The following is a 57,671-nucleotide window of genomic DNA, read 5'->3' as shown; positions in this document are numbered from 1 at the left end:
CCACAAGACAAACGAGAGCTCTTTTTTGATTTTCCTCTTCTGTAAAAAATCTACCTTCTACAGGTTCCAAATTTCGGAGTGATTCGTAATTAGGACTGGCACCAGTGATATAACTATTCCAGTTTCTATTTCCAAAAACAAGTTGTCCTCTTCCATTTACAACAGCGGAGATTTGTTTCACTTCTGGAAATTTTTTGGATACAGCTCCTACATCAAAAACATCCAGGCGATTGACAGTACCTGCTTCCAGCGAAACTCCCCCGCTACGCATTCCACCAGTTCTTACAATGACTAAATTAGCGCCTAACGAAGAAAATTGTTCCTCTACTGATTTTTTTGCTCCCTCGCCTAGTGCCATCACTGAGATCACACAAACCACACCAAAGAGAATTCCAAGAGCCGATAAAAAAGTTCGCAATCGATTTGATGATAAAGAAAACAAGGATTGAAAAAAAATTCCTTGGAATAGAGGCCAACCCGTTTTCCGTTTTAAACTTGTTTTGGGAAAGGAATCTATGTCTTTTTTTTTCTTTTTTCCTTCATCCGATACAATCTTCCCATCACTCACATGGATGATTCGATCACAATACTCAGCCATTTCTGGTTCATGTGTTACCATCACAATGGTTTTCCCTTCTTTATGAAGCCTTTGTAATTCCAACATGATTTCAATTTTACTTTTTGAATCTAAATTTCCCGTGGGTTCATCAGCAAAAATAATGGGTGGATCGACAAGCAGTGCACGTGCTATGGCAACCCTTTGTTGTTGGCCACCGGAGAGTTCATTGGGGGTATGAAACATCCTACTTTCCAAACCCACTTTTCGAAGTTGTTCTTCAGCTCTTTTTTCGGTTTGATCCACATTTGTATACAATGACGGTAAACTTACGTTTTGCGATGCATTCGATTTTGCTAACAAATGGAATTGTTGAAATACAAATCCAATCATACTGCCTCGCACATCTGACAATACATCAGAAGATTCACCGCTGACCGTTCGACCAAACAAACGATAGGTGCCAGAATCCACATGGTCGAGTAATCCCATCACTTGTAAGAGTGTGGATTTACCGGATCCAGAAGGACCCATAATTGCCACAAATTCACCTTGGGAAATTTCTAAATTAATTCCAGAAAGTACAGGAAACTTTGAATTCCCGAATTTATATGATTTGTTTAAATTTTGAATTTCAATTGCTAACAAAAGTTATCTCTTCGGCATTTTAGGTGAAGAAAATGGACCGCTGCTACCGGACTTTTTTTCTTCCTGAATTTTTTTCTTTCGATATACCAATTCGTTTTCTTCAAGTCCAGAAAGAATGGCCGTATTTTGTTCATCCGAGTTTCCGATGTTTACTGAAGTTTCTACAAGTTCACCGTCTATTTTTTTTAAAACTTTTCCTTTTCCGGAATTTCCTTTTACAAATTCATTGGCAACAAGCAAAACATCTTTTTCTTCAGAAATGATAAAATCAATTGTTATTGACATCCCACTTCTTAAATATTCGGGAATGGTTTTTAATTCTAAGTCTACATTATACATCGTCACATTATTTTCTGTGACTGCCTCATATCCTATATGAGTTACTTTTGCTTGGATGGAGACATCTGAATAAGAATCAACAGTAACATTTGCTATCTGACCAATTTTTATTTTAGAAAGATCTGTTTCGTCAACTTTTGCCTGGATCATCAAATTATCCGAAAGAACATAAAGAATGTCCTGTTGGGTCACCGTTTGTCCTGGACTGATATTGGATGCAATCACCAAACCACGTAAAGGTGAAATGACTGGTGTTGGTTTATAAAAATCTTCCCATTTTTTAAGTTCTTCTTCCCCTTTGGCCCGAGCAGCATCTAACAAAGCCGCTCTTTCTGTAGAACTCATCCAAGCAATGATTTTGCCCCTTGCTACGTGGTTTCCTTCATTGACTAAAATGGATTCCACACGTCCCGCAATTGGTGGTTTGATTTCCAATCGATTTTTTGGTATGGCAGTGCCCGTTGCTCTCACAGTAACAATCAAATCACCACGAAACACTTTAGAAGATTCTACTTTTGTATTTGGTTTTGATTTTCCAAATCCAAAAAAATATAGGGAGAAGGAAAGGATCACGAATACAACGGCTATCAAAACAAATTTAATCTTCATCAAAACACTTTCCTAAATTTCTCAAATATGTAGCCTCTGCCAAACCCAAATCTCGTTTTCCTATCAATAGATTTTTTTCCCTATTGATCAAATCGTTTTCAATGATATCCCAATTTTCAAAACTGATCAGTCCGTTCGAATATTGTGACCTTGCAATCATGGCACGAATTTCTGAGGCTTTATAAAATTCTGTTAATACAACCATTTGTTCCGAGGCATTTTTAAAATTGAGATGTGACTGCTCCAAAGAAAACAAGAGAGAGTTTTTTTTGGCATCTCTTGTATGAATCGATTTTTCATACTCAGTTTTCGCAATTTTTACATTATAATAATCTCTTCCACCATTGAACAATGGATAGGTTAAATTCAATCCAAAACTATAATTTCTTGGTTTTGGTAACCACACATCATCTTGCCTAGTGACAGTTGCACTTAAATTCAAATCTGGATAAAATCCTGCCTCCGCCACACCAATATTTGCTTGTGCTGCCCGAACTTTCGATTGTTCGGCCATAACAGAGGGATGTGACTCTAACAAGTTTTCCTTTTCTTTTTCCGAAAACTTTTTTTCTAATATGGGTTCATACACAAATTCTGAATTGATACTTACATCCAAACGATTTGATATCACTCTCTCCATTTCGTTTACATTACTTTCAAATAATCGAAAAGCAGAAGATACTTCAAATTCTGATTGTTTTACAAAAGATTCACTGAGTAAAAAACTTCCTTTATGTTCCCGACCCACTTCATAACGTAATTTGACTAAATCACGGTTCTTAGTGCGTCTTTCTTTAATTTTTTCTGAAAGTTGGTGAAGTTCTTTGGCATACAACATTTGTGCATAACCTGACTTTAATTCAAAACAAATCTTCAACCGAGAATCATTTAATGTCTGTTTTGCTGCCTGCAACAATGCCTCAGTTTTTTCTATTCCACTTTTATCTTTAAATCCAGCAAAAAGATTTTGATTTGTACTTAAACCTACCGAATAACGATTGATTGCTGTTGGCCTTGATTCCCCAGAACTTGTTTGTTGGTTTGTAGAAGTTCCTGTGCCCGAGGATCCATTGATCAAAGGATCATTCACAGTTCCCGATCCACTAAAATTAGCAGAAGATTGTCTTGCGGATGCCAGAACGTTTACGGTAGGTAAATAAGAAGCATAACTTTTTTCATTTTCAAAAAAGGCTTTGTCATAATCAGCCTTTGCCGATAAAAATTCAGGATTAGATTGTAATGCGGTTTGCCAAAGATCTTTGACTTGGACGGGTTTTGCCGATAAAGTAACCAATCCAAAAATCGCAAAAATAACAAATGTAAATCGAATCAACTTCACTATTTACTAAACCTAAGTAATGATAAAAAAGTTCCAAAGATTTGCTTTTTTTTGAAAAATTTTACCAACTCCCCGAACTCCCACCACCTCCAAAACTTCCGCCACCACCACTAAATCCACCGGAACGAAAACCACCTCCGCTGCCGCTCGACCAACCACCACCACTTCTGGAAGTACCACCAAAAACTCCCTTCTTCATTCGTTTTCGTCCATTCGGTGTCAACAAATGGTAGAGTTTATAAAGGCCAACCCCGATGGCATAGGTTAAAAATACAAAAGCACCTACATTGGCACCATGAATTGCTGTTGGAAATAAACTCCAAAAAGGGAATAAAAAGAAGTAGATGAACCAACCAATATAAGGAGCGTTAGCTGCCACATAAGTAAAAATTCCAAGAACAAACAATATAAAAAAAGAAGCAAATATTTTCACTCCCCAGGGAATTTCATCTTGTGCACCAGAAAGTTCTCCCAAAAAAGACAAAGGACCTAGATGAGAATAATCTTCAGGTGGAGGCGCTGTATAAGAACCTTCTATCGCACCAATGATAGCGTTGATACCATTTTGGATTCCAGATTGGATATCCCCTTTTTTAAAGTAAGGTTTGATTTCTTTTTCGATGATATGATGACAAAGAACGTCTGTTAAACTACCTTCCAATCCATACCCGACTTCTATCCTTAACTTTCGGTCGTTTAGAGCAATTAAAAGTAAAACACCGTTGTCCTTTTTCTTTTGCCCAAGTTTCCAATTTTCTACAACTTTCATTGAGTAATCTTCTAAAACTTCACCTTCTAAAGAAGGTATTACAAGAACTACAATTTGATTGCTTGTTTGATTTTCATGTTCTTTCAGTTGCCTCTCTAAGGCAGAAACAAAACCTGAATCCAAAGTCCAAGTTTCATCTACCACTCTACCTGTTAAGGTAGGAACATCTTTTGCTTGGATAAAAAAAGGAAAAAAGATAAGAAGTGAAAATACCAATATCCGTTGCATAAAAGGATATTGGTATCAAAACCAGAAGTTACAAGAATTTTTTATTACTTACTTATGGATTCGAGTGGCGCCATAATAAGTTGAGATTGGTTTTAAATCTTCAAAACCAATTAGGTTCACCTGACCACCTCTAAGTTCATAATCGCGTTTAAAACTTTGTAAAAACTCAATGGCCGAAAACCCAATCATTTTCACATTTTTATCAAACTTCAGATCCACTCTTTCACCAGGCACAATTTTTCTGAGTAATAGTTTTAATGAAATCATATTGGAAAATAACAAAGCATGTTTTACATCCAACACATGAATTTTGTTTTCAGATTTTACTGTGATGTCCGCTACAAAAATATAACGTAGAGGAACTCCAAAATAGATTTGAATTAAAATCGCAGTTACAATTCCACAAAACACACCAACTAACAGATCTTCGACGATTGTAATGATAACTGTGACGGTAAAAATAACAATTTGATCCCATCCTTTGTCGTAGGTTTCTTTAAAAACGTGAGGAGAGGCTAACCGAATTCCCACCATAATCAAAATACCAGCCAGTGATGCGAGAGGGATTCGATGAATAAGACCTGGCAAAAGCAAAATAAAAAATAACAAAAACAAACCATGAAAAAAATTGGACCAACGAGTTTTTGCACCATTTTCCATATTGGCAGATGACCTAACCACTTCTGCAATGATTGGCAATCCCCCAATCCAACCCAAAAAGAAGTTACCTGCTCCTTTGGCTACTAATTCACGATCCATATTGGATTTACGTCGATAAGGATCTGTATTATCAACTGCAGTAGCGGTTAACAAGGACTCAATACTTGCGATCAGTGCAATGGTAATCACCATCACCCAAAAGACTCCATCCTTCCATCTGGAAAAATCAGGAAACGTAATCCCATCATAAATATGATCCGGTAGATTTACTAATTTTTCAGGTCCAATTTTATATGTTTGATCGAGTAATGTATAAGAATGTTCATCTGCTAAGTCAAATACTATACCCAAAACAATTCCGACTAACACTGCAACTAGTGGCGCAGGCAATTTTTTAAACAATGGGTTTTTGACTTTCGCAAGGATAGCAATGATTAATATGGCAGAGATTCCAATGATGGCAACCTCTGGATTTACAAAAGAAAAACTTAAAGGTATTTCTAAAAGTAATCCTCCGATTGTTTTTGCTTTCGGGGTAATTCCAAGGGCAACATAAAATTGTTTAGAGATGATAATGATACCAATGGCTGCCATCATCCCATGCACTACGGAAATAGGAAAATAAACAGTTAAATTACCTGCTTTCACAAGACCCAAAACCACTTGGATAGCACCTGCGATCACAATGGCCGCAAGCGTCAGTTCAAATCCAAGTTTTGGATCTCCACCTCCAAGAACCATAATTGAATTCAAAACAACAGCAATCAGTCCCGCAGCGGGGCCATTGATTGTTAAATGAGATCCGCTCAGTAAGGAAGCAATGATACCACCTACGATACCTGAAAAAATTCCTGCCATTGGTGGAGCACCTGAAGCAAGTGAAATGCCCAAACATAGGGGTAAGGCAATTAAAAACACTATAAAACCGGACACAATGTCCGATTTCCAATTTTCCTTTAATCCAGGTAACCAATCTTTTGGTTTGTCTGCGTTGTTCATAGCGAACATCCTCTCTATCTAACTATCTTTATTTATATGGCCTTTTGTTTTGCGAAATTGGTTCGGATTCACACCGGATTGTTTTTTAAATTCTAAATAAAAAGCAGACCTTGATCCAAATCCAGATAGTCTACCAACTTCTGCAATATTGAGCTCTGGTTTTTCATTTAGCAAAATCATAGCTTCTTTGATACGATATTGATTTAACAGTGAAGGAAAATTGAAGTTATATTCTGAATTGATGAGTTCACTGAGTTGGTGGTATGAAAGACCCATTTTAGAAGCGATCAGTTCTTCGTTACAATCTGGATCCAAATATACTTTTTCTGCGCCTAACAATGATTCCAGCTTATTTCGAAATTCTGTTTTGTCTAATTTTAAAGTAAGTGATCGGTATCTTGTTTTTGATTTATCCTTTTTTTCATAATTCCTTAAAAACAAAAAAGAACCTGCTGTCAAAAAAGGAAGATAGAATACAGAAGCATAAATGAAAAAAGGCTGATAAGGATAAAAATCAAAATGGAACAATGTCTTTAAGAAGACGGCAAAAAGAAAAAAGAACCAACCGAATACATAAGCCCTATCTTCACTTTCTTGTTTTGATATAAGAATTTGATGAGTTTTATATAAATGGTAAGCAGCTGCACCAAAGATGGTAAGAACTAGAAAAATTCTAAAATCATATACTCTCGGGAAAAGCGGAACTAACAAATACAAAAATCCAGCAAACCCTGAAATCCAAAACCATAAGTTCTTGGAAAGACGATTACCTATAAACTGATCAAAAGATGCCAAATATACGAAGAATATAAAATGGTTAATGGATAAAAAAAGATAATAAGAATGCCTGATTAGATTGTTTGTATTACCTAATATCGACGCAAACTCCTTCCCATGAACGGAATATACAAGAAGGAAGAACATAAGAAAGTGAAGTAGGATGGAAAGATAAACCTTTTCTTTGGATTTCCAATATTCAGAAAGTGCCCAACCAAAGGAAACAATCCCCACCATTGAGAAAAACAAAAATGTCAAAAACCGAAACAAGACAATCGACCGATATCCTGATTGAGAAACTGTACGAATGGGAAAGTTTAGGTCCTCGTTAGTGATCAGATAAATATAGAAATAACGACTTTCTTTTGGACGAAGGGTTACATTAAAATGGGGGAAAGGAGAAAGGATTCCCAACCAATCTTCCCAAACATACCCGCTATAGGAATCGATCACAGTTCCTTCGGGCCCCTCCGAACAAAGTTCCACAAAAGGAATATTGATCCATTGGATCAAAACACTGAATTGGGAGTCCATTTCCAGATCATTGAATAACTGAAACCGTACCCACTGGCCACCCTCTTCCCTTTTTCCTCGCATCGCATCCGCACTACGATTGTCGATCCAAACCAAATTTCGCAAAGAATGGATGGATTCTTTGCTACAATGTTTCGGGATTTCTGTCTTTTGAGGTACCAAAAATTGGACATCACGGCTGATATTACGTCCATAGAAACTTTCCGGTTTCCACAGACACCCGCCCGTTCCGGCAAGAATTGCCAAAAGGAAAGGGACTAAAGCCATTTGTTTCATCTGAATCACCAGTTTTCGCGAAATCTATGCCTAAGAAAGCGATTTAGATGTTTATAGAATTTTGAAATGAATTATTTTTTGTCCAGTTTTATGATTTTGGACAAAATGCATGTCTAAAATGATGACATATAGAGGGAGGAAATTATGGATTTCCACGCAGCACTCACCAACATATTAAACCCACCGGTACTCTTTTTCTTTTTAGGAATGGGAGTCGTATTTTTTAAATCAGACTTAAGAATTACAGAAGGGGTATCCAAGTTCCTTTCTCTGTATCTTTTATTCTCCATCGGCTTCAAAGGAGGACATGAATTATTCAAATCTCCTTTCGCAGAAGAACATCTCCTTACACTCATCGCCTGTATGTTTATGGCATGTTTTGTACCGATATATTCTTACTTCATTTTTAGAGCGAAGTTAGATCATGCAAATTCAGCAGCACTTGCAGGTAGTTTCGGATCTATTAGTGCTGTTACCTTTGTGACCGCAGGTGCTTTTCTACATAGTTATGGTTATGAATACCAAGGTTTCATCGTGGCAGGGATGGCTCTTATGGAATCACCTGCCATCGTACTTGCTGTGATCCTTGACCGATTAGGAAAAAAGAAAAACCACGAAAACATAAACGAAAAAATTCATTGGAAACAATTACTTCACGAAGCTTTCTTTAGTTCCTCAGTTTATATTTTGATTGGAGCATTGATTGTTGGTTATCTATCTGGCGAATCTGGTTGGAACACAACAAAACCATTCACAGAAGATATATTCAAAGGACTTCTCACTTTTTTCCTTTTGGACAAAGGAATTGATGCCGCAAAACAAATGCGCGAATTAAAAAAAGTAGGATTCTTCCTTGTGGGATCGGCTCTACTCATTATGGTCATCAACGTAGTCATTGCCATTTTACTCACGAAAATCATTCAAATGCCGATTGGTGATGCATTGATGTTCGTTGTGCTCTGTGCTTCTGCCTCTTATATTGCAGTGCCAGCAGCGATGAAAGAATCTATTCCAGAAGCAAATCCAAGCATTTACTTAACTGTCGCATTATCGATTGTATTCCCAATCAATATTATTATTGGAATTCCTCTCTACTTTTACATCCTAAAAGTAATCACTGGAGCTAATTAATAAGCGGAACTTTCACAAAAAGAAAAGGAGAAATATCATGAATATTTCCAAAGGTTATTTCTATTTTCTATTGTTAGCGTTTTTTTTACCGCTAACAATGCCAAGGGCCGAACCAACAGAGAACCAAAATACGGAAGGAACAGCCCCAATCTCCAAATCCTACGTTTCTCCTATGAAAGAAAAGGGCATTGATCCTGAATACAATCGCCATATGTTTGTGGAACCTGAATTATCAAAACACTCTGCAAACTCGCAACAATTTTGGTTAAACGATGTATTACGATTTGGTTTGTATCTTAGACCAAGACAGGAATCCAGATACAATTTAGATTTCAATGCATCTGACAAAGGTTATATTGATAGAACCTTACAAACCTCATCCATTTATTTTATCTTTGATCCGAGCCCTTATGTGCAAGCAAAGGTGACACTCCAAGACGCTCGTGTTTGGGGTGGAGAATCTCCTGCTTCCTCTGGTGATATACGAGCCAATTTTTTTAATAACACAGCCGATCTTTATTCGAAAAATCAAACAAACGCAGTATCGTTAAACCAAACTGGGATCAGAGAAGCCTTTGTCACCATCAATCAACTCCCATTACATTCTAAATTACAAGTAGGAAGACAAATATGGGCTTATGGTGACCAAAGAATCATCGGTGGAGGGAACTGGACAGTCAATGGCCTTTCTTTTGATGGGGCAAGGCTTATGTTCAACTATGAGAATTTCAAAATTCACTTTCTTATGGCTAGACCTTACTGGACCCAAAGTGGAACCAACGGAGTTGTATCAGCAAACGATCCCAAACTCAACTCAGCTGCCACAGGAACAGACACAACACTTGTCGGAACTTATAATAGTTTTACAATCCCTGATTGGGTGACTTTAGATCTTTATAGTTTAGGAGTGGTTCGTAAATGGAAAAAAAATCCAATCAACCCAATCACAGGCCTACCTACATCTTCCAATGACGATCCTCTTGCCGCCAACAGAAGTAGACAAAACCAAAATTTGATTACTACAGGATTTCGCCTGACCAACAGAACCAAAGGCAATTACCTACCCGAAGGAAAGTCTTGGGATATTACATGGGAATCTGCCTTCCAAACAGGAACTAGCGGTAGAAGGATTCAAGATCCATATCTAAAAGAATACCTTCCCAACGAATATGACAATGTTAGAACGGAAAGAGAGAAGTATACTGGACAAATGCATGTTCTTCAAACTGGATATACTTTTTTCAAAAAACTTAGGTTAGGTGGCCAGATCCTATACGCTTCTGGTGATAAAAATAGAGCTGATGCATCTATATCTACATTTCAAACTTTAGCAAATCCAAGATTTGGTGTGATTCCCTATTTTAATAGTGTGGCCGGGATTTCAGAAAACATTAATGCACAAAATCTTTATTCAAAGTCAGTCAATATCAGTTATAAAACAGACTCCTTTGGAGAATTCCAAGTTACCTATTTCCAAAATGATAAAGCAGAAAAACAAGATGCTTGGTATGCTATCAGTGGTGCTGCCAATTCAGCAAGTTCCTTGGGAGAAAATAATCCAAACCCAGTATCCTCGGATAAAGGGAGTACAGAAAACTATTCGAATCGTTCCTACTCCTCACCTTATGCACTGGGGAAACGAATTTATACGGAAGTGGATTTAACTTGGCACGGACAAATTAACGACTTTGTATCTTTGTGGTTGGGATTTGGGTATTTGAATGCCGGAGATTCGGTCCGCAATTATCGAAATAGTAAAATCCAATACAATGCCAGCACACAGTCTTTCGATTGGAACCAAAACTACTTACAAGGTAAAAACCAACTGGCTCGTGACGCCTACATGGCCTATGCCCAAATCAACGCTGCTTTTTAAGAAAAACGTTCGATTTTTAGCTGGATTTGAATATCATGGAGGTCAGATCGATTCAAATCCATGTTGGAAGCCTCAAACAAACAAAGACGGATTCGAAATAGCCTTTCTCGCGAGGAAATAAGAAACGTATCTCTCCTGATTTTAAAAGAAGAAGGATTGGATGGACTTTCTATGCGAAAGATTGCCAACAGATTAGGATGCAGTGTGGCAAGCCCATACTCCTACTATGAAAGTCAAATTGACCTAGTCCAAGACTTAATCAGATCAGGTGAGGACGAACTCCTTTCCATGTTAAAAAAAGCAAGTGCAGAAGTAGATTCACATTCTGCCTTCCAACAATTGGCCGCCATTGCCCGTTCCTATTTTAACTTCGCAAGCAATAACCGTGAATTACATAAAGTGATGTTCGTTACCGATTACGGTGGTGTTCATAGAAAAGCTTTCCCACAATTACCTAAAAGTTATCGTTTCTTTTTAGAGACAGTGCGCATTGGATTTGAATCAGGTGAGATTCCCTATCCCAAAAACGAATACCCAGCCATTGCCAGAATGATGTGGAGTTGGATGTATGGAGTGATTGTTTTGGATATGACGGGAATGCTTCGAAAAAGACAAGGTTCAGGAAATCCCATTGAAGAAGGGATTTCCTATTTTCAAAAACTTTTGAGTAAAAAAGAAAGTTAACCTACGGGTGAAATTTCCATCCCATCATTTTCATCATCCAATATAGTTTCCTTGGCTTCTGAAACAGAAAGAGATGTTCCTTTGTCTTTCAAACGAATGAGTTCACTTCGAATATAATTGATTGTTTCTGGTGCATCTGTTACTTCCCAAATAGGATTTCCTACAGACAATCGAATGGGTTTATTCATATTGTAAGCATCCAAATACAAAGGAATGATTGGTAGATTGTATCGTTTACTTAGAACCACCATACCTGGATAGAGTTTACGACTTTTTCTAAAACCTCGATACCAAGAACCTTCAGGAAAAATACCAATCCCTAAATTGCCACGACTGATTCTACGTTTAAAATCTTTAATAGTAACTGGATCGGATTCACTTCGATTGAGTGGAATCAAATCAATTGATTTCACAATTCCTTTCACTATTTGTTCTTTTCTGTACAACCACTTTCTTTTTTTTCCTTTGTTAGATATTCCGGAATCGTAACTAGTGAGTGCCGTAGTGTATATTCCATATCTCTTAAGAACTCCGCGAATTACAAAAGCATCATAAGGCATTGTAATTACTTTCAAAAATTTGTTTCTTGGTTTGATATGATTTGAAATAAAGATAATAGATTTTCCGTTTAACTTACGCAAGATATGGTCATTTTGAATTTCGACTTTTTTGTTTCCATACTTCAATCGCATTGGTTTGACCACTATCCACATAAGTACAAATCCGATTGATCTACCCACATAATAAAACATAACTTTTCCTCTTAAATGGTATGTGCCCTAAATCCTCAATTGGTTGCAAAAGTTTACTTATGATTTTTGCTACAATTTCAAGTCATTTCTGTATCAAATTACAAATCCAAGTTTCCTAAATCCTGGCTTTAAAAATTTGACAATTCCCAGGTAAGCGAAACTCTGGAAAATACCTTCTGGGAGGAAACAGGTGCAATTCCTGTGCTGACCCGCAACTGTAATCCAAATCAAAGTTTGGTGAGCCAGATCTTCCCCATAAAGTTAACCTCGTGGTAAAGGTACTTTATACACTGATTCCGAATGTCAACCATTTGGATACCAGGGGCCCCGAAGGCATCGGGGCACCCGAAACAATCAAAAACAATAATTGTTTATTAGGATTTTTATCCAGAGAACCTAATGACTATTTGTTGAATATTGAATCGGAGTTCCTCTAAATTTAAAAACATTTAGGAGACTTCTATGAAACGAACCCTTGGAATCACAATCCTTTCCCTATTTTTACTCGGACAAATCATTGCTTGCCAAACGGAAAAACAAGTTTCGGAATCAGATGCGAATCAAAAATTATTATTGGGACTTGCTGTCGGCAGTGCCCTTTCTACTTCCTTTTTATTAGATTATAATGGACAGTGGAACGCGGGTTATACTTACAATTCCAGCGGACAATTGACAGGAACACCAACAGGTCGACTCATCATTGCGACAAACCCCGATGGATCAGGAAGTATCATTTCTGGATTTAATACCAACGCAAACTACTTTGGTGGTGGGGATACAACCTACAGAATCCTTTCTTTTGATAGAGCCACTCGCAGACTTTACTACCAAAATACTCCTGGAGGGAATAACTTTTCAAACTCTACTTTTGGAAGAATCGATTACACTCCGGTGACAACTTCAGGATGTGAACTCGGAGCTACAAAATGTTTTTATTTTTGCGAAGCTATTTCTGGAAAAGCAACATTGGCAGAAGTACAAGCAAGTACGGTAACCAGTAATCCATCAAATTATGCAACCAATGGTTGTGGTGGGTATACATTTAGTAGAGCACTTGCAAGAGCTGAAAACTCAACTTGGACTGGACTTTAGTAAATTTTTTATAAGACTGGGGGATGTGATGCAAGTATTTACAAGATTAAAAATTTCAAGTTATTTATTTCTTTGGGTTCTTGTATCTTTCTCCCATTGTAAAAACTCTTCTTCTTCTGGAGACAATCTCGCTGCCTTATTACCTTTACTGAATTTATCATCCGATTTCAATTTTTGTCCAAAATCTCCCCTACCTTCGGAAATCAATATTGCCACAACTGTAGTGAGTGCGAGTGCCAATATTTCTGGTTTTTCAGACAAAAATAAAGCAGTCAATGGCATCTGTGGTTCTGGGGAACTGGTTGGCTCTTTGGATGTTTATGCTTTGGACATCACGGGGGCTGGTGCTTCAATGATTCTAAGTTGGGGTGGTAAAACTGTAAAAAATGTAGCGGGTGATGACTTCATCGTGTATGACAACAGTTTTCGAGTTTCGGACGAGTCCAATACCTACGCAATGGATCCTTCTGTGATCCAAGTGTCGATTGATAATATAAACTATTGTGGATTTAATCCAAGTTATACGGGTGGAAGTGTCAACTTAATGAATAGTTGGACCCGTTTTGGAGGATTACGCCCTGTTTACTTTAACATGACCACTAAACCATTCACTAATGGAGAATTATTTACCAAAACCAATGGTTCTTTTTTGTTAGGTGGCGGCGACGGTTTTGATTTAGAAAACCTAGACGAAAATGATCCAAACGACATAGGTTGTAATGCCGCTCTCATTACCAATATCAAAACAAACGGTTTCAAATTTATCAAAATCACTTCAGCGGCCGATGTGAATAACCCCAACACAGGGAACAAATTCCCATGGCCTCCGGGCAGTTACAATGGAAGTGATATCGACGGTGTGGTGGCTCGCGAACTCCAATGACTTGACTCCCTGGCCATTATGTCAGATCCAATCTGAATCTAGAAGATCCACTGAAAAAAACATAAAAAAGAGACCTGTATTTCAGTTGACCGATCTAAAAAAAAGGTATCTTTTTTTAGAACCACTTCGAGCGCGTATTCACTTTGAGCGAAAACCTATACACACAAAAAATATCCATCCAGGATGAGATGCCAAGATTGTCTGCCCAGGCAAATCTCCTAAAACTCCTCCTTGATCCTTTTTTGGATTCCATTTCCTTTGATAAGGAATCTGGCTTAGCTTTGGATGCAGGCGCAGGCCCTGGTGTACTCACTAGTTTCCTCATGAAAAAAAATCCTAACCTCCATTGGTCCGCCTGTGATATTTCAGAAGAAATGGTTCAGTATTGTAAATTGGGTTATCCAAAAGTAGACTGGAAAGTCTCTGACGTCAGGGCTTTGGATTATCCAGACAATCATTTTGATTTTATTTTTAATTCTATGGTCCTCATCCATATCAAAGAACCGGAAAAAGCCTTAAAAGAATTCTACCGAGTTTTAAAACCGGGAGGAAAAGTTCTCATCCATTGCCCTAACGATAAATCCTTTACTGGTCCCAAAGTACTTTTGGATATGGTGGCCAAACATGCTACCATCCACCCTGCGGACAGGTTTGTTATGGAAAAAGTTCCAGGCATTATGGAACAACTAGGTTTTCATTTGGTCACAAGAACAGATTTTGTGGCTTCCAATGATGGTAACGATGACAAACCACTCGTGGATTACCCAAAAATTCATTTAGGGATGATGACAGGTTGGTCCATGATGTCTTTTATGGGACATCCGGAGGGAATGCAAGATCTGTATTCCAGACTCCAATCAGAGTATATGTCCAACCGAGTGAAATTCACTATCAATTTAGAAACGCATTTATACCAAAAATAAACGGAGGCAAAATTGAATCAAAAGTCACCCATCATTATCGGGGAATATCACATCATTCCAGAAAATTTGCCTGCTGACGGCCAACTTCGATTGATTTTCCAACCAATCGATATGACTACGTATTGGAGACGTTGCGGACTCACGGCTAACTTTGTTGCAGGATTTTATTCTTACTGCTATGAAGCGAGTGAAACGAAAGCGAACTCCCTCTCTACCATCATTAACGAACTTTTAGAAAATGCTTCTAAATTTTCGAAAGCCAGAGAAGGTAGAATCAACGTAGAATTAAAACAATACGGAAATCTTTTAAGAATTGATGTTTTAAATGTGGCGTCAAAAACCTTACGAGATAGTTTTGAGCTTTTTGTAAATAAACTCTTGTCGGAGAACGTGGAGGAGATGTATTTTTCTACACTCGAAACCAAAGAAGACGGTGATACCAAATCTGGTCTCGGGTTACTGATGATGTTAAAAGACTATCCAGTACGTTTTGGTTATAGTTTCAATGAGATCGATGCCGATACTCATGAAATCACGGTAAGAGCAATTATCAACGTAGAAGAGATATAATAGGCGAAGCTTCATGGAAATCAAAGACTTAGATTACAATATACAATACGACGAAGCCACTAAGACTGTCAAATTTGCAGGTTCCATCCGATTACAGAACTTACCCGCTTATGAACCCATAAAATTATTTTTAAGAGATGTTGCGAAACTATGCCAAGGTTCTTTATTAACAATGGACTTTAGAGATTTACAATTCGTGAACAGTTCCGGTATCACAACTCTCTCTATGTTCATTATTGATTCAAGGAAAAGCGCAGCTTACCAAATCAAAATCCAAGGATCTTTAAATATATCTTGGCAGTCAAAATCCCTTTCCAATTTCAAAAAACTTTGGGATCAGGTAGTTTTAGAAATCTCCTAAAATTTCTTATTTAACTTAAGGCCCCTTACCGCCCATCTCGTACAACCTTCTAAATTCGAGCATGCGGCGGGACATTTCATTAAACCTCTGTGCTAAGATGACAAATAAGTTGGTGAGAAGTTTGACAGCAAGAGTCGGACTTTGGATTTCCAATTTTTGAAATTCGTTTGGTGTTAAAATTAGTAATTTAGCATGATCTCGAACAATAATATCCGCATTACGGTTTGACTTTGCTACAAAACCTAATTCTCCAAAAATTTCCCCTTGGTTAAGAATCGATATAGTAGAACGAATTCCATCTTCTCGATTGACAACTACTTCCACACTTCCTTCTAAAACACAAAAGAGACCTTGGCTTTCTTGGTTCTGATGGAATACGATATCTCCATCTTCATAGTCAATGAGATCCAACATGGATAATAATTTTTTTGATTCCTCTTCCGTGAATCCTCTTAAAAAAGAAAGAAACTGGCTCGGAGGAAGCATCATATCATGAACAATATTTTGCCAAACCTCATCCCCATCCATAGAGAAGAGAGGGCGGATGTCCTTGTAATCAGTGAACTTTGTTTCAAATAAATGGGCAAGTTCGGTACCCGCAGGATAACGTTTCGCTAAACGAAGGAAAGGTGAATGAATTTGTTTTAGATATTCATTATCATCCAAAAGAAATACCATAGGTATCACAATTCCGTATTCAGGATGATGAATGTTCTTTTTGTACATTCGGTATCCCACTTGGTTGTACAAGCGGACCAAATGAGGGTTAGTATCAATAAAATCGATTACGATTCCATTTTCTCTGGCATGTTCATAAATTTTCATACAAAGCATACTGGCTGCGGCCGTATGTCTGTATTCGCTTTTAACCATGAGTTTGGTGGACATAGAAACTTTGTCAGGATAAAAGGGACGAAAAAGTTCCATTTCATATAAATCTTCGCATTCTAAACTTCCATCCTTTCGGAAGTTAATACGAACTGTTCCGATGCACTCCCCCTCTTCCGTTTCTGCGAGGAAAAGGTGGCCTGTATCGTCAAAAGGCTCCTTAATCATTTTAGCCTCATGGTCGGCGTAGACTTGGACCCTGTTCATTTCTTGAACATAAATATCGTATCTCAAACGGAAGATTTTGTTACGATCCTCTTCCGTTGTGGCCAAATGGACTTTGATCTGACTCATCCTAGTCGTCTCCCTCAAAAAAATGAAAAATCATTTGCAATTTATGCAAAATGTATGACGTTATAAGCTAATTTTCCGCATTCTCCTGAACGAAATATAAAGAAAGAAACCTTTACTCTATGCCGCAATCTCCTTCCAACGAAAATCGATTCGTCCTTTCGGACTATTACAAGAAACAGCTAAAAGAGATTGCTTACCAGGGAGAATTCCGGGCCGAAACCTTTGCGACAAAGTTCCGATTTTTCTTCCTGGGGTTTTTGGTTATCTTTGCAACTCTTGGTCTACTATCTGGACGGCCACCCGTTGAGTTCTATTACCAAATTTCCGCAATCTTAGTACTTCTATGTTATAATTTTGTTGTTCTATACTCTTTAAAGAAATCGGGAAAGTATCTCAACATCTTTAAATTTCTGTCTTCCTTTTTAGAAATCACCCTACTGACATTTGTTACAGGGTATACGGCATACTCCCAAAAAAACCCGAGCCTTGTGTATGCGGCTCCAATGATTTATGTTTTCTTCATTCTCATTGCCCTTGCTTCGATACGTAATAATACTAAGACTATCATTTTTGCCGTCATTGTCTTGTTAGTAGAGTATGCTTCCTTAACAATCTACTTCTACCCAGACATGAATGATTTGAACGCAAAGCTCATGGATTTGTCTCAGTATCTCAAACCAGACTTCTTAGAGACAAACAGCTCTTTCTTCTTAGTCAGTGCTGTTCCTATGGGAATTTTTCTCATCCTTCTGTATATGGTTGTTACAGGTGGTTTGATTTTATATGCTATCCTAAATACTTCAAGAACCACTCAAGAACAAGCAGACTTAATTTTTAATACAGAAAAACAAGCCATCCTAGAAGAGAATATGCGACTGGGAATGGAATTGGATGTTGCAAGACAAATCCAAGCGATGGTATTACCCCGTAATGAAGAATTAAAAGAAATCCAGGAACTTGAAATTTCTGCCCGAATGGATTCTGCCAATGAAGTGGGTGGAGATTATTACGATGTAGTACACCACGAAGATGGAACCGTTTATATCGGAATTGGTGACGTAACAGACCACGGTCTTGCATCCGGTGTTGTGATGTTAATGACACAGTCTGCCTTTATCACAACCTTACGCTCCAAAGTGATTTCTCTTCGCGAATCACTTCGTTCCATCAACTCCATTTTATTTTCGAATATTCATGTCAGAATGAACGATATTCGTAATCTTACTTTATCATTATTCTCGTATAAAAATGGAGTGTTTACTACTGCGGGGCAACACGAAACCATTATGGTATATCGACATGCTTCGAAAAAAACCGAAATTATTGATACAGTCGACAACGGTATGTTAGTTGGTTTAACAGAATCTATCGATGAATTCATACATGAAAAACCTATTCCACTCCAAGCTAAAGACATTATTCTTTTGTATACTGATGGTGCCACTGAAGCAGAAAACCCCAAAAGGGAACAGTTTGGTTCTAATCGGTTAATTGAGTCATTAGAACGTCATGCAGAACTCGGCTCCACTGATGCAATTTTAGATGCAATTTTTAAAGATATTTATGTTTTTATCGATGGTATGGATGTTTATGACGATATCACGATTATGATCATGAGAAAAAGAGGATAAAGGTATATCATGGACAATGAATCAATTTTGGAGGAAGAACGAGCCAAGTATGCAGAGTTGGAAGTACTTTACCAAAACATCATTGATCATTCGACAGAGATCGAAAACGAACTTTTAGAAAACAACAAAAAGATCCAAATGTATTTGGATCGCATGCGCCGTTATTTATCACCACAACTCTATGAAATGATTACTGGTTCTGAAGTGGAAACTTCCATTTCTCACCAAAGAAGAAAACTTACAATCTTCTTTTCAGACATTGTTGGATTCACAACCATCACCGACTCGATAGAGCCAGAAATTCTTTCGGACTGTTTGAATAAATATTTGGATGTGATGTCAAGTATTGCCATCAAATATGGTGGAACCATAGACAAATTTATCGGGGATGCCATTATGATTTTTTTTGGCGCCCCATCTTTTGACAACGACAAAGTCCATGCATTAAACTGCGTAAAAATGGCCATTGAAATGCGGGACAGTTTACCAGCATTAGCGGAATATTGGAGACAATCTGGAATTAACCATAACCTAACTTGCCGTATTGGAATTAATACTGGCTATGTGACTGTAGGAAATTTTGGAACCAATGAAAGGATGGACTACACCATCATCGGTGGTCCTGTCAATGTAGCATCACGGTTAGAAAATGCCTCAGATGCTGGGGAAATCCTTATTTCCAATGCCACCAAATCACTCATAGACGAGTTCATTGATACAAAAGCAAAAGGTGAAATCGTAGTGAAAGGGGTTCATACACCAATTGAAACCTTTCAAGTGATCGGTTTAAAAAACGATCAAGAAAAAAAAGAAAACCCATTTCTAAAATTCGATGCAGATGGTTTCCTTCTCAAACCATTACATTTTGATAAACTGAGCACTAACCCCGAAGAACGAAGATTAATGCAATATGCATTAGAAAAAGCGCTTGCGGCTTTGAGATAAATAGTCTAAATTCCTTAGTTGAACTACGACTATGCGAAAATACGGCAATTTTAAATCTGCAAATCTCATCAACGAAGAACCAGATTCCATAATTCAAATCCATTTAAAACCATTGGATTTAATGCGTTATTGGCGCCGAATCGGTATCCTATCTGATTTTATTGGCTACTTTTATGGTTTTTCTTTTTTACCTAATGTTCCAACCGAATCAATGGATATGAAGAATTCGGAAATAGTTAATTCCATCTCTACAGTGTTTAACGAACTTCTGGAAAATGCTGCAAAATATTCTTATGAAAAAAAAGCAGATATCGATATATCATTAATCCACCGCGGAAGTACATTCGAAATGTTGGTACGCAATAAAACAAATGATACAAATGTATTGGCTTATGAAGCCAGTTTAAAAGAAATTTTTTCGGCAAAAGACTTGGAAAGTTTGTATATCGATAAACTCGAATCCAACGAAAATGATTCTCATCATTCTGGTATTGGATTGATTATGGTTTTAAAAGATTACCCTGTTGAAATGGAAGTTTCTCTGGAATCGGAAGGAGAATATACAATGATTACCAGCAGGGTCATCTACTTTACAAACGGGTTCCCTCGATCATAATATCTAAAATCTGATTTACTTCCTTCCTAAATCGTTCTTCCTCGTCTTTGGATTTGATTTGTTTCCACTTTCTTTCATTTAGAACAGCAAAACCATGGACCCCACTCCAAAAACTCATCATTAAAGTATCCGTAGGAATAGAATTTTTTAACTTCAGTTGTTTTTGACCAAATTCCACAATTTCAAACATTCCCAAATAAGCGGCCTTTCCCCATTCACTCAACTCATCAGATATAGGATCTCCAGAAACATAAATTTCTCCACCAAACATAAGTTCTGTTCTTCTTGGATTTTTCAGTAAAAGAAAAATATATTCTATGCCGGCCATCTTTATTTTTTCCAACGGATCTTCTGAATATTCCCAGGCTCTTTTCATACCTTCACTTAGTTCTCGAAATCCTTCTGTCACAAGGGCTTGGAGCAAATCCATTTTTTTGGGAAAATGTCGGTAAGGGGCGGTATGACTCACACCTAGGTCGGTCGCAATGTCTCGAAGGCTTAGGGAAGAAACACCTTCCCGTTCCAAAACCTTTTTTGAATGTTCTAGAACCTCCTCCCGGAGATTACCGTGGTGATAAGCACTCGATTTGGAGGAACTGGAAGAAGTTGGCTTTGGCTGAGATTGTTTTTTTTTGGCTGGTTTCATATTAAAAAATGTTTACGGTGTATACTTTAATGTTGACAGAGTATACATTGATATTTACACTGTCTACATTATGAAATTTGATGACTACAGAAAACAACCACTTTTTTGGAACGGGATGGTTATGGCAGTACTCACAGTAACCATCCTTCCTCTCTTATTTCTAGACACAAGAACCCTTTTGGGGGCCAATGTCTGGATCAAACCCTTAAAATTTACTTTATCCGTGGGATTGTATTCAATGACTACCGTTTGGGTAATGGTAAAATTTCTGCAGGATTGGAAATTCAAATCTCGGATCCAAATCGCTTTAACCATCACATCTCTGATTGAAATTGTTCTTATCACCTTACAAGCAGGCCGCGGAGAGATGAGTCATTTCAATGTAACCAATACCTGGAACCAAATTATTTATTCTGTTATGGGAACCAGTATCTCTATTTTTTGGGCCTTTCATCTTTGGATGGGTTATTCCATCTTTCGAAAAGAATCTATCGTTAGGTCTGTTAAAGAAAGTCTGGTTTGGGGAATGGTCATCGCTGGATTTGGAATGATCATTGGATTTTTTATGACTTCACCACGTCCCGACCAACTTGAAGCCATGAAACAAGGTATCTTTGTTATGAGTGGTTCCCATCAATTTGGAAGTGGAGATCCTGGAGTTGGAATTTTATTCTTCGGCTGGAGTACTAAACTAGGAGATATGAGAGTTCCCCATTTTTTTGGAATGCACGTAATGCAGGTATTTGTTTTTTTAGCTGCCTATCTAATGAATCAACCAGATTCTATTTTAAACCAAACAATGGTTCGAATTTTGGGAGTTTTATTTTTCTTAATCAATCTATTTATGGTAATTCAAACCTTAAACGGAGAGTCTATTTTTCATTTCAATCCTTTTTATACAAGTGTTTACGGAATCTTATTCCTACTCATTGCGATTTGTCTGTTTAAACTCATTTCCTTACCAAAAGATTTTCGAAAAGAGGTAACTATATGAACCCTTCCTTAATATTTAAAATTGCCAATGCAATTACCGTATTTGCTTGGTTAGTATTAATTTTTTCACCCAATCAAGTTAGGGTGATTCGTCTGTTAAGAGTATTTGTTTCAGGTCTTTTACTCGGTGGGGTGTATGTAATTTCCATTATCATTGGAAATGGTCAGACTGAAGGAAACTTCTCTAGTTTAGAATCGGTGAGATTATTATTTGCCAATGATTACTTTTTACTCGCAGGTTGGATCCATTACTTAGCGTTTGACATGTTTATAGGAACTTGGGAAACAGAAGATGCCATCAAAGAAAAAATCAACCGGTGGATCTTAGTTCCCATTTTGGCCTTAACATTTTACTTTGGCCCTGCAGGTTGGCTCTTGTATTTGATTTTAAGATTTATGAATCGCAAGTTGGCTAAAAAGGGAAACACCACCTAACCACCATAAACATCAAGAAGAGAAAGAACTCGTTTACATCGGTTCTTTTTCTCTTCATCACCTTCTAGTTCTGAAATTTCCAAATTTTCAAAGGCAAGGTCTCTGCCGGTTTTCTCATCTAATGTTTTGCCATTCGATTTAGCACCCGATTCCAAAAGTAATGCAAGGACTGCTGAATTTCCAAACTTACAAGCTTCATGTAGTGCTGTACTACCATGATTATCTGCTGTATGAATATCGATTCCAGCCTGGATTAATCTTTTAGCCATACTAGGTTCCCCAAAAACAGAACACCAATGAAGTGGAGTCATTCCATTCACCGATTGAAGATTAACTTTAGCACCCCTACGGATGAGTTCATCCATTAAAGTTGTTTTTTGTTGCAAAGGAAGTGTACTATCTTGGCAGAGTTTAAATATCGCAGTTTCTCCATTTGCATCGAGTTGGTTTGGATCTGCACCTCGTTCCAAAAGTCTCATACAAGATTTATATTTTGCTCGAACAAAACATTCTTGTAAAAGAGAAAACCCTAGTGGATTTCGAATTGGATCATTGACAACATAATCGAGAGATCCAACTGTGCGAACAAAGGAATCCAAAAGATAAACATCATCCGCTTCCAACCAATCTAAAGTTTTGTCCTCGTTGGTAGATTCTAGATTATCACCTAAATGGGTTTTATATTGATCAGGAAATTTATGTTTTAGTAGGGGAATAAATAAAGGCTCCGAATCAGTATGACAGACAACTTCATGGAAAAGTTGCCAGTGTTTTTGGTTAGGGACTACCTGATTAGAGAAAAGGAAAATCAACGTTTCATTTAATTTTTTTTGTGTCAGTTGAAACACAACCAAGAGATTCCCCTCTTTGAAATGTATTTCTGAAATAGTAGATTGGTCCTCAGGCCAATGGTACATAACAAGCGTTAAAAGTTCATCTTTTATTTTTTGATCTAAGAGTAAAAAAACTTCCTGTAACGCTAATATATTGCCCGACAAAGCATATATTTTTGCAGATAATTCGTTTGGAATAAATTCGGGAAGTTTTTTGTCAGAATCTCCATGTTCGTCAAATTTAATTTGATAAATGCGTGTAGCTGTAAAACTTCCATGTAATAATGTGTTCCACTCATCAGCAATGGCCAAATACAATTTTCCAAATACATTACGATCATCTAATATATCAACCGTGACCGAAAGTCGAACTGGTGAAACGTTTACATTTTGATTGATGATGATTTTTAAATTTTTTGAAGGAGACTCGGTAGTTACATCAAAGAGAAAATTTTTTAATTTAACAATTTCTGGCAAACCTGTGATAGAAATACGTAAATCGTTTTCCGTACCATCTTCATCTTTTAAAAATACAAGCTCTTCATTGGACCAATCGGAGATAAAATCTGTAGTATAATGTCCGAAAATTTGTCCTTGGAGTTTGTGTTCAGGGATTTGGTCTTCAAAATGAAGATCAAATAACACAAGTGAGTCGGAAGAAGTTTGTTCAGTTTTTTTTCGATAATCAAAATGGTTCCAGGAACCACATTTTTTACAGCGATACTTTCCCTTTTTTCCTTCCACCTTGAAAGTAGAAATAGAGTGACCACTAAAACAATTAGAGCAGGATAAAATCGTTTTCATATTTCGCTTGTTCCGATAAATAAAACAGGAGAGTTTTGACGGATCAATCGAAAATTAAAATTCTTCTAACGATTCAGGTAGGATTTCATGAAACAAAGTCAATATTTGGTCATCGGTGGATCTGGGGAAGCTGGACAAAGTGCCATTACCTGCCTAAAAGCGAAGGATCCTTCTGCCTATATCATAACAACAACTACAACAAACGAACCCGTGTCGAATGCAGATCTTACACTTTTCGGTAAAATAGCTACATCCAGCCTTTCCAAAAAAATTCAAGAGGACCTTCAAAATCATAACATTTCGCCCAATTTTAAAGCCATCATTTATACACCAGCACTCGGGGAAGTTGGATTTCCTATCATTGAAAGTTCTCCCAAACAAATTGAAGAAACTTTAGGAATCTGTTTATATCCCCTTCTCGATTTAGAAGAGTCGATAAAACCGGAGCTTACCATCGCCTATTCAGCGTTTTATTGGCTAAGTCATACTTTGTCTTTTTATGGGTCTATGGGTATTGCTAAGTACAAAGCAGATCTTTGGGCCTTGGAAAATCCCAAAAAAAGAAAGATCATCAGAGCAGGAACATTTTTCTCCAAGAGTGTTCGAGGGATATCGATAGTCCTCCAACGTACAATGAAAAAAACAAATAATCCTGAACTTCTAACATTAAAAAGTCGTTATGAAATTTCTGATCAAAAGTTTATGGATTTTTTCCTTTCTTATGCTTGGGAACATGAAAAGGAGGCTTTTCAATCACAATTCGAAACACCATACCGTCCAACAAATCGAGAAGATTTAGGTCGCGGCTTAGGACTCGCCTTGGATTCTATAGAGCCCATTGTGACGGTTCTCGGAGATTGGACTTGGAAAGAATCCGAACTACCACAGATACCCAATTGGTTCCAACAATTCTAGTTGTAGGATTTAAAGGAACCTTATAAAATAGACCAATCGGTATACGGGAGGTATTTAATGCAACGCTTGGTGTTTCGCAAAAAAGGAATTTTAGAGTGGGAGGAAATAGAACCACTTACCATCACAGGAGAAAACCAAACCATAGTGGAACCTATCTCCATCGCAAGATGTGATTTGGATTTGCCCATCCTTCGGGGAGAAACTCTCTTTCGCGCTCCATTCCCAATTGGTCACGAGTTTGTTGGTAAAATCAAATCGGTCTCGGAAGACTTAGCAAATGTATTCTCTGTTGGAACGACAGTCGCAGTTCCATTCCAAATTTCCTGCGGATCTTGCCCGTCTTGCTTAAACCATCATACTAATTCTTGCGAATCAGTTCCTTATACATCAGGTTATGGAATGCCACCAGGGGTCCATTCTTTTGGTGGTGCAATCTCCGATGAAATCAAAATTCCATTCGCCAAACAAATGCTATTCGAGATAGACAAAAAAATAGATCCAGTAGGAATTGCAAGTTTCAGTGATAATATTGCGGAAGTCTGGAAACTTGCCGGAAGATTTTTAAATCAAAAAATTGATCCAAAGGTTTTGGTCGTGGGCGGGAATGCGGGAAGTATTGGACTTTATACAGCTTTATTTCTCCACCAAACAAAAAAAGCCGAAGTATTGTATGTTGATACTGATATTACAAAAATTGATTTAGCTTCGTCGTTAGGAATCCCTGTGGAACATTTTTCACAATTCCCTAAACCTACAAAAAAATATGATTTAGTTTGTGATGCTTCGGCTAACAAACAAGGTTGGGATTTTGCCGTTCGTTCTCTGGGTCGAAACGCTATTTTTAGTTCCGCTTCTATCTTTTGGACCAACCAATGGGAAATACCTTATTTAGAAATGTACAACCAAGGTGTTGAAATTCATTTGGGGCGTGTGGAATCTAAAGATTCGATGGAGGCACTTTATCCTTACATTCTATCTGGGACATTTACGCCAGAAAAGATAGTCACAAAGACTGCTTCTTTCCATGATGCCAAAGAAGCTTGGTTAGAAGAATCCATTAAACTAGTGATTACAAAATAAAGAAGTCCATTCAATATGAAATTTTTCTCCCTTATCTTTAATCAATATCAAATTACGAATTGTAGATTGATAGTCTGGATTGTTTTATTTTCTATTTTTTTTGTGTTCCAAAACCTATTTGCCGAATCAATCCAAGAACGTTTTCCACCTCCCAATGAATTCAAAAGAGAAACTTATGTTAATAATAGTTTTGCGGCATACTTACAAAACTTTCCATTAAAACCAAAAGGAAGTGTTGTCTCTCTCTACAATGGAAAATTGAAAACGAACCAAGTCCATGTTGCCGTTTTGGATTTTCCACTCCTAAAAGTCGACCTGATCCAATGTGCTGATGCAATTATAAAACTAAGAGCTGAATATTTCTATTCGCTAAAACAATATAATAAGATCCATTTTAAAATCAGCAATGGTATGAATGTAAAATTCTCTAGATTTATCAAAGGCGAAAGAGTGCAAGTGAATGGAAACCAAACCCATTGGAAAAAAGGAAAGTTTACACAAGGCAAAGGCCGTGATGTATTCGAAGAATATTTAAAATTTATTTACATATATGCCGGAACTATTTCCTTAAAATCCGAATTAAAGAAAAAATCAATTGGCGAATTAAAACCAGGTGATATTTGGATCGAAGCAGGTTCCCCAGGCCACGCAGTTTTAGTGGTGGATAAAGTAACAGGAAAAGGCGGGCAGACACTTTTTCTTTTAGCACAAAGTTATATGCCTTCTCAAGAAATGCACATTCTAAAATCAGAAAGCAAATACTCTCCTTGGTTTGAAGTTCCTAAAGACGAAACCTTCCCCACTCCCGAATGGGAATTTCCAACAAAAGAAATATATGAATTTACAAATTGAAGAATCAATTTCTTTTGATAACCAAATTACGAAATGATTCAAATTAAAAACATTGCAGTCTACTGCGGTTCCGCACCCGGATTTGATCCCAACTTTATGACCGCCGCATACGAATTAGGCGAATCTCTAGCGTCAGAACAAATTGGTTTGGTGTATGGAGGAGCCAGTGTGGGTTTAATGGGAGCAGTGGCAAACGGTTGTTTATCAAAAAACGGTTCAGTTACAGGTGTACTTCCTACATTCTTAAAGAAAAAAGAAATTGAACATAGTGGGCTCGGCAAACTAATCCTTGTCGAAACCATGCATGAAAGAAAAAGAGTTATGTTCGACTTATCTGATGCATTCATTGTGTTACCGGGTGGATTTGGAACTATGGAAGAGTTTTTTGAAATCATCACCTGGTCTCAGTTAGGTTTACATTATAAACCCGTTGTTTTATTGAATTGGAATGGATTTTACAATCCACTGGTCCAAATGTTCCGAACCATGGTGGAATCTGGTTTTTTAAAAAAGGAAAATGCGGCCCTAGTGCAAGTCCTTGAAAATTCCAAAGACCTTCTTCCCACTCTTCAAAACTATTCACCGTCTAAGACGGAGAAATGGTTGTCCAAAGATACAATCTAAGATTCTATTACCAATAGGAAATGCAATATGCGTAATCTGTTAAATGGTTTTCTAATTCTTATCCTAATTTCATCGATTTTTAACAACTTGGGTATTTTAGCAAATCCAAGTAACGATCGACAAGGATACCAGGAAACTCGTCTTAATCCACTACGCCAATTGACTCCCGAGGCCAACCGAATTCTAAATGCTCCACCAGAAGTTCACCACCAAGTTACAACTTTTGAAAGTCACGTAACTGACCGCACTGCCTATCCATACATCAAAACTACAATCAACTTTGTCAAAGGCCATCATTCCTTTAAGGCATTTTTATCTGATGGTCAAGAAATTTCCTACTCTACACGCGGTGAACAAATTTGGCACTCCCAATGTTATGGAGACCTTTGTATATTAGTCACACAAAAAAATTTGTTAGGTGTTAGTAACTCAAGCACTGAATGGGAAAAAGGACATCATTTTGGTGAAGAACGATACCAGATCGCTATGGGTCACAAAGCAGCATTAGTTATGAGCGATCGAAAATTATATTTATATAATAGTTATACCAACCATTGGGAAACCATCAGCCTTGAACAGGAAATCATTCGTTCGTTTGCCAATCTTTATGACAAAGTGGCCATTACCACAACACGTCGCATGATTGTAATTGATTTACCATCAGAAACTCAATTTGAAGAAAACTTATTACTTCGAGGCATCGGCCAATTCGAAATGCGAGATAGTTTTATTAATTTTTATTCAGGGGATAAACTTTGGATGTTTCGCCACCAAACAGAAGCATTCGAAGAAGTTGATCTAACAGATTAAATTATCTTTCCAAATCGAACAAGAAATTTGGGCGCCTCACATAAGTTTGGTGTTTCTCTGTTTTTTCTGAAAGTGACCGCGCTTTCCGCTCCAATCGCTGGCGCGGGGGTATATTCTGTATAGGGCAAAGGTAATCGAAACCAGGTTAAAGGTTTTTTAACTTTAATGCAAAAATGAGGCAAACACAATATCATCTGTATCCATTAGCCTCCTTTAACACCTGTAAAATATCGACCTTCTCTTCTTTGGATTGGATCACAAAAGAAGAAATTCCATTTTGCGACAACGTTTTTTGGATTTTGACTTTGATCCCGTTCGAATCAAAAACACAATTGTCTATCTCATGTTTAAAACCCAAACTTAAAAAACCATTTCTCGTTTCTTCTGGGTTTGCCGTCTCTAAAACAAACGATTCCATTTCCCACAGCGATGTTTTAGATAGTTCTTCGAATTTTTTTCGTAAATCATCAGTTTTATATTCAATAAAGAAAGTTTGGAAATCTCCCAAAAAACGATCCAACATTACAATTTCCGAGATCACTACCTCTTCGCTCTTTGCATTAAAAACTTTTTGCTCCATAACATTAGAAACAGTGAATTCTAAATTTTCTAACTCTCGTTTGGTTTTAGTTAAATCTAAATCGGATTGTAATGCAAAACCTACAAATTGATTGATGGGAAAATTCGTTTTCTCTTCGTTAGATTTGTTTTCATACCAAAGAATTTCTAAAATTCCATTTTGGAAGACAAACATCCCACTCTGGAAGGGTCCAAAATTTGTTAGGGGTATCAGAATGTTTAATTGAAATCGGTTTTTTAAAAACTGAAATGTTTTTTCTGGTTCCGAAGCATAGAGAAGGAAATGATCGAAATTGGAAATCATGACGACCTTCAAGTTTTATTTATCACTATGAAACAACGATTCTAGTTTTGGTTCCATGCAATTACTTTTACACCGGGAGAATAATGGTATAAAGAAGGATGATTGAAGTCTAGGTATTCATTAAACTTCTGATACTTTATTTCCAAATTTTTTAACTCGCAATGATATAAATCCCAGGGTTTATGATGAACCTCTAAGGGAATTTGATTTTTAGAATTATCTTTATATAAACAATATCTTTCCGTTAACCATAAATCGATCCCTTTCAAATTTTCATTTTTATTACCAACAGTAAAATCAATTTTGATTTGACTTCGTTTGCCATTCATATAGTAAAAGTTAGGTGACCTAACTATATTAGAATGTTCATAAGGCAACCCAGATAATAGTTTTGCCATAACTGTCGGAATCAATTTTTCCGCTTCAATACTTAAAAAATAGACACCTGGTTTGTTTTTATTTTTTACATAAGTTCGCAAATTCACTTCATGAAAATTGGAAAAATACCCAATAGGAAACGTATTTCTAATATGAATTTGATTCATTGTAAAAGCCACAACGGATACAAAGTAAGATCCTTCAAAAGAATCCAATTCTAAAAAATCGGGAACCAATTTCCTCAAATCCTTCTCTTGTATTTGGTAATGTAAAAATAAAACATCATTCCATTCCTGGTACCAAAACCAATGCCTATTTGGCATTTCCCAAGGCCTATGTTTTTTGTAGGATATAATATCTTGGATTTCTTTTTTCATTTTCTTGCCTTCGGTTTATCCATTAATCAACAATGAATATTTTCTTAACTTGTTGTGGTAAATAAATCTGAAACTTTTGTTCCGCACAACCTTCTTTATTCTTATATAAAAGGGCGACCCTATAGTAATAAGTGCCGGAATTGTTTATCGCGCTTGTAACTTTTTTTTCTATTCCGTTAGAATGTATTTCCATTTCAATCGGAGAAAATACTTCGTTATTTGCAATTTGAACTATATAATTCTGGAATTTTCCTGTGACAAATCTCTTTAATTCACCCAGGTCTTGTGTAATACCGCAGTCGATTTCATTATCGTAAACTGATGGTTCAGTAACGCCATAATAGTTTTTATAAATCCATTCAAAGTTTATCATCTCGGATTTTTGATAGGTATCACCGTCTTTTGGAGTTGTAGAAATTATTTGGTCATCCATATCGGCAAGTAACCAAAAAAGGGAAATCCTACTATAGTCTGATTCTAAATTTCCAACAGCTGAAGTATTAATAAAAGCTAAACTTACTAAAACTGGAGTTAAATATTTTAATAAGTTTAAATTTTTTCCTGACTGTTTCTTTTTGAGATTATAGAATAACAAGAGTAATGGAATGTAAACGATTAAGCAGAATATATCCGTTTGGTCAGCAATTCCTTTTGAAGGAATCAAAAACCATAGAATTTTAGTTAGGAAATCATTCGTTTTTTGGTTTAAGTTCAATAGAATAAAAATAAGACCTACAAAAAACATACTAACGAATAAAATTTTTGATTCTTCTAACTTAAATTTTTTGTAATTACAAAAAATTAAAACTATTACAGACAGAAGTAAGGGAGTTAAAAACAAACCAATGATATCGCTTATTTTTCCTGTTATTTCATTATGAAATATAGATTTGAAATATGAATCGTTCAAAATCCAAAAGAAAGCAGCAAAGAATGAATACTTTGTTGAAAGAATTTTTACAGAGATATGATTCGAAATTCTCATTAGATTTCTTCCTTAAATGTTTCAAATATTTTCCAATTTTCAATTAGGCGAAAATTACAGGATTGGTAACGTGTGAAGATAAGAGTGTTTACATATTCACGATCACCATCATTCGTTTTTATATCTTTGGTAGGACAAGGCATTACCGACAAAGATCTCAAACAATGGTTTAATGCCTTTTTATCATAAAAAACTCTACTTGCATTCGAACCACCACCGATCTGCACCCAAGGATACGGTTCCTCTTCTTCATTACCTAATTCAGAAATTGCATAGGCTCGTCCGGCATTATAACCACAACTAATTGTTTTTAATAAAATAATTTTTGCGATTTCTCTTTCAGCTTCACTTTTTCGGATAGTATCCTGTCCCTTCAGAATCACGAGGCAATTTATAAAATATAAGAAAATTAAGAGATAGATTCTTTGCATATAGAACAATGGAAAGATTTAAAATCCCCATCTAACACCATGTTACCTGACCACATTCCCAAAGAGAAAGCACAAAAACTCAAACCAAATCTGTCTAACAACAAATGTTGCCAGAAAAACCAGTTTGGATATGGAAGGGCGATCCCCAATTCGCCTTGTTAGAACTTGTCCTTCTGGTTCTTTTCTTTTATCTTAGCTTTCGGTTCAGTGCCTATCTCACATATAGGTTTGAACTTGTACGTATGCACAGCAAACGACTTGACCGGTTGGCGTTTCGTGCGGGCTGTACTAGAGAAGAAAGAGACCTTCTTCAGTCTTTCTACTCGCAACTAAACCGACGCCACCGTGTGTTACTCGCACACAACCACGCAAAAGAATACCTGCGCCAACACTTGCTCCATTATATATCTTCTCTGGAAACAAAAGATTTCCCCAGTTTCCTTTCCTTGGTCTCAAAATTTTTGGGAACGGCAAACGACCCGAGGCCCATTTTGGGAATTCGAGAATTTGCCATTGTGCAAGCGGGGACAAAAACTTATTTCGCACAAGTTGTTGATCCAGGATTCGGGGAAGTCCGACTGAAATTGGGATGGAATGGAAGTCGCCCTCCCACGCCGGGAAATGTCCGGGTCACCGTTTTCCGAAACCCGAAAGGACTCCAGACCATTCGAGGCGAGGCCCGGTGGGAGGCACCGGCCTCACTGTACTTCCTACCAGAGTCCCTGTAGTGAAAAATTGGCCAAAATTGATTCTCGCTTGAAAGATTCTTTCCGATAAAATTAATGTGACATAAGTCCATGAAGTGGAATCGCATCAATCAAAATGACGAATTGTTTTCCCTACTCTTCGTATTCCTGTTTTCCTTTACTTCCCTAATTTGGAACGGCAACTTCATGGTAAGAGGGATTGCCAGCTTTCAGGGTGTAGGCGACTTTTTTTCTGGGTCCTTTGATTCCTTCGGATCCCTTATCAAAAGTAGCTATAACAAACTCGAATCTTTCGAACGAGTCAGAGAAGAACGCGATTCTTGTTTGAACGTCATGGAAGAATACCGCCAACTTTCCAAAGATGTCGAAAGATTGAAGGCAGAAAATGCCATCCTCAGACAAGAGTTAAACTTTCCCTTACATTTAGATTATCCGTCTGTAAGGGCGGAAGTATTGAGTGTACGTTTGAATGCAATTTATAGAACCATCATCATCAACAAAGGTTCTGAAGTAGGAATCAAACCTTATATGCCTGTTGTGGCTCGCGCATTGGATGAAAAAGGGAAATTTACAGAAGCATTAGTTGGTAAAATTATTGCCGTATCCAAAGGATCAGCAGTCATCCAACCCATCATCAACTCCAACTTTTCCATGGGAGTTTCGATACCAGGAACCAATCTTTGGGCCTCACTCAATGGAAACAGTGGTCGAGGTACTGACGTTTTGTTAGATTATATTGATGCCGGGATTGTCATTGATCCAAAAGCCATTGGTAATTTTCCCATGGGACCGAATCCTCCACCTACATCAGCTAACACTATGTTTACGGAAGGGTTTAGTAAAATTGGAAAAGCTGTATTTAGTTCCGGTGGATCCGGAGTCTTCCCACAAGGAATTCCTGTAGGAACGATTATTGAAGAAGGCCCAAGGAATGGATCTTTTAAAACTGCCATCTTACGCCCGTTTGTTGAATTTGATAAACTATTACACGTGATTGTTTTAAAGAAACAACCTGAAAAATGGAGAGAAGAGTGGCCAGCTGAAAAAACAATCCAAATTGATGGCCCTTATTTTGGTGAAATTGATTTTCCTAAAGAAAAAGATTATAACAAAAAAGGAAAAGAACCTGAAAAAAGACAAGGTAACTTTCCTTCTACTTTTGGAAATCCTCAATATACAAAACCTTCTGTGAATACAAATACACCTGATTCGACACCCACAACCCCAGCCGCTCCTTCCACACAAGAAGGCCCTAAGGAGGTAACACCATGATTTTAGACAAACTATTTATCGTCATAGGCTTGTTACTCTCCCATTTTCTAAATGGATCCAACCTATTTGAATTAGGAAATGCCATTCGACCTGACTTTATGGTGATCTTTGTTGTCTTTTTTGCATTAAGAAAAGGACCACTTTATGGATTATGGCTTGGGTTTTTCGGTGGGTTACTCACAGACACTGCATTAGGTGGTGAGATTGGTGGAGACAATATTGTTTACTACAAAATTGGACTTCATTCTTTTTCCTATGCCATCATTGGATATTTTGTAGGAAAAGTGATGCGAAGTTCTTACACTGAGAACTATATTTCCATTACGATTTATATTCTAGGATTTACATTTTTATCCCGACTCATTACTTATCTTTTATTTTTGATGTTTTTTCATTCGAACCAAAGTTATTCCTTTTTATATGTATCATTGTACAATGCCTTCATTGGTCCTGCATTGTTCTTTTTATTCTCTTGGGCTTTCCGTTTGGATGCAGACGAGGTTAGACAATGAGCCAGTCGGCATCTGAGTTTCGTTTAGAAGCAAGTTTCCGTAAACGATTGTATTTCTTTACGGGGATGATTGTATTTACACTCACTGCCTACATTCTCCAGTTGTTTAATTTACAAATTGTTCAAGGAAGTGAGAATTCATTAAAGGCAGAACGTTTTGTTCGCAGAAGTGAATCCATTCCAGCTGACAGGGGCAATATTTTTGATAGGAATTTTCTCACACCAGAAACAAGCCAACCTTTAGTATCCAATTCGGCTTCCCTAGATGTAATTCTTAACACAAGTTTATTAAAGAACGATCCGAGAAAGGTAAAAGATTTTATCTATAAATTTTGCGAAGCTCTTTCTATCCCCATCGTTTATTATGAAAAAGAACTTCAAGACTCTCGGTTGATAAAAAAAATCCGTTCCCGTGAACCTTTTGTACTTTTAGAAGGAATATCACGAGAACAACAAGAAAGAATCCTCGTTCTAGATAATATCAATCGGTATGTGTATTTGGTTTCTTCACCAGCAAGAGTGTATCACATGGGCCCTGCTCTTTCGCATGTGACTGGTTATGTGGGAAAACCAACCACTAGTGATTTACAAGAAAAAGAAATTAAAACCTACCAACTCATTGGGAAAGGTGGAATCGAATCTCTCTATGATACTACCCTTCGTGGGCAGGACGGATTTCGCATCCAAAAAAGAAATACAGAAGGAAATATTGAAGAAGAACGTGTCATCGAACATTCTGTTCCCGGTAATAATTTAATTTTAACCATCGACCGCGATATGCAAATCGCAGCCTATCGTGCGTTAAAAGGGGTGAGAGGAACGGTTCTTGCTATCAAAGCCACTACGGGGGAAGTTTTGGCGATGGCATCAAATCCAGCCTATGACCCAAATATTTTGTCTGGCAAAAATAAACTAGATCGCTCTAACCACTTTACACGCGTTACGAACAATGGTGGATTTTTGAATTTAGCAATCCAATCTAGGTTCCCTCCTGCATCTACCTTTAAAACGCTCGTTGGCCTTGCCGCAATGGAAAGTGAACATAAAATCAATTTTGATCCAAAACAAACTTTTTCCTGCCCTGCAAGTTTTACTCTTAAATCAACCTTTAAAGGTGTTCCGGACCAAGTATTTTATAACTGGGATAAAAAGAATCATGGAGAGTTGAATCTAGCACAAGCACTAGAAAAATCCAATTCTGTTTATTTTTATCAATTAGGTTATAAATTGGGTGCTGAACCAATTCTCGCCTACTCACGGTTATTTGGTTTAGACAAAAAAACCGGCATTGACCTTCCAGGCGAAGCCACTGGGTTTATTCCCAGTTCCGATTGGAAAAAAAGAACTTATGGTAACAAGTGGTTTGATGGAGATACAGTAAACCTTTCTATCGGACAAGGTTTTATATCTGTGACACCCATTGAAATGGCACTTTTTTATATGGCAGTTGTCAACAATGGAAAAATATACAAACCATATATTGTATCTGAAATTAGAAGTCCTCTAGATAACTCTCTCATTCAAAAAACAGAACCTACAATATTAAGAGACATTCCTTTGAAACGTTCTACAGTGGAAGCACTCAAAGAAGGATTGTACTTAGTAGGATATTCAGGAACTGCATCTGGTGTTCTCAACTCACCAACACTTCCAGAAATTGCAGGTAAAACAGGAACGGCACAAACAAGAAGGAGAGGTGCTTCCTCTTCGAACCACGCTTGGTTCATTGGCTATGCACCCGTAAATGCACCTCCCGAAAAACAAATATTAGTTGCTGCGTTCGTAGAATACGGAGTAGGTGGTGCTGCATCTGCGGCTCCGGCAGCACGTGAAGTCTTCAAAGCAGCTTTCCCTCCAGGGTCTTTCCCAAGAACAGATAGGTCACGTGCTAAAACAATGGAAGAAGAAGCACCAGTAGAACAAGAGGCATTTTAATGGCTGATCGCAATACAGAAAAACTCGATTTTTTTCTAATTTTTTCCGTTGTCCTAGTGGCAATGGCAGGAGTCCTAACTTTATACACACAAGAAGCAAACACCGCCGATGGACTCGGACGATGGTATAAACAGTTTACGTTTGTTTTCGTAGGACTGATCTCCATGTGGTTTATGTCAAGAATCAACTATCAGCTGATAGGTTCGTATGCCCTTTTCATTTATCTCTTTTCGATTGTTTTACTGATTCTAACACTGATCCCTGGAATTGGATACCTTCCTTCCGGTCGTGGTGCTCGTTCTTGGTTAAAACTTGGGCCCATCACCCTCCAAGCATCCGAATTTTCTAAACTAGCAACCGTAATTCTTCTTGGGCAGTATTTAGTTTTAAAAGAAAAGGAAATGCACAAGATAACAGTACTCATTGTTCCATTTATTATTTGTTTGGTGCCAATGTTATTCATCATTCTGCAACCAGACTTTGGAACTGCTGTATCTTTTTTACCAATGTTATTCACCATGTTATACTTAGGTGGAGCTGATATTTTACATGTGGGATCCCTACTTACCTTCGGAGGAATTTCCCTCATGGTTCCCATGTATCTTGCTTACTCTCAATTAACCCTCATCCAACCACTCATTGATTTACTTCGCAAAGATAACAAAGTAGAACTTGTATCGATCGTAAACCAACTCCAAGGTAAAATTTGGTTAATTTTAGATGGGAAAAAAGTATCTGGCCTAACTCTACCTGGAATTGAAAATCCCAAAAACCTACAAATGATTCGGGAAGCATCAGAAATTGTGAAAGATGAATACGCTAGTCTCGGATATAAAATTTTATCTAACGAAGCGTTTATGTTTGGTCTCGGTGGAACACTTGCCCTCATTAGTTTGGTAATGATTTTTATTCGAATTGCCCGAGGTTCCAAACACTTAAGAAACTACTACATCACCATTGGAATTTTGGGACTCTCCATCTTATCTGCCATTGCGGTTCACAAATCCATTCCCTTTCGTGAAAACCAAGTCATTCGTCTTACTGCATTTCTCAATCCTGACCAATTCAAACAAGGTGCAGGTTACCAACTCCGAGCATCCAAACCTGCAGTAGGTTCAGGAAAGGTATTTGGAAAAGGGCTCTTTCACGGAGAGATGACGGAAGGTCGTGTCCCTCATGTTCCCGAATCGGGAACAGATTTTATTTTTGCTTCCTGGGCCGAACAAACAGGATTTTTTGGAAGTGTTCTATTATTATTTTTCCTTATGTCCATCCCACTCCGTGGACTCCAAATTAGTTTTGAAAGTAAAGACAGGTTTGGATCTCTTCTTGCCGCAGGTATTGTTGCTATGATCTTTTTTCATATTGCCATTAACGTCGGAATTGTAATTGGACTTCTCCCCGTAACAGGTGTTCCACTAACGTTTATGAGTTATGGTGGATCGCATTTAGTGATGGCAATGACTGCTGTTGGAATTATTTTATCTATTAAAAAACGTAAGTTTGCAAACTAAGATCCAAGATGAAACCGACCAAAAAAATATTGGGGGCAGAAGAATTCTTTCAAACCAAAATCGAATTAGAAAATGAATTGATTCGTTTGGAAGAACTCGAAAGGGAATCAAAAATTCATATCTCCTCAATGATTGAGTTGTCAGAAAAATTGATTCAACTTTCTGAAACAAACGAATCACCTTACTTTTTACAAAGAAGCAAACGTTTAAACGCAGAAATTTTAAAGTTCAAAATCAAAAACGAATACAAACAAAAAGAATTTGATACACTTTTCCATATCTTAGAAAAAATTAAATCTGAAGATAAAATTGAGTTTTTGGATTCCGCTTTAAAAAATAGAATTAATCGCATTGCAAATCGCCTTTCTGAAAAAAAACAAATTCGAACTTCATCACAAGATCTTAAAGGTAAGTTAATTTTTATTTGTTATGTGTTAGAAGGTGTAAACTTTTTAATCCCTAAAAAAAATTATCGTATTCTCCGTGACATTCCTGCTTTTAAAAAACAATTACGTATCAAAGAAAAATTCGTACCTTTATTTCCAGGACCTGGGTTTGTACTTATGGAAGAAGGCGAAAAAAAACAAAAAAATGTACTTTTAATGAAAGACTCATCAAAAAAGGAACATGGATTTTATTTTGATGAGCTAAAAGAAGATTGGGCCGTATCCAAAACATCTTTAGAAGGATTGATAGAAAAGGATTCAACAAACGGACAAATTTTAGGGAAAATCAAACGAAAAGGAAAATTATACCACTTAGTTAAAATTTAAGATACGGACACTCTCTTCTTTATCGTTTGTTAGTTGGTTTTTCAGTTCTTCCAAACCACTAAATTTTTTCTCATCTCTGATTTTACTAACAATTTCTAATTCTACATCTTTTCCGTACAAATTACCATCAAAATCAAAAACATTGACTTCCACATGTAATCCGATTCCATCAAAGGTGGGATTGTGACCAATGTTGACCATTCCTTTGTGGTCACGGCCATCAAACTTCGCAAAACAAGCATAAACACCGATAGATGGCAAAAGTTTGTCTTCAGGAACTTTGATATTGGCTGTGGGAAACCCAATGGTCCTACCTCGTTTGGCACCTTCAAACACAACACCCGTTATATGATAATTTCTTCCAAGAAGAATTTTTGCTTCTTCCATCTCCCCTTTTTCCAAAAATCCTCGGATGAGGGAAGAGGAAATTTTACTTTCCTTTTTTAGAACTGCTTCTTTTAATTCTACCGCATAACCATATTTAGTTTTATTTGCATCGAGTAATGTAAAATCACCACGACGTTCTGCTCCAAAAAAATGATTATAACCAATGACGATATGTTTTGCATTCAAAGTTTGGATCATAATCTTTTCTAAAAAATCTTCCGCAGACATTTTTGAAAGTTCTAAGGTAAAATCCAAAACAACCAAGTAGTCGATCCCAAACCCACGGATGAGTTCCTCTTTTTCTGTTTCCGAAGATAAGTATTTGAAATTAGGTTTTTTTCCAAGAACTACAGATGGATTGGGAAAGTAAGTGACAACGACGGAGGGAAGTCCTAAATCCTTAGCTTTCTCCACAGTCCGTAAGAGTAAGGTCTGGTGACCCACGTGGATTCCATCAAAGTTGCCGAGTGTCAAAGAGGAGCCTTTTTGAAACTCGTTTTGGATCAATTCTAAAGAGCGAATAATTTTCAAAGGGGGACTTGTCTCGTTTTCCGATACTTGTACTAGGTGCTTCCATTGAAACTACGAATCCTTCTCCTTACGGCAATCTTTTTATCAAACTTTGCTTCGATGTTCGCATCCGACTCCCTTATCCCCAAACAAGAATTTGGAATCGAAGAAGGTCAATTGCCAGAAGACGTGGCCACCTTTCCCGAATTAAAAACATGGGCCCTCTACCAATCCTATGAGTTAGAACCAGATGCACCTCACTTAGGACTCCAAGATTATATTTGCCGAATGGTACCTGAAACTGGACTCCCATTCTTATTAGAAAAACAGGTGGTCTCTAAATCGACAGTTTACCTGTATTTGGATCTCACTCGGTATCGTCCCCTAAAGGGTTCCAAATTCAAACCAAGGAAACTAAACATTGTTGTGAATGGAAGGCCCAAAATTTCTGTATATGTGGATCGAAACCAGAGTTTCACCAATCCTGTAGAAATTCCTTTAGAACCTTCCGAATACCCAAATGGAAAGATTTACGTTGATTTAGTGCCTAGTCACAACTCACTTGGGAGGTTTTGGGGGATTTGGGATGCTTTTATCTTAGAAAATCGACTAGAAACGCGAGACTAAAACGAAATACTAAACTGCGTATTTTTCGCGGTATTCGTCTTCGCCAATGGTTTGGAAGTAACTGGTAAGTCCTGCCACTTTAAAAACCTTTTCAATCGCTGGTTTCATATTGGCGATGGAGAACTTTCCCTTGAGTTCCTGGACATAATTCAGCTGCTTGATGAGCATGCCAATTCCAGAGGAATCAATATAATTGAGTTTCTCTAAATTGATGATGACGTGCAGATTTTCAGTGGGTTGGCTCGGAACATTGGTTTCCAGGAAGTTTTTAAAATCCAGGGAAGTATAAATGTCCAAACTTCCAGAAATGCTGATCACATAAGCGTCGGCATTTTTTTTCAGATTGATTTCCATAGAAGACCTACCGCTAGGCTCGGGTTTTTGCGTTTTTTATCAACCTTATTTTTAACAAATTAATGATTTCATTTCAAAAGTCGAAAATATATATAGAGTCTACTACTTGGGAGTTCGTATGCGTATCTCGTTTGTCCTAATTTTATCCTTCCTACTCACCGTTGGCCTTTTTGCCGCGGATGAAAAAAATGAACCTGTTAGCCAAGCAGATTCTAAAAAGTTAAATCCAGATGGAAGTATCGCTCTCATCCCGTACAATGCGAAACAACAACAAAAGATCGAAAGAATTGGTAAAGAAGTGGATGATTACCACGCTGTGATCAATGAAAAGGTTAAGTTCCTTAGTTTCGAAAAAAAAATCAAAGACAGTCGTTATGGTCAAGTGACCAATGCAAGGGAAATCCACCTTCCATTTGAACCACGTTATGTATTACATAGCCGTTTTGTGATGAAGTTGAAAGGTGGCGGTGGAGCAGAAGGTGGTGGATTCTCTTTAGATGAAATTTCTTTTTGGTCCAGAAAATCGCTAAGTGAAAAAGGAAAAGATCCTGTCACTACTTACCGTGAATTAAAAAATAATACAAGCGGTGGAGTCAAAGGACTTACACTTTCGGTTCGTACTGTTACTAATGCTGACGACAATACCTTAAATTTTGAGTTAGAAAAAATCCAAAGTCCTTGGGAACGTCTACGATTAGCAACCGCTTACCGCGACAGACTCCGCGAAGTAGCAAGAACCATCGACAGATACATCCAAGCAAAAGGGAGTTTAGAAACTAGAATGGTTTCTGAATCGATATTGGAAGTTTCAGTCAGCGGAGATTTCCAAGAACCATAAACCAATGAGGGTGGAATGAGTTTATCCATACCACCAGAACCTACCAACCTTTACGAAGTCCTAGAGATTCCTTTTGGTGCCACGACGGAAGAGATTAAATCCTCTTTCCGTCATTTGGTCAAACAATTCCATCCGGACAATCCGCACACAGGATCTTATTCAAAATTCCAAAACCTCTATTTTGCTTACCAAACCTTAACGGGTGAAGGACGAAAACGTTACGATGAAGAATTTAGGAAAAACTATGCTCGTGAATTTTTAAAACGCAAATTAGAAGAACATCCCTTTGTACTTCCAGTCTCTCGTGTTCGATTCACTACCGGAATTTTAGAGCTCGCCAAACGGGGATTAATGAGGAAAGGTTTTCGTAACAAAGATAGACGTAAAGTTACAGGAATCGATTACGATTTGATCATTGATTTAAAAGAATCAGAAATCATACGACCAGTGATTGCTGTCATCCCCTTAACGGTAAGAATAGTCTGTCGGGATTGTATGGGTGGTGACCCGCATTGTCCTGCTTGCAATGGACGAGGCAGTTACAAAGGTTACAGGAATCTAAAGGTCGAATTTCCCAAATCGGCCCTAGTCCAGGGAAAGGTTTTTGAATTTGATCTTTCCAAATTCCGCCCCGATTCTTTTACCCATTTTAAGAAAAAATACCTCCGCGTGAAACTCTTAATACACAAAAATATCCCTTTACGAGCAAAGAGTACTGTCTAAAAAGGAAATCGATGGAGAAGATTCCTCAAGTTCTATTTGTAAACCCCCTCTATAAGGAAAAAATCTGGGGAGGAAGAAAACTCGAAACTTCTCTTGGTCGTAAAATTCCAGAAGGATCCATTGGGGAATCCTGGGAAGTTTCAGTTTACGGATCGGACATTTCTCCTATCAAAAATAAAGAGTTTGAGAATACCCCACTAACAGAACTTATCCGAAAAGCACCAGATCAAGTTCTCGGAAAACCATTTGCCAAATCTGGATTACCATTACTCGTAAAAGTCATAGACGCCAAAGAAAAACTTTCCGTCCAAGTCCATCCCGATGACGATTATGCACTCAAATATGATCCCAAATCGAATGGAAAAAAGGAATGTTGGTACGTTTTAAGCGCTGATCCCGGAGCAGAACTTGTAGTTGGTTTTGATACCCACACAAACCGAGAAGAATACGAAACTTTAGTAAAACAAAATTTAGGAGAGACTGTACTACGTAAATGGAAAGTCAAACCAGGTGATGTATTCCTTCTAAACCCAGGAACCATTCATGCGATAGGTGGTGGTGTTTTACTATTGGAAGTACAACAGTCCTCAGATTCCACGTACAGAGTGTACGATTATGGACGATTGGGGGATGATGGAAATCCAAGAGAACTACATTTAGAAAAAGCTCTCGCTGTTTTAAATTTTCAAAAATCAGATGGTTCCGAAAAACAAATAAAACAACTCATCACATACCATCCTTTTCCAAGATATCTTTTTACTTCCAATGATAAATTTCGATTGGAATCTTGGGAGTTCAACCAGGCGCAGAATTTCACCTTTTCAAAATTAGGTGACCCTGTGACTTTCGGAATTTTTTATACCATTTCTGGTTCTATTTACTTTCCTGAATTCCAAAAACTCGTGGGACCGAATGAAACATTTATGGTAACCGCATCTGGGTTTTTGGAAACTATCTCAGCCTATGCAGAAACCGGTACAAAGTTAGCTTTTATGTCTGCTGGTTCTGATACTGTAAAATATCAATCACTGCCCTATTGACATTTTAATAGAATCGGTATAATAGATGCCAGAGAGGAATCTATGAAAAAAATTATTTCCCTATTACTCGTGTTAGCATCTACATCCGTATTTGCTTTATCTGACTTGGAAAATTTGATGATTAAAGAAGCAAATTCTCCAGAAAGTAAACAAGCTGCACGTTCTTATCTCAATGCGATGGCAAAAGAGAAAGAAGCAAGTGCCAAAAGACACGAAAAAATGGCGGGTAACAAAGGTGGAAAAGCAATCAGCGAAGCAAAGTTTAAAGAACATTGCCTAACACTTGCAAAAGAATTTCGTGCAGAAGCGGAAGAATACAAAAAAGCAGCCGACGATATTAAATAAAACCTAAACTTTCACTTTTAAGTGGGCAAAGGAATTCGATCTGTTTCCCCTGGAACTTTCGGAAATTCATCTTTTGCCCATCTTTCCTTTGCTCTTTCTATGTTTTCTTGTTTTGTCGAAACAAAGTTCCAAAATATATTTCTTTTTTCCGTAAGTGGTTCCCCACCGAGTAAAATCAAACGACTGTTTTGTTTGGCTTTAAAAGATACAGAAGTTCCCTTTTCAAATAATACCATAGAACCTACTGCATAAGATTCACCGTTGGATTCGATCGCACCACGAGACACATAAAGTCCCGCTTCTTCTTTATCAGTTAGATCCCAATGGACAAGATCTGCACTTTGTTTGATTTCTATGTCAGCATAAAATAAGGGTGAATGCACAGTCGCAGGAGAACGTAATCCAAGGTAACTTCCACCTAACAAACGAAAGACCAAACCATCTTTCGTTAAAACCGGAATTTCCTGTTCCGAAAAATGTTCAAAACTTGGTTCTATCTCTTCTTTATCTGCAGGCAAAGCAATCCAGGTTTGGATGCCTTCCAATATTTCATATTTTGGATCAAATTTAGAGCGTTCACTGTGTACGATTCCTGAACCTGCTACCATCCAATTGGTTTCATTTGGGCGAATGTCCATTTCCACTTTTAAACTATCTCTGTGAGTGATGACCCCATCATATAAAAAAGTGATGGTAGCAAGACCTATATGCGGATGCGCACGAACTACTAGTTCTTCACCAGTCACGACAGGTACAGGACCAAAGTGGTCAAAAAAAACAAAGGGGCCTACCGAACGTTTCTCCATCGCAGGAAGAACACGACGGATGATAAAATTGGCACCTAAGTCTTTTGAGTGTCCAACAAGAGATTTTGTCATTTGCGATTAGACTTCTTTACCTTTGGTTTTGGTTTGGATATTTTCTTTTTAGTCGTTGGTTTTTGTTTGGTGACTGGTTTGGTAGATTTCGTTCCAGAAGTTTTGGATTCTTCCACCTTACCCACAAAAAGACCAATGGCTTCTTTGCCTTGGGTCCAATGGGCTTTGTTTCGTGCATTAAAATAAAGGATAAAGATTTTTTCGGTTTCCGAATACTTCACATCGCAAGCATATACATGGCTTGCTTTCCATCCTCTTCCAGTAGGGCCAAGGATGGGAGTATGGTTGATGCGATCAAAATTGATCCCATCCTCACTTTGTAAAAAGAGAATGGCCGAACAGGATTCCTTTCTCACAGGATTCCAAAAAATTCCATTTTGAAATCCAAGGTATCTACCTTTCCATTCAATCACTTTGATGGAACCTGCCCCCAAGTTACAAAATGGATCCATCTCATTTGGTGAAATTATGGGATCAGAAAAATAGGAAAACGGTCCCAGTGGCGAGTCTGCTTCAGCAACCGTGATATGTTTTGGTTCACAAAATCCACAGTCAGGGATAAAAACTAGAGACGAAGAAAAGTACATTCTGTACTTTTTCCCAAACTTCACCAAACAAGGATTACTCACCGATTCTCCATATTTTGAATCTTTATGAAAGGAAAATTTTGGTATAATGACTGTTTTTGGTGAGGACCAAGATTTTAAATCTTTACTGGTTCTGACTTCGATATGTGACTTCCATTTCCGAAAAGGAAACCAAGACATAAGGACATGAAGGAATTTGTATTTTTCGTAATATAAATAATAAGTTCCCGCATCCAAAAAGATAAAAGGACGCATGGCATTCCATACTACGGTTTTTCTTTTTTTCCAATGGATACCATCTTCAGAATGGAACTCTTGTACTCCAAAGATATTGTGAGCAAAGAGATGCCAAAGGCCATCAGGACAATTTTCAGGAAATAAAAAACTCGGATCCGCCAAAATGGGAGATGGGAATCCGGGTTTTAAAATGGGATCGTCTTGGTAAAGTTGCCAATAGATATTTTGTTTGTTCAATCGAAATGAGTTTCCTTACTTTTCTAAAACAACTTTTAGGTTGGACAGTCCCTCTTCAAAGTCTTTTCCGATCATTTCTTCAAAATTCATAAAAAGTAACATCAAATTAGATGGATAAGGTATGGATCCATCAAAACCCCAGATCACTTTGGATTTTTTTTGGTCCAAAGATGAAACTTTCATATAACTGCGTTCTGTTCCTTCAAAAGGTTCAAAAAATCTGAGTTCTGTTTCCATCTCTAAGGCATCCGCATTGATCATTTTAATCTCTTGTTCCCCAGTTCCCACATCTTTTTCCAAACTTTCCCAACGTGAAATAAAACCTACAGTACCATCTTGGCCTTTATAAATCTTTTTCATATTAGGATCTTTTTTGGCCCATACACTGTATTGGTCTTGGTTTTTCAACATTCGAATGTACGAAAATACATCTTGGGCTGATTTGTTTATGTCGATGGAACGCTCTACCTGGTATCCTGTTGGTAGGAAGATAGCCACAACTAACGGGATCGCGATGATCCCGATGATTCCTATGGAAATTTTTTTGCCGAGTGTCATAAGTTCAGTATCTTATCTATTTTTTTGATTTAGTCAATTTATTTACCCACGTGGACGTAAATTCCAACTGAAAACAAGCAAGAAGATGGCAATCAATGTGGATCCAAGAATCGCATATAATGCTACATCCCACGAGTAGTTTGTAGCAAGAACGGCAAGACCTTTACCTTGTGCGGTTCTTCCCAATGAGCCAAATAGGCCGATAAAACCTGCAGCTGTTCCCACTGCTTTTTTAGATGTAAAATCCATACCTGCCACACCTAACAACATCACAGGTGGATAGATAAAAAGTCCGATGAGTCCAAACAAAATATAGTCGATAAAAATATTACCAGGGGGATTCCATAAAATTCCGAGAAATGCAAAGAAAATAGGGATAATACATAGTAAACTTACCATTCCCCTTCTACCGTCAAATTTATCAGATACCCAACCCATAAGAATGGTAGAACCAATCCCACCAAATTCTAAAATGAGTGTAGAATATCCACCACCCAAAAGATCCGCTCCTTTGGTTTCTTTAAGGTAAGTAGGTCCCCAATCAATCAAACTATAACGAATGATATAAACAAAAAAATTGATAATTGCAAATAACCAAATGTATTTGTTCATAAGAACTTGCTCAACAATCAATTGTTTAGTGGTAAGTTCAGCTTCGTGGTCTTCTTTTTCTTCTGGTGGATAGTCATTTCTATAAACTTCAATGGGAGGAAGTCCTTCGGATTGGGGAGTGTCTACAAGTCGAATGTATAAATACACGGATCCAACAAGGGCAATGATCCCTGGAACAAAGAAAGCGTATTGCCATCCGAACTGCGCTGCCGAATGAGAAGCAACAACTCCAACAATACCTCCTCCAATATTATGTGCAATATTCCAAAATGCAAACGTAGTACCTCGTTCTCTTACCGAATACCAATGTCCAAGGGAACGTCCGCAAGGTGGCCAACCCATTCCTTGTACAAGACCGTTAGCACCCCATAAAAAAAGATGAATCCAATAATGATTCGCAAATCCAAATGAAAAATTCAAAATGGCTGTAAGAAACAAACCAACAGCCATAAACTTTCTTGGATTGGACCTATCGGAGAGTGCTCCCATTAAAAATTTTCCAATCCCATAAGTGATGGCAGTAACTGCGAGGATGTCACCTATCTCTGTTTTCGAATAAGATAACGCTTCTCCAATTTCTTTAGAAACTGGTGAGAAGTTATTTCGAGTTAAGTAGTAGGTCGTATAACCAAGAAAAGTCGATTCCAAAACTCGAAACCGAAATTTCGGATATAGAGTTTGGATTTCTTTTTCAGATTTTTGGGGTATGGGCGTAGCAGGAGCGAACCATAGGCGAATGGTTTGTAACATAGACTAGGAAGATGTAAGTCTAAGGGGAAGGAGTCAAGTCGATTCTCATGAATACAAATATACGAAACGGTTTTATTGATACTGTGGGGAACACCCCACTCATTCGCATTCACTCCCTAAGCGAAGAAACAGGTTGTGAAATTTTAGGCAAAGCTGAGTTTTTAAATCCAGGTGGGTCTGTCAAAGATAGAGCTGCCTTATACATCATCGAAGACGCCGAAAAAAAAGGATTCCTAAAACCTGGTGGCACGGTTGTCGAAGGGACTGCGGGTAATACCGGAATTGGACTCACCCATATCTGTAATGCAAAAGGTTACAAATCTGTCATCGTCATCCCAGAAACACAGTCGAAAGAAAAAATTGAAATGCTACGCACGTTAGGTGCCGATGTGACTCTAGTCCCTGCGGTTCCTTATTCCGATCCAGGAAATTATGTACGAGTGTCAGAACGGATTGCCAATGAGACTCCCAATTCCGTTTGGGCCAACCAATTTGATAATTTAGCCAATCGGAACGCCCACTTCGAAACTACAGGTCCCGAAATTTGGGAACAAACCCAAGGAAAAATTGATGTTTGGACCACCTCCCTAGGTACCGGCGGAACCTATGCAGGAACGGGACTTTTTTTCAAATCCAAAAATCCGAATATCAAATGCATTGTGGCTGACCCTTATGGTTCCGGAATTTATTCTTTTGTCAAAACTGGACAGATCAGCATCGAAGGATCTTCCATCACAGAAGGGATTGGGCAAGGTCGGATCACCAAAAATATGGAAGGGATGCCTGCCGATGATGCGGTTCGTATCCATGACAAAGAAGCCCTAAGAATTTTGAATTTGGTTTTAAAAAAAGATGGTTTGTTTATGGGCGGAAGTGTGGGGATCAACTTGGCTGCAGCTTACCAAATTGCCAAAGATCTAGGCCCAGGACATACCATCGTGACCGTGTTATGTGACAGTGGAGCCAAATACCAGTCCAAAATTTACAATGAAGAGTTTTTGGCTTCAAAAGGTCTCCTTTAAACCAAACAGGAGTTTGTTATTAGAAGGATTTTAAATGAAACTCCTTCTCAATAGTACTTTCTAGGGATCTCGGTATGTACTAGTTTGAGAAAATTTAATCTCGTAATAGAAACATAAAGAAAGAAATTATCTGGACTTTATGGATTGTTGATTTTTACTTTTCGAAAATGAAAAGAGGTAAGAATATTCGGAAATTCTTATCCTGATCATCTTTATTTTATGAGACATATACAAAAAACCATTCTCTATTTGATCCTATTGCCGCTGTTTGGTTGTCAATTTCCAAAAATCAGCAGATCATTTTTAGAAACCCTTTCTACCATTCGTTTTTTACAAGCAAACAATCTTTCTTACACTGTCTCTTTTCGTGTTTCTGGTCTTTTGGGATCAGGACTTCAAATCGAAAATAATGGAGATATTGTCAATGTCACCGCCAACCAAACATATACATTTTCAAAAAAAATTCCTTCTGGTTCCCCTTACAACGTAACTGTTAAAACTTCCCCATCTTCTCCTACCCAAAAATGTATAGTTTCTTCCGGATCAGGAATCGTTCAGAATGGAAATATTGAAGGCATTCAAATTGTTTGTGGGGATGCACTTTATCTCATTCAAGGAACAGTCACGGGTCTATTAGGCAATGGATTACAAATTCAAAATGTGACTGGCTCTGGCACAGATGTGATCAATGTCAACTCTACCAATTTTTCGTTACCACCCATTCCATCTGGTGAAACTTATAATTTCAATATCATAAACCAACCTACAAGTCCAAGTCAAACTTGTTCGATTACTTCTCCCGGCGTTACATCGGGAACGATGGCTGCATCCAATTTACCAGCAACGATTAATTGTATCACCAATTCCTTTGTTGTGAATGCGCAAGTGACAGGTATCCTTGGAACACTAGGTGCCGGAAACGAACTGAAACTTACGTTAGATAGTTCGAATACGATTAACGTAACTGGTGATGGTACCTTCCCTTTTCCTGGCACTTATTTAAGCGGAGGAACATTTTCCATTTCCGTTGACAATCCAGGGGGAATCATTACAACCGGGGTATGTACTTTAAGTTCAGGAACGATTACAGTAGCCAATAGTAATTATACCATCCCAGTAAATTGTAGTAATGCATTTCTCATCAGTGGAACCGTTTCCAGTCCTGGGGGAACGACAACGAGTATCATCAGTGGTTCCGTCACATTGGATTTGATCAATACTGGTGGAACACCATTTGTAACACAACAAACCGTTGTTAATGCAGGAACCACCAATTTTTCGTTCCCTTCAACCATACCTGGAGGTTCGGACTATCAGATTGTCGTTTCAAGTTCAGCGCCTAATCAAATATGTACGATGACAGCAGGAGCCACTCACACAGGCACAACATCAGACCAAGGTTCTGCGATTGTAAATTGTAGTTTACCAACACCTAGTTTTTCTCCCGTCACTGGGACTGTATTTAATGATGATGGAACGGTCACACTTTCCACTCTGATTCCTGGATCAGAATACCGTTATACGTTAGGCAATGGAGGACAAGTCGATCCCACTTGTGCCACTGGAACCATAACAACAAACACTGCCACCATCGCCGATACCAACCAAGCGGTCATTAAGGCCATCCATTGTAAAGTAGGATGGACTGAGTCTACTGTTCAAACTTCAACATACACCTTGAAGGTAGCAACACCAACTCCAAGTTTGGCGACAGGTTCACAAATGAATTCAGGGGATTCGGTTAGTTTTTCTACAACTACTACAGGTTCCACATGGGTTTGTAAAGATAGCGCTGCCGGAACTCCTGCGGATCCTGTTTGTGGGGCTACAGCAAGCACTTGTTCATCGGGGACAGCTGGTAATTATGTATTTCCAACCCCTGGTTCTTCTCAAAATGTCAAAGTCAGAATGTGCAAGGAAAACTATATAGGAAGCGACATTTTAAGTTTAAATTACCAACCAAATGTGTATACGGTTGGTGGAACGATTAATTTATTAACTATACCTTTTGGTCTGAATACTTTTGTTTTACAAAACAATGCTTCCGATGATTTAATCATTGCCGGAAATGGGACTTTTACCTTCAACACTGCCCTACCCACTGGCACGAACTATGCAGTGACAGTCCTTTCTGGTCCTCAAAATCCTTGGCAAACTTGTAGTGTCACAGGCGGAAATGGAACTGTTTCCACAACAGCAATCACCAATATAGACATTAGCTGTTCGGTTAACAACTATTCCATGAGTGGAAATATCACAAGCACAGTGGCACTGCCAGCTGGACTCACCGTTACCAATGGAATTGATTCCATCAATGTTCCGGGTGGGGCCACAACCACTCCCATTTCCTTTTCCACACCTATTGCCAGTGGTACAAATTATGATATTTCTATCACTGCAGAGCCTCAAGGATATGTTTGTGCCATCCAATCCAATTATTCAGGAACCGTACTCGGAACTAACATTACGAATGTTGCGGTCAACTGTGTCGCTGGGTATAGATATGCAAATACGATTACAGCTAAAAAACCGGCTCCATTACAGATCCATTATTATCGTGGTTTAGTGGGCACTGCCGCTGGGCAAGCAGGTGCTGGTTCGGCAGATGCCATTGGAACTTCTGCATCCTTCTCAAACATTCGTGGTGTCACCTTTGATGGAACGAAAGGTTACATTGCTGATTATGGAAATCATAAAATTCGAATTTTTAATCCAACGACCAGTGCCGTCAGTACACTTGTCGGAGATGGTACTATTGGAAATACTGCCGGGTCTGGTTCTGTCAGCGCACTCAATGGTCCAAGAGGAATCACTACAGACGGAACCTATCTCTATGTCGCCGAAATAGACGGAAATAGAATCAAAAGAACACTCATTAGCACAGGTTATACGGAAACTTTCGCAGGAGACAACTCAACTGTGACTCCATCGAATGGAAATGTGGATTCGACAGATCCTCTACTTGCAAGATTTGGAAATCCTGCGGGAATTGTGTTCGATGATGAGAAATTATATATTACAGAAAGGGGAAATTCTGCCATTCGAGTCATTAAACTGAGAACTAGGGAAGTTTCCACACTTAGCATCGGTGGTGATTTAAACCAACCTGAAGGTCTCACTGTTGTAGGCGATTACATTTACGCAGTGAACATTGGTACTCATAATATCACCAAAACACATAAAGTAACAGGGGTCACCACAGTCTTTGCCGGAAGTTCAACAGTAGGTTTTGTTGATGGAGTGGGGACAAATGCCAGTTTTAATATGCCCCATGGAATTACCCATGATGGAACATTTTTATATGTAGCAGATTATGGCAACCATCGCATAAGACGTGTTCATATAGAGACTGGTGAAGTCATCACAATCGCAGGCTCTGGCGGCACTGGCCTCACAAATGGAGAAGGAGTCAATGCTTCTCTAAATGCTCCAATGTACATAGCCAATATTGGTAACATTCTCGTTGTGGGAACCGCTCATGCACTAAGGACCATTAACTCCTCTGGGCTTACCACATACTTTCCGTTAAATGGTTCGTCATCTAATTTACTAAATAACCAAACCTTAACTGCCGTAGGAAGTCCAGGATTTGGATTGGGTCGATATGGAGAGACAAATGGTTCTGCCGCACTTTCTACGGGCAATGCAGCCACTGCCCCATCTCCATCTGCAGCCCCAAACAAAATCACAATGTCAGCTTGGATTCTCTGGGATGGAACCAATCCAAGTCTTGCCAAAGTCATAGCCTATAATGGATTACCAGGTTCGGATGGGTATGGACTCTTTATTTCATCAGAAAGCCAACTAGGAATCCTAAGAGGAGGGTATCTCCCCGATCCCGTCCATATCAATATCATTCCAGACAAATGGACTCATGTCGCGATGACAATCGATGACAATAATGTTTATCGTATCTATATGAACGGTAACCTCGTATTTCAAAAACCTTTGGCGACTAACTCACCTACAGGCGATTTATCCATTGGAGTGGCCGCTTCAGCCAATTATTTTCCTGGTAGGATTGCTGATTTTCGTTTTTATTCAAGAATCTTAAATGAAGCAGAAATCAATGACCTTGCTCACAGTGCCGATGCAAGTCTTGTGGGAAATTCTTATGCCTCACGTCCGATCCAACTCCTAATGCAATATGAGATGAATGGGAATTTAGACCCAAGAGGTCCGCTAGGCATTACCTTAACGCAGTATGGAGGTATGACTAGTTTTGCTCCAGGTAGAGACAAAAGTGCAAACTCAAGTATCCGATTCGTATCAGGTAACTTCGGTTTTGCGAATGGACCAGAAACTGGTTTGCCTATGGGAAAACAACCTCGAAGCGTTTGCGCTTGGGTTCATCCAGAACGATATCCAATCAATACAAATGAGAACTCCCCTATTTTTTCTTACGGAGCAGCCGGAGCAAGTACGGAATTTATTCTTTCCTTATTTAAAAATGCGGGTGGCTCTAACGTCATTCGATTTGGCGGTTTGGGAGCGGGGGAAGTATCTTCCCTATATTCAGTCCCTTTAAACCAGTGGTCTCATATTTGCGGAACCTTTGATGGTTCCGTCGGAATCGTTTATCACAATGGATCGGTCATTGCTGGTCCATTGACCATAGGAAGTTCTGTCACAACCACACCAGGCAGTGGAATCTATGTTGGAAAAATGGTTTCTGATAATTCTTATTTTGCCGGTAAAATAGCAGACGTCCGAATTTATTCCAAAGCACTCGATCCAAAGGAGATTCGATACATCTCTGCGCAAATCCCCGTTGGTCTTGTGGCTCGTTTTGATTTTAGTAATGGCTTCCAAGATGTAAGTGGAATGGGAAACCAAGTCACCAATATGGGTGTTGGTCTCACTACCGATCGTTTCGGGAATGGTGCAAGTGCCATTAGTACTAACGGAACGAATTATTTATCAGTGTCCACTACTGATACACAATTACCAAGTGCTAATAAACCAAGAACCGTTTGTGTTCACTACAAATCACCACTGACCAATCCAGGAACCATTGTTAGTTACGGAATGTCCAGTTTAAATCGTTTAACTTCTTTGGGATCGGGAGCCGCAGGAAGTAAATATTTATTTGCTGGATATGGAAATGATGTAGAAGGTCTATATTACAATCATGAAAACACATGGCACCAACTTTGTGGGGTTTTTCATGGACCAGCTAATAGTAACTATGCGACGTTATATGACAATGGAGTTTTACTTCAATCAGAGGTCAAAAATACTTGGGATAATCTTCCCATTGCATTTACCATTGGAACAAGGACAGATTTGGCTGCAGGATTCACAGGTTCTATTGATGAGGTTTTAATCTATAACCGAGCTTTAAGCACAAATGAAATCCAAGCACTTTCTGGCTATGATCCAAGACAAGTGGCAACCTGGTCTGCAACTTTCCCACTAAGTACTTTGGTTCTTCACCTAAGTGCCGATAGTTTGTCCAACCAAGGAAACTGGACAGATGTTACAACATGGAATGACCGAAGTGGAAATGCTGCATCATTTTTTAATGGAACAGCCGCACCCACATTTAACAATGTCGGTCTCAATGGAAAACCTTCTGTATTTTTTAATGGCGCAAGTTCGCAGTATCTTTACAGAGGTCCTGCCACAGACATTCCGTCCAACGAATCTAGCCTTTTTGTGGCCTTTAGTCGAACCAACACGGCCGACGGCCCATTACTGGAATCAGCATCTGGAGGAGTTTCTTACAACTTCCAAAGCAATCGATTTCATATGACAAAACCAAGTTTTGGAGATGTTGGATATTCCAATCCAATTTTTTCGGGAACTCTCATTCCTTACCTGGCTAATTTCAACCATGTGAGTGGTTTTTCCTTCTTATTTAATTCCAATGTACTCCTTGGTGGAATTACAGTCGATGTTTCACATAGCTTTTCACAAGATAGCATCTATTTGGGAACCAATGAATCTACCTCCAGTTTTTTCTCAGGCCATATCGGTGAAGTTCTTTATTACAAAAAGTTTTTATCACCTGCAGAAAGGACCACTGTCTTTTGTTATTTATCACAAAAGTATAATGTGGATTTGGTGGGAATGGGAACCTATTGTGATTGATTGCGCTTAATTCTAATGAATCTACATGATAAAACAAAAAATTTCTGTTTGCAATCGATATAAAATGAAGATTCGTTTACCACTGGTATTTTTAATTGTTCTTTCTTTTTTACCAAGTTGTTCATCTGAAAACGAAACTCCGAAAATAGAACCGCCTCCACCACCGGCAGTCTCTGTTCCTTTTCCGGAAGCCATGTATGTCCAAAATGGATGTGCTTCCTGTCATGGAATGGGGGGCAATGGACGAGGAACGAGAACTCAGCTGTTATCGAATTCTCGTATTCCTAATTTCCAAGATAAATCCACTTATCTATATGGATCTTCTAAGGAAGCCATTGCCAAAAGCATCAAAAATGGGATTCCGGGAACCTATATGAAAGCATATTCGCATATGCGAAAAACAGAGATTGAGGCTGTGGCTGAATACATCCAAAAAATGCAGAAATAACCTAGTATTTGTTATCTACCTAAGTTCATAAACAAAGTAAACATCTCACAAGCAGATGCAGAACCCAATTCACAGGAATCACTCAATTCTTCCAAAGCCATTGTTATTTCTTCCGATTTTTTTGTTTTTAACCGGTCGAGAGCACTAAGTTCCAATTCTTTTGCTTTAGAAATTTGTTCTTCAAGTAGTTGCCACTTCCAAGGCATAAGTCTTGTACTCCAGGACAAACTGTCCAGAAATTGAGCAATGTCTTTTTCTATTTGCGGATAAACGGACTCATAACAAGTGATTAAAATAGTAAATCCAAATTGATCCTCGGTTGCTGTGATATAGTGTTGCACAACTGTATCTTCTTTATCTTTAAAACTCCCGAACATTCCTAAAAATTTATACACATTTTCAGAATTAGGAATTTTCTGTAAGGTGAAATTTTTACGAATATTGGTAATCATACTAAATCGTCTAGACTCAGCATGAAAGAGAATCGGATGGAGTGGCATTTTATTTTCTGATTCTTTAAAAAGGATCACAAGCGCGGGAATGATTTCTCGACCCGATTCTTCTTTTAATGGCAAAGTTTTGAAATGATCAAACTTTGTTGTGATTCCATTGGATCTACGTTCAGTAAGAAACCACTTCGAAGGAAGATCAAATGAAATACAATTGGTTTGAAAACAGGAGCTCCAACGAGTTGGATTGGTTTCTGCGAAAAGATTTGTTGTCATCAACAAAACAATCGCTATAAACCCAAAAGTCCTAAGACTTGGATTCATACTTGTAACTCTTTTCTGTCTTTAAAGAATTCCAGTGAATTTGGATTGGCAAGTGCGTTTTTGTTTTTCACCTCAAGCCCAGCTACGGTTTGTTTGACGGCAATTTCTACTTTTTTCCCATTCACAGTATAAGGGATTTCTGGAACTGAAAGTATTAAAGCTGGAACATGTCTCGGAGAAGTTTCCAATTTGATACGATCTTTAATTTTTTTAATTAAAGATTCGTCTAGAGTGACTCCCGGCGCCGTAACCACAAACAAAACCACACGCACATCGTCCTTATACTCTTGGCCAATGATCACACTGTCCTTCACTTCAGGAATGGTAGAAACTACAGAGTAAATATCAGCAGTCCCAATCCGCACACCACCTGGGTTTAAAGTGGCATCCGACCTACCATAAATCACCAAACCATTTTCTGCTGTGATCGAGGCAAAATCTCCATGACACCAAATATTATCATAGGTTTCAAAATAAGCGGATTTGTATTTTGCACCCGATTCATCATTCCAAAAGAAAAGAGGCATAGAAGGAAAAGGGGTTGGACAAACTAATTCCCCTTTTTGGTTCATAACGGACTTACCCATGTCATCAAATACTTGCACATCCATTCCAAGGCCTTTACATTGAATTTGACCTTCAAACACTGGTAAGTTGGGATTTCCTAAAGCAAAACATCCGTTTAAGTCGGTTCCACCAGATATAGAAGACAATTGTACATCTTTCTTTATATTTTCATAAACATAACGAAACCCAGAGTTTGGTAATGGTGAACCAGTCGAAAGGATGACTTTTAATTCAAGTAAATGGTATTTGGACTGGATCGATATTTTTTCTTCTTCTAAAACAGAAAGGTATTTAGCACTGGTTCCAAACACCTTAATCGATTCTTTCTCAGCCATAGACCAAAGAGTTTCCCAAGATGGGTGGAAAGGATTTCCATCAAATTGATAAAGTGTTGCGCCTAAAGCCAAAACAGACTGGGACCAATTCCACATCATCCATCCGCAAGTTGTATAATAAAAAAATCGATCATGTTTCGATACATTACAATGTAACGAAAGTTCTTTGGTATGATTGAGTAAAACTCCCCCTCCTTGCACAATACATTTGGGTAGACCTGTTGTCCCTGAGGAAAACATAATATAAACCGGATCGGAAAAAGATATGGAGGTGTAAGATATTGTATCCGAAGAATTCACAGCAGTAATATCTGCGTATCTATAAGGTAATTGTATTTTTCCAAAATCTTTTATTGGTTCTACAAAATCATAAATCAAAGTTTGTTTGAACTCGGAGTGGTTGGTATTTTTTAATTGAAGAGAAACTTCTTCTAATTTATCAGTGATCGAAATCTTTTTACCTTTAAATAAATAAGATTCTACAGAGATCAAAACCTTTGGATTAATTTGTTCAAATCGGTCTAAAATTCCTCGAACACCAAAATCAGGTGATGCACTTGACCAAATAGCACCTAACGAAGTAGTTGCCAACATTCCAATTGTGGATATTGGTGCATTTGGAACCAGTCCAACCACTCGATCACCTTTTTTAACACCAAGCGATATCAAATGTTTCTGTAATTTTAAAACTTCATTTTTAAGTTCTGTATAGTTTAACTTTTGTATTTTTCCATCCTCGGAATAAAACACCAAAGCCAAATCGTTCGGATTCCCCACTTCTAATAAATTCTCAGCAAAATTATACAATGCACCAGGAAACCAATTCGACTTTGAAAAATGGTGACCCAATTCTATTGTTTTTTCTGGTTCTTTATGTAACTTAAATTCAGAGTATGTTAACCACTCTTTCCAAAATGATTCGTATTCATCCACAGAATACTTATGGAAAGAAACATAATCTGAAAATGATTTTCCAAACTTGGATTCTAGATGGCCTGAAAAACGGGAAAGGTTCGTATCTTTTGAATGAGGTGTCCAAAGTATATTTTGAGTCGCCATGAAGACTGATCTTCCTGGGTTTGATTTTTGAGGCAAGTATGATTGTGTAAAATGACTGGTAGAAAAAAATATCGCAGAAATTCTAGGGAAAATGCTCTTCAATTCCATTGATTATTTTCTATTTTTTGTAGGTTGTTATACTATCTATTGGATGGCACCCGGAAAGTTCAGAAAGTACATTCTGATTTTCTTTTCCTTAGTTTTTTATGGATATTGGAGTCTTTCTTTTTTAACTCACTTTTTACTCTTCATTCTTATCACACACTTTTTTGTTTTAGGAATCTTAAAAACTAAAAAGAAAATCTTTTTAGTTTTAGGTGTAGTGATTAACTTACTCAACCTTTGTTTTTTCAAATATATCCTAACTTACTTACAATTTTTAAGTAAAGAAGGAGAGATCTCGATTCCCTTTATCCAATCATTAAGTCAATTTGCCCTTCCACTGGCCATTAGCTTCTATACGTTTCAAATGATAGCTTACCTTGTTGATGCTTGGAGAGGAAAATTTACAGAATCACCTTTTACCAATTTTTTACTTTTTATTTTATTTTTC

General features: G+C 37.9%; 55 protein-coding genes (2 of these 55 only partly in view). 33 read left to right on the top strand and 22 right to left on the bottom strand.

Annotated elements, in window-relative coordinates:
* The 6 genes from EHR07_RS13525 to EHR07_RS13500 all read right to left on the bottom strand — a co-directional run.
* Positions 1-1,204, bottom strand: the 5' portion of a protein-coding gene (locus EHR07_RS13525; protein WP_135745551.1) for an ABC transporter permease. It extends 743 nt beyond the left edge of the window; 1,204 of the gene's 1,947 nt are visible here — the first part of the coding sequence; its start codon is at positions 1,202-1,204; its stop codon lies beyond the left edge, outside the window.
* Between the two features lie 3 nt (positions 1,205-1,207).
* Positions 1,208-2,152 (bottom strand): efflux RND transporter periplasmic adaptor subunit, encoded by a 945-nt coding sequence (locus EHR07_RS13520; protein ID WP_135746293.1) that lies wholly within the window; start codon positions 2,150-2,152, stop codon positions 1,208-1,210.
* Positions 2,142-3,491: a TolC family protein gene (locus EHR07_RS13515; protein ID WP_208739794.1), complete on the bottom strand. Its 1,350-nt coding sequence runs from the start codon at positions 3,489-3,491 to the stop codon at positions 2,142-2,144. Before EHR07_RS13515 ends, EHR07_RS13520 begins: the two co-directional genes overlap by 11 nt.
* Positions 3,492-3,552: 61 nt before the next feature.
* On the bottom strand, positions 3,553-4,488 hold the full coding sequence (locus EHR07_RS13510; RefSeq protein ID WP_135745550.1) for a TPM domain-containing protein: 936 nt from the start codon (positions 4,486-4,488) through the stop codon (positions 3,553-3,555).
* Positions 4,489-4,536: 48 nt separating this feature from the next.
* Entirely contained in the window at positions 4,537-6,147 is a 1,611-nt protein-coding gene (locus EHR07_RS13505) for a SulP family inorganic anion transporter (protein ID WP_135745549.1), read from the bottom strand.
* 18 nt (positions 6,148-6,165) lie between these two features.
* On the bottom strand, positions 6,166-7,734 hold the full coding sequence (locus EHR07_RS13500; protein ID WP_135745548.1) for an AraC family transcriptional regulator: 1,569 nt from the start codon (positions 7,732-7,734) through the stop codon (positions 6,166-6,168).
* 144 nt (positions 7,735-7,878) lie between these two features.
* On the opposite strand from EHR07_RS13500, the gene EHR07_RS13495 reads away from it, so the two are divergent.
* The 3 genes from EHR07_RS13495 to EHR07_RS13485 are packed head-to-tail and all read left to right on the top strand — an operon-like array spanning position 7,879 to position 11,425.
* A complete protein-coding gene (locus EHR07_RS13495) occupies positions 7,879-8,865 on the top strand; it encodes a sodium-dependent bicarbonate transport family permease (protein WP_135745547.1) in 987 nt (328 codons plus the stop codon).
* A gap of 37 nt (positions 8,866-8,902) precedes the next feature.
* Complete coding sequence (locus tag EHR07_RS13490) at positions 8,903-10,741, top strand: alginate export family protein (protein ID WP_135745546.1); 1,839 nt, start codon at positions 8,903-8,905, stop codon at positions 10,739-10,741.
* Positions 10,742-10,801: 60 nt separating this feature from the next.
* Positions 10,802-11,425 (top strand): TetR/AcrR family transcriptional regulator, encoded by a 624-nt coding sequence (locus EHR07_RS13485; RefSeq protein ID WP_135745545.1) that lies wholly within the window; start codon positions 10,802-10,804, stop codon positions 11,423-11,425.
* Here EHR07_RS13485 and EHR07_RS13480 read toward each other — a convergent pair.
* Positions 11,422-12,177 carry a lysophospholipid acyltransferase family protein gene (locus tag EHR07_RS13480; RefSeq protein WP_135745544.1) on the bottom strand — a complete coding sequence of 252 codons (756 nt, stop codon included), beginning with the start codon at positions 12,175-12,177 and terminating at the stop codon, positions 11,422-11,424. The two genes, EHR07_RS13485 and EHR07_RS13480, sit on opposite strands and share 4 nt — an antisense overlap.
* A 462-nt stretch (positions 12,178-12,639) precedes the next feature.
* On the opposite strand from EHR07_RS13480, the gene EHR07_RS13475 reads away from it, so the two are divergent.
* From EHR07_RS13475 to EHR07_RS13455, 5 genes are all read left to right on the top strand, one after another.
* Positions 12,640-13,269 (top strand): hypothetical protein, encoded by a 630-nt coding sequence (locus tag EHR07_RS13475; RefSeq protein WP_135745543.1) that lies wholly within the window; start codon positions 12,640-12,642, stop codon positions 13,267-13,269.
* 28 nt (positions 13,270-13,297) lie between these two features.
* Positions 13,298-14,152, top strand: coding sequence for an LIC_13355 family lipoprotein (locus tag EHR07_RS13470; RefSeq protein ID WP_135745542.1), 855 nt, complete (start codon positions 13,298-13,300; stop codon positions 14,150-14,152).
* 143 nt (positions 14,153-14,295) lie between these two features.
* The gene (locus tag EHR07_RS13465; RefSeq protein WP_238735657.1) at positions 14,296-15,075 is read left to right on the top strand and encodes a class I SAM-dependent methyltransferase; all 780 of its coding nucleotides are present in this window, start codon (positions 14,296-14,298) and stop codon (positions 15,073-15,075) included.
* A 12-nt stretch (positions 15,076-15,087) separates the two neighbouring features.
* The gene (locus EHR07_RS13460; protein ID WP_135745541.1) at positions 15,088-15,645 is read left to right on the top strand and encodes a slr1658 superfamily regulator; all 558 of its coding nucleotides are present in this window, start codon (positions 15,088-15,090) and stop codon (positions 15,643-15,645) included.
* 13 nt (positions 15,646-15,658) lie between these two features.
* A complete protein-coding gene (locus EHR07_RS13455) occupies positions 15,659-16,006 on the top strand; it encodes a slr1659 superfamily regulator (protein WP_135745540.1) in 348 nt (115 codons plus the stop codon).
* A gap of 15 nt (positions 16,007-16,021) precedes the next feature.
* Here the strand turns inward: EHR07_RS13455 and EHR07_RS13450 are convergent, their stop codons facing one another.
* Positions 16,022-17,188 (bottom strand): GNAT family N-acetyltransferase, encoded by a 1,167-nt coding sequence (locus tag EHR07_RS13450; RefSeq protein ID WP_135745539.1) that lies wholly within the window; start codon positions 17,186-17,188, stop codon positions 16,022-16,024.
* Between the two features lie 119 nt (positions 17,189-17,307).
* On the opposite strand from EHR07_RS13450, the gene EHR07_RS13445 reads away from it, so the two are divergent.
* From EHR07_RS13445 to EHR07_RS13435, 3 genes are read left to right on the top strand one after another with little or no spacing between them, the layout of a single operon-like run.
* Positions 17,308-18,819: a PP2C family protein-serine/threonine phosphatase gene (locus EHR07_RS13445; protein ID WP_135745538.1), complete on the top strand. Its 1,512-nt coding sequence runs from the start codon at positions 17,308-17,310 to the stop codon at positions 18,817-18,819.
* 9 nt (positions 18,820-18,828) lie between these two features.
* Positions 18,829-19,764: an adenylate/guanylate cyclase domain-containing protein gene (locus tag EHR07_RS13440; protein WP_135745537.1), complete on the top strand. Its 936-nt coding sequence runs from the start codon at positions 18,829-18,831 to the stop codon at positions 19,762-19,764.
* A gap of 31 nt (positions 19,765-19,795) precedes the next feature.
* Positions 19,796-20,380 (top strand): DUF6272 family protein, encoded by a 585-nt coding sequence (locus EHR07_RS13435; RefSeq protein WP_135745536.1) that lies wholly within the window; start codon positions 19,796-19,798, stop codon positions 20,378-20,380.
* Here the strand turns inward: EHR07_RS13435 and EHR07_RS13430 are convergent.
* The gene (locus EHR07_RS13430) at positions 20,355-21,026 is read right to left on the bottom strand and encodes a TetR/AcrR family transcriptional regulator (RefSeq protein WP_135745535.1); all 672 of its coding nucleotides are present in this window, start codon (positions 21,024-21,026) and stop codon (positions 20,355-20,357) included. The two genes, EHR07_RS13435 and EHR07_RS13430, sit on opposite strands and share 26 nt — an antisense overlap.
* 121 nt (positions 21,027-21,147) lie before the next feature.
* Here EHR07_RS13430 and EHR07_RS13425 point away from each other — a divergent pair, with 121 nt between their 5' ends.
* Positions 21,148-22,020: a hypothetical protein gene (locus EHR07_RS13425; protein ID WP_338127412.1), complete on the top strand. Its 873-nt coding sequence runs from the start codon at positions 21,148-21,150 to the stop codon at positions 22,018-22,020.
* The gene (locus EHR07_RS13420) at positions 22,017-22,454 is read left to right on the top strand and encodes an ABA4-like family protein (RefSeq protein ID WP_135745534.1); all 438 of its coding nucleotides are present in this window, start codon (positions 22,017-22,019) and stop codon (positions 22,452-22,454) included. The genes EHR07_RS13425 and EHR07_RS13420 overlap by 4 nt, the downstream gene beginning before the upstream one ends.
* On the opposite strand, the gene EHR07_RS13415 is transcribed toward EHR07_RS13420, so the two are convergent.
* Positions 22,451-24,091 (bottom strand): ankyrin repeat domain-containing protein, encoded by a 1,641-nt coding sequence (locus EHR07_RS13415; protein WP_135745533.1) that lies wholly within the window; start codon positions 24,089-24,091, stop codon positions 22,451-22,453. The genes EHR07_RS13420 and EHR07_RS13415 overlap by 4 nt on opposite strands.
* An 87-nt stretch (positions 24,092-24,178) precedes the next feature.
* On the opposite strand from EHR07_RS13415, the gene EHR07_RS13410 reads away from it, so the two are divergent.
* From EHR07_RS13410 to EHR07_RS13390, 5 genes are read left to right on the top strand one after another with little or no spacing between them, the layout of a single operon-like run.
* Entirely contained in the window at positions 24,179-25,006 is an 828-nt protein-coding gene (locus EHR07_RS13410) for a hypothetical protein (RefSeq protein ID WP_135745532.1), read from the top strand.
* 57 nt (positions 25,007-25,063) lie between these two features.
* The gene (locus tag EHR07_RS13405; RefSeq protein WP_135745531.1) at positions 25,064-26,086 is read left to right on the top strand and encodes a zinc-dependent alcohol dehydrogenase; all 1,023 of its coding nucleotides are present in this window, start codon (positions 25,064-25,066) and stop codon (positions 26,084-26,086) included.
* A 15-nt stretch (positions 26,087-26,101) separates the two neighbouring features.
* Complete coding sequence (locus tag EHR07_RS13400; RefSeq protein WP_135745530.1) at positions 26,102-26,938, top strand: DUF4846 domain-containing protein; 837 nt, start codon at positions 26,102-26,104, stop codon at positions 26,936-26,938.
* 33 nt (positions 26,939-26,971) lie between these two features.
* Positions 26,972-27,562, top strand: a complete 591-nt coding sequence (locus EHR07_RS13395; protein WP_135745529.1) for an LOG family protein — start codon at positions 26,972-26,974, stop codon at positions 27,560-27,562.
* Between the two features lie 27 nt (positions 27,563-27,589).
* On the top strand, positions 27,590-28,372 hold the full coding sequence (locus tag EHR07_RS13390; protein WP_135745528.1) for a hypothetical protein: 783 nt from the start codon (positions 27,590-27,592) through the stop codon (positions 28,370-28,372).
* Positions 28,373-28,562: 190 nt separating this feature from the next.
* On the opposite strand, the gene EHR07_RS13385 is transcribed toward EHR07_RS13390, so the two are convergent.
* The 4 genes from EHR07_RS13385 to EHR07_RS13370 are packed head-to-tail and all read right to left on the bottom strand — an operon-like array spanning position 28,563 to position 31,378.
* Positions 28,563-29,255: a hypothetical protein gene (locus tag EHR07_RS13385; protein WP_135745527.1), complete on the bottom strand. Its 693-nt coding sequence runs from the start codon at positions 29,253-29,255 to the stop codon at positions 28,563-28,565.
* Positions 29,256-29,296: 41 nt separating this feature from the next.
* Positions 29,297-30,010, bottom strand: a complete 714-nt coding sequence (locus EHR07_RS13380) for a YqjF family protein (RefSeq protein WP_135745526.1) — start codon at positions 30,008-30,010, stop codon at positions 29,297-29,299.
* 22 nt (positions 30,011-30,032) lie between these two features.
* Positions 30,033-30,995 (bottom strand): hypothetical protein, encoded by a 963-nt coding sequence (locus EHR07_RS13375; protein WP_135745525.1) that lies wholly within the window; start codon positions 30,993-30,995, stop codon positions 30,033-30,035.
* Positions 30,995-31,378, bottom strand: coding sequence for a hypothetical protein (locus EHR07_RS13370; RefSeq protein WP_135745524.1), 384 nt, complete (start codon positions 31,376-31,378; stop codon positions 30,995-30,997). The genes EHR07_RS13375 and EHR07_RS13370 overlap by 1 nt, the downstream gene beginning before the upstream one ends.
* A 152-nt stretch (positions 31,379-31,530) precedes the next feature.
* Between EHR07_RS13370 and EHR07_RS13365 the strand changes: the two genes are divergently transcribed.
* The 6 genes from EHR07_RS13365 (at position 31,531) to EHR07_RS13340 (ending at position 38,138) form a co-directional block, all read left to right on the top strand.
* Positions 31,531-32,154, top strand: coding sequence for a hypothetical protein (locus tag EHR07_RS13365; protein ID WP_135745523.1), 624 nt, complete (start codon positions 31,531-31,533; stop codon positions 32,152-32,154).
* Positions 32,155-32,223: 69 nt separating this feature from the next.
* Positions 32,224-33,405, top strand: coding sequence for a rod shape-determining protein MreC (gene mreC / locus EHR07_RS13360; RefSeq protein ID WP_135745522.1), 1,182 nt, complete (start codon positions 32,224-32,226; stop codon positions 33,403-33,405).
* On the top strand, positions 33,402-33,917 hold the full coding sequence (gene mreD / locus EHR07_RS13355; RefSeq protein ID WP_135573425.1) for a rod shape-determining protein MreD: 516 nt from the start codon (positions 33,402-33,404) through the stop codon (positions 33,915-33,917). Before mreC ends, mreD begins: the two co-directional genes overlap by 4 nt.
* The gene (mrdA, locus tag EHR07_RS13350; RefSeq protein WP_135745521.1) at positions 33,914-35,851 is read left to right on the top strand and encodes a penicillin-binding protein 2; all 1,938 of its coding nucleotides are present in this window, start codon (positions 33,914-33,916) and stop codon (positions 35,849-35,851) included. Before mreD ends, mrdA begins: the two co-directional genes overlap by 4 nt.
* Positions 35,851-37,365, top strand: coding sequence for a rod shape-determining protein RodA (gene rodA / locus EHR07_RS13345; protein WP_135745520.1), 1,515 nt, complete (start codon positions 35,851-35,853; stop codon positions 37,363-37,365). The genes mrdA and rodA overlap by 1 nt, the downstream gene beginning before the upstream one ends.
* A gap of 8 nt (positions 37,366-37,373) precedes the next feature.
* Complete coding sequence (locus EHR07_RS13340) at positions 37,374-38,138, top strand: hypothetical protein (protein WP_135745519.1); 765 nt, start codon at positions 37,374-37,376, stop codon at positions 38,136-38,138.
* Here the strand turns inward: EHR07_RS13340 and EHR07_RS13335 are convergent.
* Complete coding sequence (locus EHR07_RS13335) at positions 38,124-39,056, bottom strand: bifunctional riboflavin kinase/FAD synthetase (protein WP_135745518.1); 933 nt, start codon at positions 39,054-39,056, stop codon at positions 38,124-38,126. The two genes, EHR07_RS13340 and EHR07_RS13335, sit on opposite strands and share 15 nt — an antisense overlap.
* Before the next feature lie 36 nt (positions 39,057-39,092).
* Here EHR07_RS13335 and EHR07_RS13330 point away from each other — a divergent pair, with 36 nt between their 5' ends.
* The gene (locus EHR07_RS13330) at positions 39,093-39,662 is read left to right on the top strand and encodes an LIC10729 family protein (protein ID WP_244288944.1); all 570 of its coding nucleotides are present in this window, start codon (positions 39,093-39,095) and stop codon (positions 39,660-39,662) included.
* A gap of 9 nt (positions 39,663-39,671) precedes the next feature.
* Here the strand turns inward: EHR07_RS13330 and EHR07_RS13325 are convergent, their stop codons facing one another.
* Positions 39,672-40,016: an STAS domain-containing protein gene (locus tag EHR07_RS13325; protein ID WP_002973307.1), complete on the bottom strand. Its 345-nt coding sequence runs from the start codon at positions 40,014-40,016 to the stop codon at positions 39,672-39,674.
* 118 nt (positions 40,017-40,134) lie between these two features.
* Between EHR07_RS13325 and EHR07_RS13320 the strand changes: the two genes are divergently transcribed.
* From EHR07_RS13320 to EHR07_RS13305, 4 genes are read left to right on the top strand one after another with little or no spacing between them, the layout of a single operon-like run.
* Entirely contained in the window at positions 40,135-40,854 is a 720-nt protein-coding gene (locus tag EHR07_RS13320; RefSeq protein ID WP_135745516.1) for an LIC_12936 family protein, read from the top strand.
* A 15-nt stretch (positions 40,855-40,869) separates the two neighbouring features.
* Positions 40,870-41,577 (top strand): DnaJ domain-containing protein, encoded by a 708-nt coding sequence (locus EHR07_RS13315; RefSeq protein WP_135745515.1) that lies wholly within the window; start codon positions 40,870-40,872, stop codon positions 41,575-41,577.
* 11 nt (positions 41,578-41,588) lie between these two features.
* On the top strand, positions 41,589-42,617 hold the full coding sequence (locus tag EHR07_RS13310) for a type I phosphomannose isomerase catalytic subunit (RefSeq protein ID WP_135745514.1): 1,029 nt from the start codon (positions 41,589-41,591) through the stop codon (positions 42,615-42,617).
* Between the two features lie 42 nt (positions 42,618-42,659).
* Entirely contained in the window at positions 42,660-42,962 is a 303-nt protein-coding gene (locus tag EHR07_RS13305; protein ID WP_238735619.1) for an LIC_10421 family protein, read from the top strand.
* Between the two features lie 17 nt (positions 42,963-42,979).
* Here the strand turns inward: EHR07_RS13305 and EHR07_RS13300 are convergent, their stop codons facing one another.
* Genes EHR07_RS13300 through EHR07_RS13285 form a run of 4 tightly spaced genes read right to left on the bottom strand, consistent with a single transcriptional unit; the run spans position 42,980 to position 46,821 of the window.
* Positions 42,980-43,840: a pirin family protein gene (locus tag EHR07_RS13300; protein ID WP_135745513.1), complete on the bottom strand. Its 861-nt coding sequence runs from the start codon at positions 43,838-43,840 to the stop codon at positions 42,980-42,982.
* Positions 43,837-44,901 (bottom strand): glycoside hydrolase family protein, encoded by a 1,065-nt coding sequence (locus EHR07_RS13295; protein WP_135745512.1) that lies wholly within the window; start codon positions 44,899-44,901, stop codon positions 43,837-43,839. Before EHR07_RS13295 ends, EHR07_RS13300 begins: the two co-directional genes overlap by 4 nt.
* 15 nt (positions 44,902-44,916) lie before the next feature.
* A complete protein-coding gene (locus EHR07_RS13290; RefSeq protein ID WP_135745511.1) occupies positions 44,917-45,459 on the bottom strand; it encodes an SRPBCC family protein in 543 nt (180 codons plus the stop codon).
* Positions 45,460-45,501: 42 nt separating this feature from the next.
* Positions 45,502-46,821: an MFS transporter gene (locus EHR07_RS13285; RefSeq protein WP_135745510.1), complete on the bottom strand. Its 1,320-nt coding sequence runs from the start codon at positions 46,819-46,821 to the stop codon at positions 45,502-45,504.
* Positions 46,822-46,868: 47 nt separating this feature from the next.
* Between EHR07_RS13285 and EHR07_RS13280 the strand changes: the two genes are divergently transcribed.
* The 3 genes from EHR07_RS13280 to EHR07_RS13270 all read left to right on the top strand — a co-directional run bounded on the left by EHR07_RS13280 (position 46,869) and on the right by EHR07_RS13270 (position 54,384).
* Positions 46,869-47,843 (top strand): cysteine synthase A, encoded by a 975-nt coding sequence (locus tag EHR07_RS13280; protein WP_135745509.1) that lies wholly within the window; start codon positions 46,869-46,871, stop codon positions 47,841-47,843.
* Positions 47,844-48,062: 219 nt separating this feature from the next.
* Positions 48,063-53,936, top strand: coding sequence for a LamG-like jellyroll fold domain-containing protein (locus EHR07_RS13275; RefSeq protein WP_135745508.1), 5,874 nt, complete (start codon positions 48,063-48,065; stop codon positions 53,934-53,936).
* Positions 53,937-53,961: 25 nt separating this feature from the next.
* On the top strand, positions 53,962-54,384 hold the full coding sequence (locus tag EHR07_RS13270) for a c-type cytochrome (RefSeq protein ID WP_238776786.1): 423 nt from the start codon (positions 53,962-53,964) through the stop codon (positions 54,382-54,384).
* A gap of 11 nt (positions 54,385-54,395) precedes the next feature.
* On the opposite strand, the gene EHR07_RS13265 is transcribed toward EHR07_RS13270, so the two are convergent.
* A complete protein-coding gene (locus EHR07_RS13265; RefSeq protein WP_135745507.1) occupies positions 54,396-55,157 on the bottom strand; it encodes a hypothetical protein in 762 nt (253 codons plus the stop codon).
* Positions 55,154-57,118 carry an acetoacetate--CoA ligase gene (locus EHR07_RS13260; RefSeq protein WP_135745506.1) on the bottom strand — a complete coding sequence of 655 codons (1,965 nt, stop codon included), beginning with the start codon at positions 57,116-57,118 and terminating at the stop codon, positions 55,154-55,156. The genes EHR07_RS13265 and EHR07_RS13260 overlap by 4 nt, the downstream gene beginning before the upstream one ends.
* Before the next feature lie 91 nt (positions 57,119-57,209).
* On the opposite strand from EHR07_RS13260, the gene EHR07_RS13255 reads away from it, so the two are divergent.
* Positions 57,210-57,671 carry the 5' portion of an MBOAT family O-acyltransferase gene (locus EHR07_RS13255; protein WP_135745505.1) on the top strand. 909 nt of this gene lie beyond the right edge of the window, so only the first 462 of its 1,371 coding nucleotides appear in the window; the start codon lies at positions 57,210-57,212; its stop codon lies beyond the right edge, outside the window.

This window comes from Leptospira bandrabouensis, assembly GCF_004770905.1.
In the GTDB taxonomy this organism is placed as follows: Bacteria; Spirochaetota; Leptospiria; order Leptospirales; family Leptospiraceae; genus Leptospira_A; species Leptospira_A bandrabouensis.
Note: the sequence above shows the minus strand (reverse complement) of the source record. Positions and strands in the feature narration are given on the sequence as shown.

Bases quoted from the DNA above. Each gene is read 5' to 3' on its own strand.
- EHR07_RS13520 (WP_135746293.1), bottom strand. From the start codon at position 2,152: ATGAAGATTAAATTTGTTTTGATAGCCGTTGTATTCGTGATCCTTTCC.
- EHR07_RS13510 (WP_135745550.1), bottom strand. From the start codon at position 4,488: ATGCAACGGATATTGGTATTTTCACTTCTTATCTTTTTTCCTTTTTTT.
- EHR07_RS13505 (WP_135745549.1), bottom strand. From the start codon at position 6,147: ATGAACAACGCAGACAAACCAAAAGATTGGTTACCTGGATTAAAGGAA.
- EHR07_RS13500 (WP_135745548.1), bottom strand. From the start codon at position 7,734: ATGAAACAAATGGCTTTAGTCCCTTTCCTTTTGGCAATTCTTGCCGGA.
- EHR07_RS13495 (WP_135745547.1), top strand. From the start codon at position 7,879: ATGGATTTCCACGCAGCACTCACCAACATATTAAACCCACCGGTACTC.
- EHR07_RS13490 (WP_135745546.1), top strand. From the start codon at position 8,903: ATGAATATTTCCAAAGGTTATTTCTATTTTCTATTGTTAGCGTTTTTT.
- EHR07_RS13485 (WP_135745545.1), top strand. From the start codon at position 10,802: ATGTTGGAAGCCTCAAACAAACAAAGACGGATTCGAAATAGCCTTTCT.
- EHR07_RS13480 (WP_135745544.1), bottom strand. From the start codon at position 12,177: ATGTTTTATTATGTGGGTAGATCAATCGGATTTGTACTTATGTGGATA.
- EHR07_RS13475 (WP_135745543.1), top strand. From the start codon at position 12,640: ATGAAACGAACCCTTGGAATCACAATCCTTTCCCTATTTTTACTCGGA.
- EHR07_RS13470 (WP_135745542.1), top strand. From the start codon at position 13,298: ATGCAAGTATTTACAAGATTAAAAATTTCAAGTTATTTATTTCTTTGG.
- EHR07_RS13455 (WP_135745540.1), top strand. From the start codon at position 15,659: ATGGAAATCAAAGACTTAGATTACAATATACAATACGACGAAGCCACT.
- EHR07_RS13450 (WP_135745539.1), bottom strand. From the start codon at position 17,188: ATGAGTCAGATCAAAGTCCATTTGGCCACAACGGAAGAGGATCGTAAC.
- EHR07_RS13445 (WP_135745538.1), top strand. From the start codon at position 17,308: ATGCCGCAATCTCCTTCCAACGAAAATCGATTCGTCCTTTCGGACTAT.
- EHR07_RS13440 (WP_135745537.1), top strand. From the start codon at position 18,829: ATGGACAATGAATCAATTTTGGAGGAAGAACGAGCCAAGTATGCAGAG.
- EHR07_RS13435 (WP_135745536.1), top strand. From the start codon at position 19,796: ATGCGAAAATACGGCAATTTTAAATCTGCAAATCTCATCAACGAAGAA.
- EHR07_RS13430 (WP_135745535.1), bottom strand. From the start codon at position 21,026: ATGAAACCAGCCAAAAAAAAACAATCTCAGCCAAAGCCAACTTCTTCC.
- EHR07_RS13425 (WP_338127412.1), top strand. From the start codon at position 21,148: ATGGCAGTACTCACAGTAACCATCCTTCCTCTCTTATTTCTAGACACA.
- EHR07_RS13420 (WP_135745534.1), top strand. From the start codon at position 22,017: ATGAACCCTTCCTTAATATTTAAAATTGCCAATGCAATTACCGTATTT.
- EHR07_RS13415 (WP_135745533.1), bottom strand. From the start codon at position 24,091: ATGAAAACGATTTTATCCTGCTCTAATTGTTTTAGTGGTCACTCTATT.
- EHR07_RS13410 (WP_135745532.1), top strand. From the start codon at position 24,179: ATGAAACAAAGTCAATATTTGGTCATCGGTGGATCTGGGGAAGCTGGA.
- EHR07_RS13405 (WP_135745531.1), top strand. From the start codon at position 25,064: ATGCAACGCTTGGTGTTTCGCAAAAAAGGAATTTTAGAGTGGGAGGAA.
- EHR07_RS13400 (WP_135745530.1), top strand. From the start codon at position 26,102: ATGAAATTTTTCTCCCTTATCTTTAATCAATATCAAATTACGAATTGT.
- EHR07_RS13395 (WP_135745529.1), top strand. From the start codon at position 26,972: ATGATTCAAATTAAAAACATTGCAGTCTACTGCGGTTCCGCACCCGGA.
- EHR07_RS13390 (WP_135745528.1), top strand. From the start codon at position 27,590: ATGCGTAATCTGTTAAATGGTTTTCTAATTCTTATCCTAATTTCATCG.
- EHR07_RS13385 (WP_135745527.1), bottom strand. From the start codon at position 29,255: ATGATTTCCAATTTCGATCATTTCCTTCTCTATGCTTCGGAACCAGAA.
- EHR07_RS13380 (WP_135745526.1), bottom strand. From the start codon at position 30,010: ATGAAAAAAGAAATCCAAGATATTATATCCTACAAAAAACATAGGCCT.
- EHR07_RS13375 (WP_135745525.1), bottom strand. From the start codon at position 30,995: ATGAGAATTTCGAATCATATCTCTGTAAAAATTCTTTCAACAAAGTAT.
- EHR07_RS13365 (WP_135745523.1), top strand. From the start codon at position 31,531: ATGTTGCCAGAAAAACCAGTTTGGATATGGAAGGGCGATCCCCAATTC.
- mreC (WP_135745522.1), top strand. From the start codon at position 32,224: ATGAAGTGGAATCGCATCAATCAAAATGACGAATTGTTTTCCCTACTC.
- mreD (WP_135573425.1), top strand. From the start codon at position 33,402: ATGATTTTAGACAAACTATTTATCGTCATAGGCTTGTTACTCTCCCAT.
- mrdA (WP_135745521.1), top strand. From the start codon at position 33,914: ATGAGCCAGTCGGCATCTGAGTTTCGTTTAGAAGCAAGTTTCCGTAAA.
- rodA (WP_135745520.1), top strand. From the start codon at position 35,851: ATGGCTGATCGCAATACAGAAAAACTCGATTTTTTTCTAATTTTTTCC.
- EHR07_RS13340 (WP_135745519.1), top strand. From the start codon at position 37,374: ATGAAACCGACCAAAAAAATATTGGGGGCAGAAGAATTCTTTCAAACC.
- EHR07_RS13325 (WP_002973307.1), bottom strand. From the start codon at position 40,016: ATGGAAATCAATCTGAAAAAAAATGCCGACGCTTATGTGATCAGCATT.
- EHR07_RS13320 (WP_135745516.1), top strand. From the start codon at position 40,135: ATGCGTATCTCGTTTGTCCTAATTTTATCCTTCCTACTCACCGTTGGC.
- EHR07_RS13315 (WP_135745515.1), top strand. From the start codon at position 40,870: ATGAGTTTATCCATACCACCAGAACCTACCAACCTTTACGAAGTCCTA.
- EHR07_RS13310 (WP_135745514.1), top strand. From the start codon at position 41,589: ATGGAGAAGATTCCTCAAGTTCTATTTGTAAACCCCCTCTATAAGGAA.
- EHR07_RS13305 (WP_238735619.1), top strand. From the start codon at position 42,660: ATGAAAAAAATTATTTCCCTATTACTCGTGTTAGCATCTACATCCGTA.
- EHR07_RS13300 (WP_135745513.1), bottom strand. From the start codon at position 43,840: ATGACAAAATCTCTTGTTGGACACTCAAAAGACTTAGGTGCCAATTTT.
- EHR07_RS13290 (WP_135745511.1), bottom strand. From the start codon at position 45,459: ATGACACTCGGCAAAAAAATTTCCATAGGAATCATCGGGATCATCGCG.
- EHR07_RS13285 (WP_135745510.1), bottom strand. From the start codon at position 46,821: ATGTTACAAACCATTCGCCTATGGTTCGCTCCTGCTACGCCCATACCC.
- EHR07_RS13280 (WP_135745509.1), top strand. From the start codon at position 46,869: ATGAATACAAATATACGAAACGGTTTTATTGATACTGTGGGGAACACC.
- EHR07_RS13275 (WP_135745508.1), top strand. From the start codon at position 48,063: ATGAGACATATACAAAAAACCATTCTCTATTTGATCCTATTGCCGCTG.
- EHR07_RS13270 (WP_238776786.1), top strand. From the start codon at position 53,962: ATGATAAAACAAAAAATTTCTGTTTGCAATCGATATAAAATGAAGATT.
- EHR07_RS13265 (WP_135745507.1), bottom strand. From the start codon at position 55,157: ATGAATCCAAGTCTTAGGACTTTTGGGTTTATAGCGATTGTTTTGTTG.
- EHR07_RS13260 (WP_135745506.1), bottom strand. From the start codon at position 57,118: ATGGCGACTCAAAATATACTTTGGACACCTCATTCAAAAGATACGAAC.